This is a genomic window from Streptomyces sp. NPDC048338 (genome assembly GCF_043201055.1).
GTDB lineage: Bacteria > Actinomycetota > Actinomycetes > Streptomycetales > Streptomycetaceae > Streptomyces.
On sequence record NZ_JBICYQ010000002.1, the window covers coordinates 56,151 to 108,863 of the forward strand.

The window sequence follows — 52,713 nt, forward strand, 5'->3', positions numbered from 1 at the left end:
CGGCTCGTCGAGCACGTAGACCCCGCCCTTGTCGGCCATGTGCGTGGCCAGCTTGAGGCGCTGACGCTCGCCGCCGGACAGCGTGGTGAGCGGCTGGCCGAGGCTGATGTAGCCGAGGCCGACGTCGGCGAGCCGGGCGAGGACGCGCTGCGCGGCCGGCGTGGCCGCCTCGCCCTCGCCGAAGAACTCCACGGCCTCCGTCACCGACATCGCCAGCACCTCGCTGATGTCCCGCCCGCCAAGGCGGTACTCGAGCACCGACGCCTGGTAGCGCTTGCCCTCGCAGTCCTCGCACGGCGAGGCGACGCCGGCCATCATCGCCAGGTCGGTGTAGATGACACCCGCGCCGTTGCACGTCGGGCAGGCGCCCTCGGAGTTGGCGCTGAACAGTGCCGGCTTCACCCCGTTGACCTTGGCGAACGCCTTCCGGATCGGATCGAGCAGGCCCGTGTACGTCGCCGGGTTGCTCCGTCGCGAGCCGCGGATCGGGGTCTGGTCGATCGACACCACGTTCTCGCCGGCGGGGATCGACCCGTGGACGAGCGAGCTCTTCCCCGACCCCGCGACACCGGTGACGACGGCGAGCACCCCGAGCGGGACGTCGACGTCCACCTTGCGCAGGTTGTTCGTCGTCGCGCCGCGGATCTGCAGGGAGCCGGTGGGAGTCCGTACGGACTCCTTGACGGCGGCCCGGTCGTCGAAGTGGCGGCCGGTCACGGTGTCGCCCGCCCGCAGCCCCTCCACGGTGCCCTCGAAGCAGACGCCGCCGCCTGCCGTACCGGCGCCGGGGCCGAGGTCGACGACGTGGTCGGCGATCGCGATGGTCTCCGGCTTGTGCTCCACGACGAGCACCGTGTTCCCCTTGTCCCGCAGCCGCAGCAGCAGGTCGTTCATCCGCTGGATGTCATGGGGGTGCAGACCGGCCGTGGGCTCGTCGAAGACGTAGGTGACGTCCGTGAGCGAGGAGCCGAGGTGCCGGATCATCTTGACGCGCTGCGCCTCGCCGCCGGACAGCGTGCCCGCCGGCCGGTCGAGCGCCAGGTAGCCGAGGCCGATCTCCACGAACGAGTCGAGCGTCCGCTGCAGCGCGGCCAGCAGCGGCGCCACCGACGGCTCCTTCAGACCGCGGACCCACTCGGCCAGGTCGCTGATCTGCATCGCGCAGGCGTCCGCGATGCTGATCCGCTTGATCTTCGACGACCGCGCCCCCTCACTGAGCCGGGAGCCGTCGCACTCGGGGCAGGTGGTGAAGGTGACCGCCCGCTCCACGAACGCCCGGATGTGCGGCTGCATGGCCTCCTTGTCCTTGGACAGGAAGGACTTCTGGATCTTGGGGATCAGTCCCTCGTAGGTGAGGTTCACCCCCTCGACCTTCACCTTGGTGGGCTCCCGGTAGAGGAAGTCCTGCATCTCCCTCTTGGTGAACGTGCGGATCGGCTTGTTCGGGTCGAGGAGGCCCGACTCGGCGTAGACCCGTACCGTCCAGAAGCTGTCCGACTTCCAGCCGGGAATGGTGAACGCGCCCTCGGCGAGCGACTTGGAGTCGTCGTAGAGCTGGGTGAGGTCGATGTCGGAGACCGTCCCGCGGCCCTCGCAGCGCGGACACATGCCGCCGGTGCGGTTGAAGGTCGCCTTGACCGTCTTCTTCGCGCCGCGCTCGACGGTGATCGCGCCGCTCGCCCGGACCGACGGCACGTTGAAGGCGTACGCGCTCGGCGGGCCGATGTGCGGCTTGCCGAGCCGGCTGAAGAGGATGCGCAGCATCGCATTGGCGTCGGTGGCGGTGCCGACCGTGGAGCGCGGGTCGGCGCCCATCCGCTGCTGGTCCACGGTGATCACCGTGGTCAGTCCTTCGAGGACGTCCACCTCGGGTCGCGCGAGCGTGGGCATGAATCCCTGGACGAAGGCGCTGTAGGTCTCGTTGATCAGCCGCTGGGACTCGGCGGCGATCGTGTTGAAGACCAGCGAGCTCTTGCCCGAGCCGGACACGCCGGTGAACACCGTCAGCCGGCGCTTCGGGATCTCGATGCTGACGTCCTTGAGGTTGTTCTCGCGCGCGCCGTGCACCCGGATCAGATCGTGGTTGTCGGCGACGTGCGCAGCGGACGACTTCGTGGTCGACCTGGCGGCCCTGCTCATCGTGTCTCCATCTGTCGGGCGGGGAGCCTTCCCCGTCTCCCTGTCGTTCGGCGTCGCCCCGGCTCGCTCCGGCCCGTCGCGCACACGGCGCCGCGTGCGTCGGGCGGGCCCGGCCCCGTCAGTCGGGCCAGGGGCGGTCCGTTCCCCCGTACGGCGCGAAGTCCATGACGGCCACGCTAGCCGCGGCCCGGAGACCGCGCTTCTCGATTCCTGATCGGTCGCGTGACCTGCTTCGACACGCACGAGGGCATCTCGGGCGACGGCGTCGCCATCTCCCGCCGGTAGGCGCTCGGCGGCATCCCGACCAGCTCCGTGAAGCGGCTGCTGAAGGTGCCCAGCGAGGCGCAGCCGACCTCGAAGCAGACCTCGGTGACGCTGAGGTCCCCGCGGCGCAGCAGCGCCATCGCGCGCTCGATGCGGCGCGTCATGAGGTAGCTGTACGGCGACTCGCCGTAGGCGGCCCGGAACTCGCGGCTCAGGTGCCCGGCGGACATGTGGACGCCACGGGCGAGAGCCTCCACGTCCAGGGGCTGCGCGTACTCCCGGTCGATACGGTCGCGCACGCGACGCAGCCGCGCGAGATCGCGCAGGCGTTCCTCCGGGGATGGTCTGCTGGTCACCCTTGGCATCGTGCCACAGCGCCGGGCGCGGGACGGGAGAGTCGTGATCTTTGATCGCACCGGCCGATGCCCCTCGGGCCGCGCCCGCCCCGCCGGGCGGCGGAGGGTGCGGCCCGACGGGGGACCAGGTGCGGTACGAGCTGCGGCCCGGCGGGGGACCAGGTGCGGCCCGGGATGCGGTAGGCGGTGCGGCCCGGCGGGCGGGCCCGTCAGTCCAGCGCCTCGGTCACGTCGCCCAGGTCGACGAACTTGAAACCGGTGGCCTCGCGGTCGCCGTCCGCGGGGGTCTCCTGCCCGTCCTGGACCACCAGCAGGCCGTGCGGGTAGGCGCGGCCGAGCGGCGCGTTCAGGACGGCGGCGCCGTCGCAGACCTCGGAGCCGTCGAGGCCGGCCGAGGCGGCCGTGACCCGGAAGCCGCCCTCGTACTCGTTGTCCTCGGCGAGCTCCCGGTCGTACGCGGCGAAGGTGTCGTCGCCCTGGCTGGAGGCGAGGAGGTAGCCGTCGCCGTCCCGTTCCGTCAGAAGGGTCAGGCCCTCCACGTCGGCCGTCAGGTGCGTGCCGCCGTAGCCCGGGTCGGCGCCGGGCGTGCACTCCTCGGTCTCCTCGTCGTAGGTGCCGGGGACGCCGAACTCGCGGACCTTGTCGACCGTCCGCGGCGTCCCGGTGAGGTCGGCGCGGACCCGCCAGATGCCGACGTCCTCCTGGCCCGCGTACAGCACTCCGGCGGCCGGGTCGACCACCATGCCCTCGACCTGGGGCAGTTCGCCGGGTTCGGCGCACGGCGTCCACGCCGTGCCGTCGGGCAGGGTGAAGGAGGACGGCAGGTCCAGGGTCCGCACCGTCCGGTAGGTGACGGTGCCCGCCGGGGTGGCGAGCAGCTCCAGCAGGGCGATCCGGGTGCGGTTGCGCCGGCTGACGAGCGCGTAGGAGCGGCCCGTCCGCGGGTCGGTCCAGGTGGCGAGGCCGTAGGCGGTCGCCTGGTCGTTGATCTCGGCCTGGTCGGCGGAGAAGACGGGCCGCGCGGCGGGGTCGGTGACGTCGCCGAGCGGACCGCCCGGGCGGTCGCGGTCGATCCGGTAGATCCGCAGGCGGTCGTTGCCGCGGTCGGTGACCACCGCCAGATCGGCCTTGTGGCCCTTGAGGCCGAAGCCGTGCACGAGGTCGACGTTGTTGAAGCGGCCCGGCGCGTCGTCCGGGCCGGGGCCGGCCGGAGCGGCGACCGACTGTATCTCCCGGGCGTCCAGGTCGTAGACGCGCAGTCCGCCCTGCTTGGCGGTGGCGATGACCAGGCTGCGCCCCGGGACCGCGGCGTTGCGCCAGATGGCCGGGTCGTCGGCGTTGGCGTCGCCACCCGCCGCGTCGTCGAACAGGGGTGCGGTCTCGGCACGCGGCTGGACGGCGGCGAGGTCGGCGGCGCCGGTGGCCTCGGCGGGCAGGGCCGCCCCGACCGTGACCACCGCGGTCAACGCGAGCGCTGCGGTCCGCGACAGCAGACGTGTCGTCATGGGTCCTCGTCTCCAGTGGGGTTGACGGTGCGGCGCACACGCTCTCGCGGGCGGGCGGCCGCCGGACGTCGCAGGACCGACGGGAAGGTGAATTGCGGGGTGCGGGCCCGAGGTCAGTAGGGGAGTCCCTCGGAGGCCGCTCGCAGCGCGGCCTGCAGACGTGCGGTGAGTTCCCGTGCGGGCGCCTCGGCGTCGTCGGCGAAGCGGAGGGCGAAGTCCTCCGCGGCCACGGCGAGGGCGCCGTTGAGCGTGGCGGCGTGTACGCGTACGCCGAGGTCGTCCGGGCTCTTCCCGGACCGGCGGGCGAGCAGGCCGGCGAGTACGGGCAGCGCGTCGTCGTGGGCCTGCAGCCAGACGAAGCGGAGCGCCGGTTCGGTCCGCGTCATGCGGATCAGGTCGAGCACGGCGGGTTCGGCCGTGGGCAGTTCGCCGTCGCCGACCGCGTCGGTGACGAAGTCCAGCAGCGGGGTGCCGGCCGGCCAGTGCCGCAGGGCCTCGACCGCGGCGTCGAGGCCCGCCGCGAGGAGGGGGCGGACACAGCTCTCCTTGGTGGGGAAGTGGCGCCAGAGCGTGCGGGCGGAGAACGCGCACCATCCCCCTCGAGCAGGAGTGAGCCGCGTGAACCCTCAGCACCCGCACCCCCCGCACCCTTCGTACGCCGATGCCGATCCGGCCTGGGCGGGCGCGGACCCCGCCTTCTACGACCCGCCGGCCGACCTCCCCGCCGCCGACGGATCCCTGATCCGCACCGAAGCCCTCCCGCTCGCGCTCAGCCTGCCCGGAGTCGACGGACCGCTGCCCGGCAAGGCCACCCGCCTGATGTACAAGTCCACGGACTCGACCGGCGGACCGGTCGCGGTCACCGGCGCCTACATCGAGCCGTCCACGCCGTGGAAGGGCGGCGGCCCGCGCCCGTCGTCGCCCTCGCCCCGGGGACGACGGGCCAGGGCGACCAGTGCGCCGCGTCCAAGGCGCTGGAGAAGCCGCTGTCGCTCGACGAGGGCTCCGTCTCGATCGGGTACGAGAACCTGGCGATCCACCGGTTCCTCGGCAAGGGCGTCGCCGTGGTCGTCACCGACTACGTCGGGCTCGGCGCGACCGACCGGCCGCACACCTACGTCAACCGGCTGGACGGCGGACACGCCGTCCTGGACGCCGTGCGTGCCGCGCGCGCCCTGCCCCGGGCGTCGGTCACCGCCGACTCGCCCGTCGGCCTGTACGGGTACAGCGAGGGCGGCGGCGCGACCGCCTCGGCCGCCGAACTCCAGGCGTCCTACGCCCCCGAGGTGAAGCTCGCCGGCTCCTACGCCGGAGCGCCCCCGGCCGACCTGACCGCGGTCCTCCGCGCCGTCGACGGCAGCTCGCTCAGCGCGGCCCTCGGCTGGTCGATCAACGGATTCCTGCAGTCGGAGCCGGCGCTGAAGCCGATCGTCGACGCCCACATCGACGACGAGGGCCGGACCGCGCTGAACGACCTGTCCCGCATGTGCATCGGCGACGGTCTCTTCGCGTACGGCGGCCGCGAGAGCAGCTCCTGGACGAAGAGCGGCGCGTCCCTGGCGGACGTCGTGAAGGGGGCCTGCCGCTGATCGCGGACCAGGGAGCGGCCGTCGACTGGGTCACGGACCGCCTCGCCGGAAAGCCGGCCACCACCGACTGCCGGACGGTCGCACGATAGTCACCGCGGTTCGCGGTCCGTCGTCGCCGGCGGCCGATCGCTCGGAGCGATCGGCCGCCGGCGCGCACCCCGGAGGGGGTTCCGGTCGATGAGGGCGCGTGCCCGGGTGGCCAGAGCCTCCACGACCCCCTCGTGCGCGGCGTCCACCGCGATACCGAGGCGGATCCGGCCCCGGCCCGTCCCTTCGCCCGTCCCGTGCGGGCGGTCGAGGTCCTCACCCGGTGCGTCGGATCGGTCCTCGGTGAGTGTGAAGGTGAAGAACGAGCAGCAGGCGCTCTCGCGCGCCACCAGATCGCGCACCCGGTCGCCGACGCCCGGTCCGCCGTACAGGTCCAGGTGCAGCAGCAGCGGCCCGGGCCTGGACACCACGGTCAGCCGGGCGGCGAACAGAGCGTCCCACTCCGCCAGCCGCGGGGGCTGCTCCTCACCGGGCAGTGCGCAGGACCGCGGCACCCCTCGCGGGTCGGTCATCGCGACCACTCCCTCCGTCCGGGTCGCGCCACGTCCCACGGTAGTCCCGCGCCCCGTGGCGCGACACGGACGAGGAGGGGGCTTCCGGCCGGCTCGTCATCCCGGCCCGATGCGCCGTCCCCACGTCCACCAGGTGGAGGTCCTCATCGCCCCGGACGCGGACGTCCGGGCGACGGCCATGAGGTCGCGCGCGGGGAGCCGCCTGGTCCCGTCGCCCGCCGCCGTTCGATCAGTCATCCCTCGGCTGGTCCCTCGCCGGCCCCGCCGGCGGCCGCCCCGTCGGACGCGCTTCGCCGGGCCCGCAGGGCCCGCCGCGTACGGGTGATGCCGTAGACCAGGAGCCAGGGGAACAGGGTGATGCCGCCGACGTAGACGGCGAGGTAGCCCAGGACGTCGTCGAGCCGGGTCGGGTCGTCCCAGCTGTCCAGGGGCAGGATCATGGCGGTCGCCGAGACCGCCACCGGTTCCAGCGGGAGCAGGACGGACCACAGACGCGGTCGCCAGCCGGGGCGGCTCGCGCACCACCAGCCCATGATCCCCATGATGAAGGGCCCGAACGGCACCCACCACAGCACCGGGAAGAACAACAGGACCCACCACTCGTCCGAGTACCCGAACATCATGACGCCCCCCGAGATCGTCGCCCCGCGCGATTCCTCCTCCACGTCATGCCCGCGGAGACGTCGAGTTGAACGCGTTCAGCCCAGGTGTGGCCGGGATCTCAACGGTCGGGATCCCAGAGGCGGGAGACCGTCGGCGGGATCGACCCGGCACTCCTGGCGCCGGACACGGACGTCAGCGCACCCGGTCCAGCCAGGCCTTGAGCACCGCGAAGTCGTCCTCGTCCAGGCCCCGGCGGGGGTCGACCCGGTGCAGCAGTGCCTCGCCCGGGTGGTGGGCGGCCACCCACGCGCGATCCGCGTCGGTCGGTTCGTCGTCGACCCAGGCGAACGGCCGCCCGGCCGCCCACGCGACGAGGGGGCGGGTCTTCCAGTGCAGCCCCATCCGGTGGTCCCGTTCGTCCCTCGCGGACGGCTCCGGCCAGTCGACCACGGGCAGCGGAGGCAGACCGAGGCGCGGCGCGACGCACGCGTTCGCGTCCGCCATCCACGTCGTGGCCCAGACGATGTCGCACGCGAGCGCCGCCAGCCGCGGCCCGTGGGCGGCATCGATACGGGTCAGCAGCGGGTCGGCGGCGGCGTCGAGCCGGTCGTCGCCCGTCGTGTACGTCGGATACGCGTCGGGCGCCGCGCCGAAGGGGATGAGCGGTCCGTCGACGTCCAGGAACAACAGCGGGCGTTGGGCCGGGGTGATCATGCGGGCACGATAGTGGTCCGCCCCGCGGCCGAGGCGTCCCCGCCCGCCCGCCGCTCGGTCGGTGGGAAGGCCGCCGGCACGCGCTCGCTCCGACGGCTCGGTCCTGTCCGGGACCGAGGGCGGACCCGGGGAGCGGGCGGCCCGGCGTGGACGCCCGGAAATCCGGTGGGAGCGGCCGCCTCCGTCGTCTAGCATCGGCCGCATGGGTTCGTACTACTTCTTCCTCTGATTCCCGGGGAGGGGCACGCGATGACCGTCGGCCGGCCGACGGTCTGAGTCCGCTGCCCTCCACCAGGCCCATGATCCCGGCCTGTCTCCCAGGCCCTCCCCGGAGGAACACCCATCATGCGCGAGCGCGCACTCTCCCAGCTGGCCGTCAAGGACGTCTCCAAGGCGTACGGCCCCCGCATCGTCCTCGAACGCGTCTCCTTCACCGCCAGCCCCGGTGAGCGCATCGCCGTCGTCGGCGAGAACGGCTCCGGCAAGTCCACCCTCCTGCGCCTGCTCGCGGGAGCCGACACCGCGGACGAGGGCGAGATCACGGTCCGCGCGCCGGGCGGTGTGGGCCATCTCGCCCAGACGATCTCGCTCCCACCGTCCCGGACCGTGCAGGACGCCGTCGACGCCGCCCTCGCCGCGCTGCGCGAACTCGAACAGCGCATCAGGCGGTACGAGGACGGTCTCGCCGACGCGACGCCGGAGCAACTCGACACCTACGGCGACCTGTTGCACGCCTTCGAGGAACGAGGAGGCTACGAGGCGGACGCCCGCATGGACGCCGCCCTGCACGCGCTGGGGATCGGCCGGCTGGCCCGCGGCCGCACCCTCGGCACGCTCTCCGGCGGTGAGCGGTCCCGCCTCGCGCTGGCGTGCGTGCTCTCCGCAGGCGCGGAACTCCTCCTCCTGGACGAGCCGACCAACCACCTCGACACCCACGCCACGCGCTGGCTGAAGGAACGGCTCGCGGGCCATCGCGGCACCGTCGTGACCGTCACCCACGACCGGGCATTCCTCGCGGACTACGCCACCGCCATCCTCGAAGTGGACGGGGACACGCGCGCGGTCCGCCGGTACGGAGACGGCTGGACCGGCTATCGCACGGCCAAGGCCGCGGCCCGCCGCCGCCAGGCCCAGGAGCACCTCGAATGGCTCGACGAGGTGGCCCGTACGGAAGCGCTCGTCGAAGCGGCCGGACAGCGGCTCGCCGCCACCGGCAAGGATCCGCGCCAGGGCTTCGGCAAGCACCGCCGCTCGTCGGAGTCCAAGCTCTCGGGCCAGGTGCGGACGGCGCGGGTACGCCTGGAGGAGCTGCGGGCTCATCCGGTGGGACCGCCGCCCGAGCCGTTGCGCTTCGCCGCCGCGCTGACGGCGACGAGGACGTCAGGTGTGCTCGCGGAACTCGCCGACGTCGCCGTGGGCGGTCGCCTGCGCGTGCCCCGGCTGCGGGTCGAGGCGGGCAGCCGGCTGCTCGTCTCGGGTCCCAACGGTGCGGGCAAGAGCACCCTGTTGCGCGTCCTCGCCGGCGACCTGCCGGCGGACCGGGGTCTCGTCCGGCACAGCGGCGCCCGGATCGGCTACCTGCCCCAGGAGCCGGCGCGGGTGCCGTTCGCCGGCACTCTCCTGGAGGCGTACGCGGCGGGTCGGGGTCCGGCGGAAGAACTCGCCGACGAGCTGCTGGCCTGGGGACTCTTCGGAGCCGAGGACCTGGAGACCCCGGTCGCCGGCCTCTCGGTGGGGCAGCAGCGGCGGCTCGAACTGGCGCGGCTGGTGGCGCGGCCCGCCGACCTGCTCGTCCTCGACGAGCCGACGAACCACATCGCCCCCGCCCTCGCGGAGGAGCTGGAGGAGGCCCTGGCCGGCTACCCGGGAGCCCTGGTCGTGGTGTCCCACGACGCCGGCTTCCGGGGCCGCTTCGTCGGCGACCGCCTCGAACTGCGCGGGGGCCGGCCCGCCGCCTGAAGTCAGGGGTGGGTGTCCTTGTGCGCAGGGAGGAGGGAGGCCGGGCCGCTCCGCCCAGGGTGCGGACACAGGCCGCGCGCGGCCGTGTTCCAGCCTGTGGCGATCTGCCGGACGAGGAGCAGTCGCCGGAGGCGAGAGCCGCGCCGTGGACCGGAGCCGTTGTCGGTGCCGGCTGAGAGGATCGCCCGCATGACAGTTCTGCTTCTCGGCGACATCGAACGAGCGGTCCGCAGCAGTTGGAGCGCGGAGACGTGCACGCCCGAGTTCCGGGCGCGCTGGACTCCCGACAACCCGGCGCGCGACCAGTGCGGCGTGACGGCCATGGTGCTCAACGACCTGCTGGGAGGCGAACTCATCCGCGGAGAGGTCCATGTCGACGGTCGGCGCGTGGACTACCACTGGTGGAACCGGCTGGGCATGGGGGTCGAGATCGACCTCACCCGCGAGCAGTTCGGTCCGGAGGAGATCGTCACGGGGGGCGAGGTCGTACCCCGCCCACCCCGCAGCGAGTGGCGCCGGCTCCAGGACGAGTACGCGCTGCTGAGCCGGCGGGTCATGGAGCGGCTGGGCGGGCACCCGGCCACGGCGCCCGCCGCCCCCGCCACGGCACCCGACATCCCGGCGACGGCATCCGCTGCCCCCGCCGGAGACCCCGCGCCCGCGGGTGGGAAGCCCGTACCGTCCTCCGTCACGTGACCGTCGTCGGGCGCCGGCCCGGCGGTTGAACGTGGGGGCCCGCGACGCGTGCCGGGGTCAGGCGGTGGGGGTGGGCCAGGGGACGTCGGTGGTCACCGGGACGGTGTAGTCGATGCCCGGCACGGCGAATCCGTACAGGCGCCGGACCTCGGCGTGGAACCGGTCGAGGTCGGCGAGTCCGGCGATGGTGTCGGTCGTGGCGTCCTCCCAGCGTGCGGCGACGGCCGCCTGGACGTCGTCGGTGAGCTCCCAGGTGTCCAGGCGGACCCGGCCTTCGTCGTCCAGGGCGAGCGGGGCCGCACCGGTCAACCGGTCCCACAGGGACGCGAGCTGACGCACCGGCGGGACCAGGCCCTCTCCGAGGACCCCGCGCAGCAGGCCCGTGTGCAGGGCGATGCCGGAGGCGGTGCGCGTCGGGCGGCGCTGAGCCGCCCGACGCTTCCCCCGGTCGGTCAGCCCTCCCCGATGCGATGCGTGTCGTCGATGTCGTCACCCCACCGGGTGGTCCCGTGCCGGTGCCCGCCACCGTGTCCGGCGTCGAGTTCGCAGCGTCGATCACCACCCGGCTCCGAGCCCGGCTCCGAGCCCGGCTCCGGTTTCCGCCTCGACTCCGGTGCCGGTGCGGTGGCGTGGCAGAGCGCGGTCTCGACAGGGAGGCCGGGACGACGCGCCGGGCGCGGTACGCCCTGCCCCGCCCGTTTGTGGCGGCGGGCGAACGGGTGCCAGACGACGAGCGCGACGAGGACGCCGATCAGGAGCCACGCGGCGAGAACGGCGAGAGCGAGAAGGATCCAGCGGAGGAGGTCGAGGAGCGTCATGAGGGTCTCCCGGGGTGCATGGGCCCAGTAGGCGGTGGGAGGGCGCTGAAAGGCACGAATACAGGAAAAGCGGTCACGTCTCGTCCTTGTCCGACTGAGCCATACCCCGGAGAGTGAACCCGTCACACGGGACGGTGACCTGCTCGAACGGAGCCTGTTCGCAGGCGGCGTGTCCGTTCGGTACCGACCGGCGCACCGTCCCCGCCGACACCACCGGCACCGTGGTCCGGCCGTGGCCGTCGACGGCTGCCCCGGGACGCCGCCCCTCGGACGTCCCGCTCCCGCCGACCGCGCCGCGCGCCGAACTCCACGACGGTGCCGCCCACTCCCGTACGTACGGCTTCCCTCAGCGCCCGCCGTCGAAGCGCCACGCCTCGATGTCGCGGTAGCGGATCGGCCCCGGGCCCCGCCCGAAGTTGCTGCCGACCAGGTGGAGCCGACCGGCCTGCCACGGACGGCCCGCGAAGTCGGCGATGACCGCGGCCGCCTCCGCGATGGCGGAGAGGTCGTCGCGGCGGGCCCGAGCGAGCGTCAGGTGCGGGCGCAGCGGCCGGTCCTCGAAGGGGATCCCGCACTCCTTCACGACGGCGCGGACCTCGGTGGCGAGTCCCTGCAGACCGTCGACGTCCCCGTCGATCCCGCTCCACAGAACCCGTCCGTCGAAGTCCCCCGAGCCGCGCAGTGCCAGCTCCAGCGGTGCACGCGCCGACGCGAGGTCCGCGAGCGGCGCCCGCAGGAGCGGAACCGCCGTCACCGGGAGCTCACCGAGGAAGGCCAGCGTGATGTGCCAGTCCTCGACGCGGTTCCAGCGCAGCCGTGGGTACCCCTCGTAGACGGGCCGGAGCGCCTCCTCCAGTTCCGTCTTCGCCTCGTCCGGCGGCGCCAGCGCGACGAACACGCGCACGGTCGAGGGCTCGGGCTGTTCCTGTTCCTTCACGGATGACTTCGTACACCACCGCCCGACGGCGTGATCATCTGCCCCACCCCTCACCGTCCCCGACGGGACCTGCTACCTCCGACCGCTCCCGAGCACCCCACACCCGACGAGCCCGCCGACTGACCCGTCGTGCCCGTGCGGCGCGACCTGACGCCGGTGGGGACTCCAGGCGCCGAGACCCGCATGGGCGGGTGTGGCGCCGGCCTCTCACGGCCGCGCCGTCGTCACATGCTGGTCGGCACTGCTCCGAAGGTACGCGTTCAGGAACGTCCCGACGGACCGGCCGGCCTGGCCCTTCGTCCGTCCAGCGCCCCGCACGGGCGCCGAGTCCTCGGGCTGTCCCCTGCCGTCGCAAACGTCGGCCGCACCACCTCTTCCGAGGGCCCTCGTGGGGCGGGGGCACCGCGCGCGTACGATCAGCCGGTCCTCGATCTCGCAAGGAGCCACGACCGGTGACCGCCCTCGCCCCGCCGCCTCGCGGTGCCGTCTCCGTCCTCGACGTGCAGTCGCTGACCCGCGTGGAGGACGGCGAGCGGCTCCACGCGCTGCTGTGGCGGGCGGGCTCCGGCTGGCGGATGATCAGCAGCGCCGTTCTCGGCGGTGGCATCGGCGCACGGGCCTGGGTCCTCAACGCCCAGGTCTCCCATGGCTACCGACGCACCGACCCGGACCGCCATCTCGCGGATCTGGCCACGGAGGCCGGGGTCGGCGGGAACGGCGTCGGGCTGATGACGGCAGCCGACGTCTCCCGGCACGCCGTCGCGGCCGACGGCGGCGTCGAAGCCGTCGCCACCGCGGGCGTCTCGGTACGGGGATGGGCCGCCGCGCCCGAGGAGACGCGAGCCGGGACCAGCGGACCGGGCACGATCAACATCGTCGTGGCCCTGCCGGTCGCCCTGACCGACGCCGCCCTGGTCAACGCCGTCGCCACGGCCACCGAGGCCAAGGTGCAGGCGCTGCTCGACGCGGGGTACGACTGCTCCGGCACGCCCACCGACGCTGTCTGCGTCGCCGCCCGTGAGCCCCGCCCCGGCGAGGAGACCCACGGTTTCGCCGGCCCCCGCTCCCTGTGGGGCGCGCGCCTGGCCCGGGCCGTCCACGGCGCCGTCCGCGCGGCGGTGCCGGCGCGCTGACGCGCACGGCCGGCCGGGTTCGTCAGCCGGCTTCGGCCTCCACGCCGTCGATGCCCGTGTCCTCGTGCATCGCGGCCTCCTCCGCCGACGAGAGGCCGTCGTCCAGGCCCACGTCCTCGGCCACGACCGTGGCCGCGCCCGGATCCGCGGTCGCGGTGAGCCGGCCGGCGCGGGTCGCGCCCGACTCCGGGTCGACAAGCTCCCCCTCGCCCTCCGGGAGATCCCCGACGCCGTCGCCCGCGACGACGGGACCGTCGGGCAGCTCCTGGGCCAGACGGTCGTCGAGCGACTCGCCCTCCCGCTGCTCGTTGACCGTCGTGCCGTGCCGGGTGACGCCCCGAGGCCGTTCCGGCGGCGAGTATCCGGGCTCTCCCATGGCGTCCGTGGGCGTCGTGCCCAGCGCGTTGTCCGGATCGAGCTCGTCGCTCGGACGGTCGGAGCCGTCCATCGGCTCGGGCTGGTAGACGTCGTCACCGCGGGAGGTGGACTGGTTCTCGGACATGGGGGACTCCTCTCGGGTACAAGCATGTCGCGATCGGCTGCGGACCGCGACGGACGCCGTCTCCCCAGCGACTACCCCTGCGACGGACGGGTGAACGCGGCGTCCCGGCCGGGCCTCACGCCGTTCCCGGGCGCCCGCGCAGGGCGGACCCGCCCCGGTCCCACGCCGTACGGAGGTGGGCGGCGAGGCGGTCCTCCAGCAGCAGGGTGGCCGCGCAGCCGAAGGCGACGTCCGGCTCCAGGTCCGGCTCGTCGGCCAGCAGTCCACCGATGACCTCGTGGCGGACGACCTGTTCGTGGACCGCGTCGGCCTCCACGTGCTCGGTGTAGAAGTGCTCGGCGGCCGGACCGGCCCCACAGCGGCGCATGGCCTTGGCGAGGCGTCGCGAGCCGGGCGAGGAGGTGACCTCCACGCAGGCGAAGTGGCCGACCAGCGCCCCGCGCAGGGCCCTGTGCAGACCGAGCAGCGACATGAGGTTGACGACGGCCAGCGCGGGCGCCGGAGCGTCCGCCAGGTAGTGCCCGTACGTGGGGTCCAGCCCCAGGTCGCGCATCAGGTCGGCGTAGAGCCGGGCATGGACCCGGTCGGCGCGGCCCGCACCGAACTCGTCGTACTCGATGGCGACCATCGCGGCCTTGGCCCGGCCGGTCAGCCGCGGGATCACCCACGCGTGCGGGTCGGCCTCCTTGAGGTGGTACAGGGAGCGCAGGGCGGCGTACTCGCGCAGCTGCCAGAGCTCTCCCTCGGCCGCCAGGCGGTGGCTGAGGCTGTCGCCCGGGTCGACCGGCTCGACGAGCAGCGGCGCGAACGCCTCGTCCGCCGTGACCGGAGCGTGGGCGGTCCCCTCCCGCAGCGCGGTGAGGAACCGGTCCTCCAGCGCCCGGCGCAGCCGGAGCAGGTCCGGATCCCATTCGCGGCCGGCGTCGACGCCGTCGACCCCGCGGTAGTGGAGTTCGTACAGCAGGTACAGCGCGAGATGCAGGTCCTCCCCCCAGGGGTCGGCCGCTCGGACGGCATCGGAGAGGTGACCGGGCGCGCTGCCGCCGCGCAGGGACTCGACCACGGCGTCCGACAGCGGCCCGCGGCCCTCCACCAGCGGGGATCCCGGCGAGGGCGCGGGAGCCGGGGAAGCGGACGTGGTGGACGTGGCGGTGGTCCCGACGGTGGATCGCGTCATGTGTTCCCGTCCTCGGCCGGCGGCGCGGAGCGTTCGCGCGGGCGGTGGCTGGTGTCGCACCAGGGGTAGGTACGGCTGCGGCGGCAGGTGCACACGGCGACCATGAAGCGTTCCGAACGGACGGTCGTCCCGTCGTCGAGCTCGATCTCCACCGGGCCCTCGATCAGCACCGGGCCGGACCGCTCGACCCGGACCGCGCGGGCCGGGCGCGACGCGGCGGCATGCGGGGCGGGGTCAGGAACGGCGGGCACGGACGACCACCAGCTCCTCCTGCTCGGCACCCTCGGAGGCGAGGCCCTGTTCCCGCAGCCAGGCCCGGCGCGAGCGCAGGACCGGACCCCACGGCACCGATGCCCGCTCCGTCACCTCCGCGACGAGCCCGCGGTTCTCCAGGAGCCCGACGGTGGCCCGCGCGTCGCACATCCCGGAGTGCACCATGAGGAGCACGCCCTCGGGGCGCAGCAGCGAGGGGGCGGCCGCGCAGATCCGGTCGATGACGCGCCGGCCGGAGTTCCCCGCGTCCCAGGCCCGCTCCGGGCCGCGGGTCGGCAGCCGGTCGGCCGGGGACGGAACGTACGGAGGATTGCTCAGGACCAGGTCGAAACGGCGGCCCTGGGTGCGGCCGGCGAAGTCGCCGTGCAGCACCCGCAGGGGCAGCCGCTGCAGCCGGCTGTTCAGGCGGGCCGTCAGCACCGCGCGCCAGGAGACGTCGACCGCCGTGACCTGGGCGCCCCTGGCCGCCGCACGCAGCGCGAGCGCACCGGTCCCGGTCCCGATCTCGACGACGTCCGCGCCCGGATCCAGCGGTTCCCGCGCCAGGGCCCGGGCGAGCAGCAGGGTGTCCGCCTGCGGCCGGTACACGCCGGGCGGCGTGACGAGTCCGGGCGCGAGGGTCGGGTACGTCGGGGCGATGGTCGACACGGGGGTACCTCCTGGCCGGCCGCACCGTCCGCGTCGCCCGGCGGGTTCGGCCCGGGTACGGCGCGGCGGCGCGGTCACGAACGGTGCGGGGGCCCGAGCAGGTCACGGACGGCGACGGGCGCGGGCGGACAAGCGATCACGGCCCGCGACTACCCGATCCCGGGCGCCTTGCACATCGGCGGCGCCTCCCGTCCGCGCGCCCCCCGGGCTCACCCCGCGGCGGGGGCCGAGGGTTGCGGTGCGACGAGGGTGAAGTGCGCCCCTTCGGGGTCGGCGAGCGCCACCGAGCGACTGGTGCGCGTGGTGTCCACGGGGGAGACGGCCCGGCCGCCCGCCCGGGTGGCCGCCTCGACCGCCGCCTCCAGATCGGAGACGTGGAAGTGGACGTGCCAGTGAGGGCGCACCTCAGGGTCCGGGGACTCCTCCAGAGCCCCGCCGCCGAGGCGGGCGACGGTGTCGTGTCCGTGGCGCAGGACCACGCGATCGTGCTCGTACGAGGCCACGCAGCAGTCCCGCTCCCCGTCCCAGCCGAGGACCTCGCCGTAGAAGACGGCGGCGGCGAACGCGTCCCGTGTCCGCAGTTCCAGCCACGCCGGTGCGCCCCCGTGGCCCACCGACCAGTCGGGGATCACGGCACCCTGCCAGAAGCCGAAGACGGCGCCTGCGGGATCCGCCGCGAGCCCCGCCCGCCCGGCGCCGGCGGTGAGGGGCCCCACCGCCATCGTGGCCCCCCGCTCGCGGATCCGCGCGGCGGTCACGTCGGCGTCGTCCACGGCGAAGTACACGGTCCACGCGACGGGCGCGCCGGGCCGGTCCGCGAGGGCTCCGACACCCGCCACGGGGGAGTCACCGTCGAAGGCGACGGTGAAGCCGTCGTCCGCCGGGGCGGAGGCGAACCGCCAGCCCATCACCGCTTCGTAGAAACGCATCGCCGCCCCGGGGTCCCGGACGGTGAGGCTGACCCAGCACGGCGCCCCGGTGATGTCCTTGCTCGATGTCGGCACGGTCGCCGGCCTCCCTCGTCGCCGCTCGGTTCCGCTCCGGAGCCCACGGCTCCCGGATTCGATCCTCTGGGTCCCGGCCGGTCCTCGCCACGCGACGTGCTCCGTCTCCCCCGCCGCCCGCCCGTGCCGCAGCCCTCGTCCGGCGACGGCGGGGGAGCGTCCGGGGCGGGAACGGGGCTCCGGGGCGGCGGCGTGCGGACGGGTGGGACGGCAGCCCCGGCGGCCGACCTCGCCCGGGGTACGTCAGTGGCCGGGCGTCAGCACGGTCTTGATCATGCCGTCCTGCTTCGCCTGGAACGTCTTGTACGCCTGCGGGGCGTCCTCCAGCGGCAGGACGTGGGTGGCGAAGTCGTCCACCCCGAGTGGATCGTCGTCGCCGAGCAGCGGCAGGATGTCGTCGACCCAGCGCCGCACGTTGGCCTGGCCCATGCGCAGCTGGATCTGCTTGTCGAACAGGGTGAGCATGGGGACGGGGTCCACGGAGCCGCCGTAGACGCCGACCAGGCTGATCGTGCCGCCGCGGCGGACCGCGTCGACGGCCGTGTGGAACGCGGCCATGCTGTCCACGCCGGCCCGGCTCATCAGCTTCTTGCCGAGGGCGTCGGGCAGCATCCCGGTGAACCGCTGGGCGGCCTTGGTGAGCGGGGCCCCGTGGGCCTCCATCCCGACGGCCTCGATGACGGCGTCCGTGCCGCGGCCGTCCGTGAGGTCCCGGATCCCGTCGCCGACGTCCTTGCCGATCTCGGCGAGGTCGAGGGTGAGGACGCCCCGGTCCTGTGCGCGGAACAGCCGCTCGGGCACGAGGTCCACCCCGATGACCTTGCCCGCGCCCCGGTGCAGCGCGACACGGGCGGCCATGTCGCCGATGGGTCCGAGTCCGAGCACGGTGACGGTGCCCCCGGGCGGGACGTCCGCGTAGGCGACGGCCTGCCAGGCGGTGGGCAGCACGTCCGAGAGGTACAGGTACCGCTGGTCGGGGGCGTCGTCGGGCACCTTGACGGGCAGGGTGTCGCCGAAGGGGACCCGCAGGAACTCGGCCTGGCCGCCGGGGACCTGCCCGTAGAGCTTGGTGTAGCCGAACAGGGACGCGCCCATCCCGTACTCCTTCACCTGCGTCGTCTCGCACTGCGAGTGCAGCCCCTGGGCGCACATCCAGCAGGTGCCGCAGGAGATGTTGAACGGAACGACGACCCGGTCCCCGGGCGCGAGCGCCCGGACCTCGGGGCCGACCTCCTCCACGATCCCCATGGGCTCGTGCCCGAGGATGTCCCCGGGGTCGAGGAAGGGGCCGAACAACTCGTACAGATGCAGATCGGAACCGCAGATCCCGGTGGAGGTGACCCGGACGATCACGTCCGTCGGATCGACGATCCCCGGGTCGGGCACGGTGTCCACACGGACATCGCGCTGCCCGTGCCAGGTCAACGCCCTCATGGTCACGCTCCTCACTCGCGGGTGCCGTGGACACGCCGCGACTGCCCCACCGGGCCCGGGCGTATGCGCTCCCCTCCACGCGGGTGCCCGGCCCGGACGCGGGTGCCCGGCCCGGACGCGGGGCCCGGGCCTGTGACCCGGCAGCGGGCCGCCCGCCCGCCGGGTCCCGCCACGACGTCCGCGAGGTTTACGGGTGAGGGGCCCGGTCAGTCGCAGGGCATGGTTCGCATCGGCTACACGATGATGACCGAGCAGGCCGGACCGCGAGCGCTGGTGGATCACGTGGTGGGCGCCGAGGCCGCCGGATTCGACTTCTCCGTCATCTCCGACCACTTCTTCCCCTGGCTGGCCGAGCAGGGCCACTCCCCGTACGCGTGGAGCGTGCTCGGCGCCGCCGCGCAGGCCACCGAGCGCATCCCGCTCATGTCGTACGTGACCTGCCCGACCTACCGCTACCACCCGGCCGTCGTCGCGCAGAAGGCGGCGACCGTGCAACTGCTCTCGGAGGGCCGCTTCCGTCTGGGACTGGGGTCCGGCGAGAACCTCAACGAACACGTCACCGGCCAGGGATGGCCCAGCCCGCGCGAGCGTCTCGAACGGCTCGAGGAAGCGGTCGTCGTCATCCGGCGGCTGCTCGCGGGAGAGACCGTCGACCACGACGGGCCGCACTTCCGCGTCGACAACGCCACTCTGTGGGACGTGCCGGAGCAGGCCCCGGGCATCGGCATCGCGGTCTCGGGCCCGCGCTCGTGCGCCCTGGCCGGCCGGTACGCCGACCTCCTCGTCGCCACGGAGGCCGAGCGCGGCCTGCTGGACGACTTCGACCGCAACGGCGGAGCGGGGAAACCCCGTGTCGGCCAGGTGCCCGTCTGCTACGACCCCGACCGCGACGCGGCCGTCGCCCGCGCCCACGAGCAGTTCCGCTGGTCGCTCGGCGGCTGGCGCGTCAACGCCGAACTCCGCGGCCCTGCCGGCTTCGCACAGGCCACCGAGACCGTCGGCCCCGAGGACGTCGCCAAGGCGATCCCCTGCGGGTCGGACGTCGAGGAGTTCGCCGAGGCCATCCGCCCCTACACCGACCTCGGGTTCACGGAGATGGCCCTGGTCCAGATCGGCGGCGGGCACCAGCAGCCGTTCCTCGACTGGGCCCGGACGGAGCTGCTGCCCGCCCTGCGCGACCTCTAGGGGTGTCGTGTCGACCGACGGCGAACGCGCCCCCCGCCACGAACCCCGCGACCGGACAGTCCCCTGCGATCGGACAGCGTCATGAACACCCGCCACGCCGCCGGACGGCGACGCTCCGCCACTCCCGACCCGCAACGCCTGCTGGGCATCTACCTCAACGACCACCTCGCCGGCTCCAGCGGCGGCGTCGCCCTGATCCGGCGCGCCGCGCGGAACCAGCGCCACACGCCGGCCGGTCCACCCCTCGCCCGTCTCGCCGAACAGATCGCGCAGGACCGGGACAGCCTGCGTTCCCTCATGACCGCGCTCGACGTCCCCGTGAAGCGGCGGCGGATCGCCCTGGGGCGTCTCGCCGAGACCGTGGGCCGGGCCAAGCCGAACGGCCGCCTGCTGTCCCGCTCACCCCTCAGCGACGTCCTGGAGCTGGAGGCCATGCGCATCGGTGTGGAGGGCAAGACCTCGCTCTGGGAGTCGCTCAGGACCGATGCCGAGACGGACCGGCGGCTGCCGGTGACCGAACTCGACCGGCTGCTCGCGCGGGCCCACCGCCAGGCCGACGTCCTGAAGGACCTGACCGCCGACGCGGCACGGCGCTGCTTCGACGCCGACCCCGGGACCACGAAGGAGCGAAGGGTCGGCGGAGCGGCCGAGGGCGAGGCCGACGGAGAAATCGAACGAGAAGTCGACGGAGAGGCGCCTCACGGACTCTCCGCGGGAAAGGGGTGGACGTCATGAGGGTCGTCGTCACCGGAGCCACCGGCAACGCGGGCACGAGCGTGGTCCGGGAACTCGCGAGCGACCGGATGGTCGGCGAGGTGCTCGGCATCGCGCGCCGCACCCCCGAACTCCACGTCGGCGGCGTCCGCTGGGTGGCGGCCGACATCGACCCCGGCGGCGCCGACCTCGACGCGCTGTTCGCCGGGGCGGACGCCGTCGTCCACCTCGCCTGGAAGTTCCAGCCCACGCACGACCCCGTCGAGACGTGGCGCACCAACGTGCTCGGGGGCATCAGGGTCTTCGAGGCGTGCGCCCGCGCGGGTGTCCGCGCCCTGGTCCACGCCTCGTCCGTCGGCGCCTACTCGCCCGGTCCCACCGACGGCCGTCCCGTCGACGAGTCGTGGCCCACCCACGGCTGGCCCGGCGCCGCGTACACCCGGGAGAAGGCCTACCTGGAGCGCTACCTCGACGGATTCCAGCTCGCCCATCCCGAGCTGCGCGTCGTCCGGATGAGGCCCGCGTTCCTGTTCAAGGAGGAAGCGGCGAGCGAGCAGCGCCGGATCTTCGCCGGCCCCCTCCTGCCCTGGCGCATCGTCCGTCCCGGGCTGCTGCCCGCGCTGCCGGCCGTCGCGGGTCTGCGCTTCCAGGCCCTCCACACCGATGACGCCGCCCGGGCCTACCACGCGGCCGTGGTGCGTCCGGTCCGCGGCCCGTTCAACCTGGTGGCCGAACCGGTGCTGGACACCGCCGCGGTCGCCCGCCTGCTGGACACCCGCACCGTCCCGCTGCCCGCCGCGGCCGCCCGGGCTGCGCTCGCCGCCGCCTGGCGCATGCACCTCGTGCCCGCCGCGCCCGGCCTCCTCGACGCCGTGCTCCGCCTGCCCCTCATCGACGCCGGCCGGGCCCGCGACGAACTGGAATGGACACCGGCCCTCAGCGCCGAGGAGGCGGTCGGGGAGTTCCTGGCCGGCCTCGGCCGCGGAGCGGGGCTCGCCACCGTGCCGCTGGCCGCGGCCGGAACGGCGGGGTCACGCCGGAGCGGGCGGGAGTGAGGCCCATGACCGTCCGTGCCGCCCTCTTCGACGTCGACGGAACCCTGACCGACACCAACGCCCTGCACGTGACCTGCTGGTGGGAGGCGTTCCGGCAGGCCGGGCACCGGATCCCCACCCATGCCGTGCACCAGGCGCTGGGCCTGCCGGGCCCGGACCTGCTGACGCACCTCCTCGGTCCCGACCACGACCGGGAGCAGGACGAGCGCATCAGCACCGCCCACGACGTCCTCTACGCCACCTACTTCGACCGCTTCAGCCCGCTGCCGGGCGCCCCGGACCTGCTGCGCACGCTCGCTTCGGACGGCTGGCGCGTCGTCCTGGTCACCTCGGCCTCGGGCGCCGAACTGGAGGCGCTGCGCCGCGCGATCGACGCGGACGACGCGGTCCACGCCACGACCAGCGCCGACGATGTCGACCGGGGCAAACCCCATCCCGAGCCGGTCCACCAGGCCCTCGAACTGGCGGGCGCGAGCGCCGACCGCGCCGTGTTCGTCGGCGACAGCGTGTGGGACATGAAGGCCGCCGGACGGGCCGGCGTGCGGTGGTCCGCGGCGCTGCTGTGCGGCGGCATCGCCCGGGCAGAGCTGGAGGCCGCGGGGGCGGGCGAGGTGCACCGGGACCCGGCGGACCTCCTGCGGACCCTGCCGTCCGGCCCGTTCGGCCGGATCGCGGTGGACGGGGACGCCTGACCGGGGCGCGAGGCTGCGCCGTGGACGGGGACGCCTGACCGGGGCCCGAGGCTGCGCGGCGAACGGGGGCGTCTGACCGGAGCGGGAGCGACGCGACGGCCCGGGCCGACGAGGCCCAGGCCGTTCGACGGTCGCGCCCCCCTCAGCGCCCCTCGTCCTCCCGCGGGTTCCCGCCTCCCCGGTGCGGCCGGGTCTGTTCCTCCCGGCCGATGCCGGGGCGCTGCCGCTTGGCCGTGTGTCCGTCGGCGCCCTGCGGATCGGTGTCGCCCGGGCGGTCCGCCACGGCCTCCTCGGCCTCTCGCCGGGAGGCCCGGTCGCCGCTCTCGCCCTCCGCCTGCGACGGCGTCGTCCGGGCGGCGTGGCCTCGGTGTTCCTGGTGCTCGTTCACGGTCGTACTCCCTTCGGTCATGGCCCCGCTCGTCCACCACTCGGCGCGCGAGCGTCCGGGGTCCTGCGCCGCTTCGTGCCGGTCACCCGTGCACGACGGCGCGCACGTGCTGCACGCTGCCGCAGCCGGACGCCAGCTGCTTCTCGCGCTCCGCCAGGAAGGCGGCACCCAGCTCCGCCCGGCGCGTGTCGGGGACGTTCTCCCGGGCGCCGTTGAGGATGGTCCGCTCCTCCTCGTCCACGTGGTGCGACACGGCCTCGACCAGATCCTCCAGCCGCTCGTCCCACTTCTCGGAGCCGACGTCATCCACCTCCAGCAGCGCCAGCAGCGCCTTGTTGCCGTCGGCGTGCTCCTCCGCACCGTGTTCGACCTCGTCGTCGTCGACGCCCTTGAACCGTTTGAGCGCTCCGTAGACCTCGGCCTCCTCCGCCTCGCCATGGGCGATGAGCAGGGCCGAGAACTCCTCGAGGGCCTTGGCGCGGTCGGCTTCCACGTTCCGCATCCGGCGGAAGAGCTCCTCCATGGCGCGGTGGTCCTCCAGGATCACCGCGACGACGTCCTGGTCCTTCCTTACATCCGGCATGATGCGTGCCTCCTCGTCCGAGGGTTCCGTCATGGGGCGCCTGCTCGGGATACCGCGGCCGAAAACCCGGTCGGGCCGCCTTCCCGTCCACGAGCCGTACGCGTCCGGCCCGTCCACGAGCCCTACGCGTCCCGCGGATCGCGGGCCGTACGGCAGCCGTGGCGGCGGCGGATCCCCGGCTTTCCGGACAGGCCCAGGGATGGTTTCGCGGCCACGGGGTACAGGCAGGACCCGACCCGTCACGGGGCGACGGTCGTCCGTGGGAGGAGGAGCGGATGCACCTCAGGCACGAGGAGTACGGCGACACCCCGGCGGCGCTCGGCCACGCGCAGGGGGCGGTGGACGCCGGCGAGGCGTCGGCGCCACGGCCCGACGCGCTGCCCCCCGACCACACCCAGGCCATCCTGGAGGTCACGAAGGAGATCGGCGGCGTCCTGAAGAACTCGGGCTGCGCCTTCGCCCTCGTGGGCAGCGTGGCCGCCTACGCGCACGGCATCCCGGTCCGGCTCCAGCACGACGCCGACTTCGCCGTGCGCAGGGAGGACGCCGAGACCGTCACGGGGCTGCTGCGCCGGCACGGCGTCGAGATCGTGGAGCCGCCCGAGGACTGGCTGGTGAAGGCGCGCAGCCGAGGGGAGCAGATCGACCTGATCTTCTCCCTGGCCGGGCGGCCCGTCACCACCGAACTCCTCGAAAGAGCCTGGACGTTGCCGGTGGACTCCGTCCACATGCCGGTCGTCGACCCGACCGACCTCATGGTCGGACGGCTTGCGGCGCTCTCCGAGCACCACTGTGACTTCGGGGCCCTGCTGCCGGTCGCCCGCGGGCTGCGCGAACGGATCGCGTGGCAGCGCGTGCGGGCGGAGACGGGCGAGCAGCCCATGGCGGCGGCCTTCCTCTACCTCCTCGAACTGCTCGACGTGATTCCGCCCGCCGGAACGCAGGGAGAACGGACCGACGATGACTGAGCACGCGCACACCGGCGCACACGAGGACGACTACCGCATCGCCCGGCTGTGCGAGCGGCTCGCCGGGGACCCGGTGGCCGAACAGGGCGTACGGGTCGAACAGCGCGGCGACGCGGTGCTGTTGAGCGGCACCGTGCCGACGGCCGCCCGGCGCGACGAGATCCTGCGCCTGGCCCACGCCGAATTGGCGGGATTCACGGTGCACGCCGACCTCGCCGTGTCGTGCGCGGACGCGCCGGACCGGATGGAGGAACTGTCGTGACCGCGCCGGTGATTCCGGACGTACCGAGTCAGGGGGCGCGGGCCGGTGTCCCGACACCCGTGAGCAGGGAGGGGATCACCCCTCTCCCCGCGGAGGCCGCCGAGGAGGTGGCCACGGTCCCCACCACGGACGGGGGATTCGTCCGGGTGGCCGCCGTCGGCGACATCCATCTCGGCACGGACTGCTCCGGGCTGCTGCGCCCCGCCTTCTCCGTCCTGCACGAGTGCGCCGACCTGCTCCTGCTCGCCGGAGACCTGACCCGGCACGGAACCGTGGAGGAGGCGGAGGTGGTCGCGCGCGAGGTCGCCGACATCGGCGTCCCGGTGGTCGCGGTCCTCGGCAACCACGACTACCACGCGGGCGAGGAGAAGGCCGTCGCCACCGCGCTGTCGGCCGCCGGCGTGACCGTCCTGGAAGGAGAGGCGGCGACGTTCCCCGTCGCCGGGCACACGGTCGGCGTCGCGGGGACGAAGGGCTTCTGCGGCGGGTTCGTCGGCCGCTGCGCGGGCGAGTTCGGGGAACCCGAGATGAAGGCGTTCGTACGGACGACTCGGCGGTCCGCCGACGGGCTGAACACGGCGCTGGGCGAGCTGGCCGACGCCGACTGCGCGGTCCGCATCGCGCTGACCCACTTCGCGCCCGTACCGGACACGTTGGCGGGCGAGCCGCTGGAGATCTACCCCTTCCTCGGCAGCTATCTGCTGGCCGAGGCGATCGACTCGTCGGGCGCCGACCTCGCCGTCCACGGCCACGCCCACCACGGCACCGAACACGGCATGACGGTGGGCGGCGTACGGGTGCGCAACGTCGCCCAGCCCGTGATCGACCGCGCCTTCGCGCTCTACCAGCTGCCCCTCGGCGAGAACGGCCGGCTCCGAGGCTGAGAACCGGCGGCGCCGGCCGCCCCACCTTCAGGCGCGGTCCCCCTGGGCCCGTCGCGTCTGGTCGGCGAGGACGGTCGTCGCCCGTTCGAGGAGTTCGACGAGCGCGGTGTGTTCCGCCGGACTGAACGCGTCGGTCAGGGCGCGCTCCAGGACGATCACCTCCTCGTAGGCCCGGTTCAACAGGGCTTCCCCCTGCTCGGTGAGCGAGGCGATGAGCACCTTGGCGTGCACGGGGGAGGCGTTGCGGACGACGAGTTCCTTGTTCTGCAGTCCCGTCAGCACCGGGGCCATGGTCTGCTGCGTGACCCCGCAGGCCCGCGCCAGCTGCGCTCCGGACATGCCGCCTTCCCGGGAGAGCGTGAGCAGCACGGTGTACTGCGTCATCGTGAGGCCGTAGCCGCGGAGGACCGCTTCGTGATGCGCCGTCAGCACCTGTTCGGCACGCCGGATGCGGGTGCACAGGTACTCCTCCGCCGGAATCGCGGTCGTCTCCCCGCTCATTGTCTCAGCCTCCTGTGTTGACTCAGGTACCTGAGTCTGCCTAACGTGATCAGTATCAGGATACTGAGTCAGCACAGGAGGCCGTACTCATGAAGGCTGTCGTTCTCGACACCGACAACAGGTTCACCCTCACCTCGCTCGACGAGCCCGTCCCGGGCGCCGGCGAAGTGGCCGTACGCGTCGCGTACGCCGGGATCCAGTGGGGTGACGTGCTCGTCCGCGGGGGGTACTTCCCCGTGCCGCGTCCCTTCGTCCCCGGCTTCGAGGCCGCGGGCCGCGTCGTCGCGGTCGGCGACGGCGTCGACCCCGCGCGCCTCGGTCAGCCGGTCACGGCGCTCACCTCGTCGGGTGCGTACGCCGAGACCGTCGTCGCGCCCGCGGTCCTCGCCCTGCCCGTCGGCGACCTCGACACGCGCACGGCCGCGGCGTTCGGATGGGCGGCCCCGACCGCCTGGGACCTGATCCACACCGTCACCCGCGTCCGGCCCGGCGAGAGCGTCCTCGTCCACGCCGCGCTCGGCGGCGTCGGCAGTCTGGCGGCGCAGTTCGCCTCCGCCGCCGGAGCCGGCCGCATCGTGGGCGTGGTCGGCGATCCCGATCAGGCGGACTACGCCGCGCGGCTCGGGTACGACCGGCTGGTCTCCCGGCACGGCTTCCCCGAGACCCTCGGCGACGAGCGCTTCGACGTGATCCTCGACCCCGTCGGCGGCCCGGTCCGCGCCGCCTGCCTGGACCATCTCGCCCCGCACGGCCGACTGGTGGCCTACGGCGCCATGGGTGGCGCCGCGTCCGTCCCGGTCGACACCGACGAGCTGCTCGCGCAGGGCCGCTCCGTCCTCACCTACAACAGCCACCTGCTCAGCCGGACCGCGCCCGAACGCCTGGCCGCCAGTGCGGCCGAGGCCCTGCGCCTCCTGAGCGACGGCCGCGCCCGGATCGACGTCGCCGCCGTGTACGAGCCCGCCGACCTCGACACCGCCGTCCAGCGTCTCGCCGCCGGCGGGACGCGCGGCAAGCACCTCGTCCGCTTCGGCGGCTGAGCGCTCTACCCGTGGCCGTTCGGCGCCGTCCGGCAGGGCACGGGAGCGGCGATCACGGGCCTCCGGGCGGCCCCCGCCCGTCGACGTCAGGCGCCGTCCGCGGCGGCGACCAGCGCGGCCACGTCCAGCTTCCCCATGCCGAGCATGGCCTTCATCGCCCGCTGGGCGCGCGCTTCGTCCGGGTCCGTCAGCAGCTCCTCCAGGACGGCCGGTACGACCTGCCAGCTGAGGCCGTACTTGTCCTTGACCCAGCCGCACGGACCTTCCTGCCCGCCGTCGGACAGCTTGCTCCAGTAGTGGTCGACCTCGTCCTGGTCGGCGCAGTCGATGAGGAAGGAGACGGCCTCGTCGAACGTGAAGTCCGGACCGCCGTTGATCGCCGTGAACGCCTGGCCGTCCAGGACGAAGTCGACCGTCAGCACGGTCCCGGCCTCGCGGGGTCCCGCCTCGCCGTAGTAGGAGACCTTCCTGATCTCCGAGCGGGGGAAGACCGAGCAGTAGAACTCCGCGGCCTCCTTGCCCTGCGTGTCGAACCAGAGGTTGGGGGTGATCCGGGGCATGGCGCCCTCCCGATTCCTGATCTCGTCGCGAAAGGTTCCGGTTCTCACTGGTACCGACCGTCGGACGGCTCGGAAATCATCGCTCCGCCGCGTTCCGATTCCGTGGAACCACTCCGCGAGCCGCGCCCGGCGCCGGAGGGGTGGTCGAGCGGGCCGGGCGCGGTCGAGGGAACGGACGGGGGCGAGCTGACGGAGCGGTGGGCGACGGCGCGGGCCTCCAGGAGCCGGCCCGGGGATCAGGAGTGCGGTGCGCGCGGCACGATGCGGTAGTCGAAGGCGAGCGTTCCCGGGTCGAGGGTGGTCGCACCGCCGTCGACGGTGAGCACGGCGCCGTTGACGAAGGAGGAGGCCGGCGACAGCAGCCAGGCGACGGCCTCGGCGACCTCACGCGGCTCGCCGGGGCGCCCGGCGGGCAGGACGCGGGTGACCTCCCCGTACGCCCGGTCGACGCCGCCCTCTCCCAGGCCCGCCTCCTCGGCGAACCGGTTCATCCGGCGGTCCGCCATGTCGGTCCGCACCCAGCTCGGGCAGACCGTGTTCGCGCGCAGGCCGGCGGCCCCGTAGTCGACCGTGAGCGAGCGGCAGAGCTGGAGCAGCGCGGCCTTGGACGTGGCGTAGGCGGCGCTGCCCGGACCGTTGCGCAGCGCGGAGACCGAGGCCACGGCCACGACCGAGCCGTGGGCGTCCAGCAGATGGGGGAGGGCGGCGCGCACGAGATGGAAGGGGCCGGTGAGGTTGGTCCGCATCACGGCGTCCCAGTCCTCGAGCGTCACGTCGCCGACACTCCCGCCGCGTCCGATGCCGGCGTTGAGGACGAGGCCGTCCAGCCGCCCGTACGCGGCGACGGTCGCCTCCACGAGCGCGCGGACCGCGTCGGGGTCGCCGATGTCGGACGGCACGGCGAGCGCGCCCGTCTCCTCCGCGACGAGATGGAGCGGTTCGGGGCGCCGGCCGGAGATCGCCACGTGGTGGCCGGCTTCACGCAGCAGCCGGGCGGTCGCGGCGCCGATGCCCGTCCCGCCGCCGGTCACGAGGTACACGCGCTGGTCCGCCATCGTCGTCGAGCCTCCGTCGTGGGACTTCCGCCGCCGGGCGGCGGCGACCGACCTCATGATCACATGAAGGACCGGGCGACCCGCCGCGATCGCCGCGGAGGCGCGTACCTCAGCTGCCGGCGAGCGGCAGGCGTGCGCACTGGCGGCAGGCCCGTGCCGAGGCCGCGATGCGCGCGTGGAGGACGAGGGCGGCCAGGCATGCGGCCGCCGTCAGCGGCCAGTTCGCGACCGCCGCCGACGCCACGGTGAACGCCAGCGCGCCCAGCGCGAGGGCGACCGCCGAGGTGGTGCCGGTCCAGGCGACCACGAGGGGCAGCCGTTCCGGGTGCGGCAGGCGGCGGGAGAGCGGGCCGGTGGCGGCCAGCGCGGCGGCCGCCAGCAGGGCGGCGAGCACGGCCGTTCCGCCGAGCGGGACGACCGCCCACCGCACGGCACCCGGCACGCCCTGGTCCGCCGTCCGGACGGAGACCTGCGTCAGCCACCAGCAGAGGAGCAGGAAGGGCAGGGCCGTCATCACCGTACGGGCGGTGTCACGCGCCTGGGCGATGGTCAACTCGCGCTGGAATCCCGGCGCGAGCTCGGCCACGGTGCCGAACTCGCTTACCGCCCGCCGTGCCGCGTCGCGCTCGGTCCCGGACTCCGGCGCCAGGTCCCGCGCCGTGTCCACGAGACCGTCGCGCAGCTCGCCCACCATCCGCGCCTTCCTCCGCGCGGGCCCGTGGAGCACCGCCGCCAGCTGCGTGACGTGGGCCTCGATCGGATCGTCCGGGCGGACCTCGCCCGCGCTCGCGTCGTCCGGGCGGACCTCGCCCGTGCTCGCGTCGTCCGCTCCCACTCCGCCCGGGCTCGGGTCGGCCGCGGGGGCCTGTTCGGCGCTCACGTCGCGGTCCCGGGCGTCGGAGCCGGGTCCAGTACCGAGCCGATGGCTGCCGTGAACTCCCGCCACGTCGTGCGTTCCGCGGCCAGTCCGCGCCGTCCGGCTTCGGTCAGGGCGTAGCGGCGCCGGCGGCGCTCTCCCGTCGACTCCCAGTCGCTGTGCAGCAGTCCGAGCCGCTCCAGCCGGTTGAGGGCGGGGTAGATGGTGCCCTTGCGCAGCTCCAGCGCGCCGTTGCTGCGCTCCTGGACGGCGGTGATGATCGCGTACCCGTGCAGCGGGCCGGATTCCAGTACGGACAGGAGCAGTCCGTCGAGGTGGCCGCGTACCGCATCCGTCTTCATGGTCAGGCAGCCTACCCAAAGGGCGGATGGATGTGCTACTTATCGATTGGCAGCCAACCCATCGGCTGCCGATCCATCGTCGGTTCGACGCGTGAAGGAACCCCCGTGACCGCACTGCTGCTCTCGCTCCACGTCCTGGCCGCGATCGTCGCGATCGGGCCGATCACCGTCGCGGCCTCGATGTTCCCCCGCTACGTCCGGCCCCCGGGTGAAGATGCGGAGGCTCCACCGGAGCGGGACCGGAGGCAGGTCGCGGCCCTGCTGCACAGGATCTGCCGCGGCTACACGGTCCTCGGCGTCGCCGTCCCCGTGTTCGGCGTCGCCACCGGAGCGCGGCTCGGTGTGCTCACCGACGCGTGGCTGCTCGCGTCGATCCTGCTCACGGTCGCGGCCGCCGCCCTGCTGACGGCCGTGATCCTGCCGGGTCAGCGGAGTCTGCTCGACCCGGCCACGGTGTCGGAGTCCGCGGCGGGCGGTGACACGGCGGACGGCGCGCGGGGGGAGGTCGCGGGTGCGGGTACGGGTGGCGCGGACGCTCGGGGCTCGGCCGCGGCGCGGCTCGCCATGACCACGGGGATCTTCAACCTGCTCTGGGCGGCCGTCGTGGTCCTGATGATCGTGCGCCCCGGCTCCACGACGGGGGTGTGACGACCGTGCGGATTCTGCGGGTCGCGGCCGCGGTCGAGGCCGTCTCCCTCGCGCTGCTGCTGCTCAACCTCGTCACGGTGCACGCCGAGGTGGTCACGTCCCTCGGCGGTCCGGTCCACGGCACCGCCTACCTGACCGTCATCCTCGTGGTCTGGCTCGACCCGTCCCCGGCCTCGGCCGGGGCGCGGTGGCGTGCCCTGGTCCCCGGTGTCGGCGGGCTGCTCGTGCTGCGGCGGCCGGACGGGGGCGTGGTCGCCGGCGAGGGGTGACGGAGCGTCGGTTCCCCGACGGTGGAACGGCGGCGTCCGGATGGCGGGCGGCACGCGTCGACAAGAAAGTTGCTACCGACCGGTAGTGAGGACGTCGCCTGCCGGTCATCATGTAGCGCGAGCATGACAACTCCTTCGGCCCGGTCTCCATGACCGGGCCGTTGACAGGTTCCACACCCCAGGAGACCCCCCATGCATGCACGCGCCACGACATCGCGCACCGCCGCGGCACTCGCCGCGACCTTCGTCCTCGTCGCGGTCCCGGTCACGTCGGCCACCGCCGCGGAGGCGAGCCCGTCCCGCACCGCCGTCCCGGCTTCGGTCGGCGCGACCGCGCTCGCGGCCCAGAGCGTCGACTACGCCACCTGGCAGCGGGACGTCGCCGCCGTCGTCGCCGAGGCCCGCCCCTGGATCGAGGCGCGCTCCGGGAACGCCGGCACGCAGAAGCAGGCGATCGTGCTCGACATCGACAACACGTCGCTGGAGACGCACTTCCACCCCTTCTGGCAGCTGCCCACCCCCGCCGTCGCTGCCGTCCGCGACCTGGCCCGGTACGCCGACTCCCGGGGTGTCGCCGTCTACTTCGTCACCGCCCGCCCGGGCATCATCTACTCCCTCACGGACTGGAACCTGAAGAAGGCCGGCTACCCCGTCGACGGCCTGTACGTCCGCGACCTGCCCGACCTGTTCGCCGAGGTGAGCGCGTACAAGACGGAGAAGCGGGCCGAGATCGAGGCCAAGGGCTACACGATCATCGCCAACATCGGCAACAACACCACCGACATCGTCGGCGGCCACGCCGAACGCGCCTTCAAGCTCCCGGACTACGGCGGCCAGCTGGACTGACCGCGTCCGCCGGGCGGCGTCACGGGCGGGCGGCCCGGGCCGGCACGGGACACCGCGGCCCGGTGCGGAGACCCGTCGCGTCCGGAAGTCGCACGAGCCGGCGATGGCCGGCCGCGGCACGCTGACGGCGAAGCCGGTCGACCGGACTCCGGTCGACCGGCTTCGCCGACACTCCCGGGCCACCGCCCGCGATCAATACGGTGGCGCGGGGGAGGCCGCCCGTGCGAGGGTTCAGGCATCGAAGGGGTGTAGCTCAGAGGCCAGAGCGCCGGTCTCCAAAACCGGATGCCGCAGGTTCGACTCCTGTCACCCCTGCCACACAGCGCGGCCCGTCGGCCGTGCGGCACCGGGGCGGAAGGCCGTCCTCGCACGAGGCGAGGAAAGTCTTCCCGCAGCCGCAGCCGCAGCCGCCCGACCGGCCGCGAGCAGCCGCCTCACGCGGCGTCAGCCGGCCGCGACCGGATAGGACATCTGGTACGCGAGCCGTTCGCCGGCCCCGTCGCCGATGCGGGTGAGCGTCTCGTCGAGCGCCATGAACTCCTCCCACCTCGCCCGGCCGCCGGCCCGCGACAGGGCGTCCACGACGAGGTCCTCCAGCTCGGCAACCCGCTTGTTCTTCCAGATCTTGTCGGCCAGGCTCACCAGCAGATCCTCGAAGCCCACGCCGGGGGCGGCCCAGGAGCCATGGGTGGCGGCGAAGCGCGCGAGTCCGGGGCTCACCCCGTGGGCGAGCAGGAGTTCACGGCCGGCCTCCTCGTGCGCGGAACCGGGGCCGGACAGTTCTCCGGTATGGCGGGTCTTGCCGATGTCGTGCGTGGCGGCCCCGAAGAGCACGGCCTCACGGTCGAAGGGCAGCGAAGGCTGATCCCGCTCCACCCGGTCGACGAGCTGGACCGCGACGTCGTGCACCGCGCGCAGATGTGCCACGAGGCGCGGGGGAGCGTCGAGCGCCAGCAGCAACTCCGCTGCCCTGCGCGGCAGCGGGAGGAGCGAGGGCCGGTCGGTGTCGGCCAGGGCTATCGACATCACGGGCGCGGTGGTCATCGCGCAAGGGTAGGCCGCGCGCTCCCTGACGGGCGGTCGGGCCGGGGGCATTCGGGTCCTGTCCGGGCGGCCGGGCGGCTCGGCGGCCGGGGAATCCGCCGCTGCCCCCGTTCGGCGCAATGCCGTACGCCTACGGCCTCGGCCCGGAGACTCGGAGCAGCCGAACCCTGGAGGAGCCGACGTGAGCGTGGACCCGGAGCGGAGGATTCGGTCCCTGACTCCGTTCATGGCCATCCTGACGCTGACGACCGGCGTGGTCGAGGCGGTCTCGGTGCTGCAGCTGGGGCCGGTGTTCACGGCCACGCAGACCGGCAGCCTGCTGTTCCTCGCGTTCGGCCTGGCGGGTCAGGGAGGGCTCTCGGTCGTCGCGCCCGTCGTCTCGATCGGGGCCTTCGCCGTGGGAGCGGTGATCGGCGCGCGCATGGATGTGCGGCTCGACGCCCACCGGCACCGGTGGTTCATCATCGCGCTCGTGACGGAGGGGCTGCTCATCGCCCTCGCCGCCTTCGCCGCCTGGGGAGTCGTCCCCTCGGAAGGCGCGCCGTCGGGCCGCCACTCGGTCGTCATCGCCCTTCTCGCGCTCGCGATGGGCATCCGCAACGTCACCGCGCTGCGCATCAACATCCCCGACATGCCGACGACCGTGGTCACGCGCGGGATGACGGCGCTGCTCAGCGGCTCGGCCCTGGGTCACGACCCCGCGCTGGGCTACGGGTCGGGCGCCGTGCGGCGCCGGTCGGCCTCGGTCCTCGCGATGTTCGTGGGGGGCCTGATCGGCGCGTACCTCGTGCGGCTCGGCTGGTCCGTCACCGCCGTGCTGCTGCCGGTCGCCGTGGTCGTGGTCGTCCTCGCGGCCGTGCACAGCCTGACGCCGCCCCCGGGCATGAAGCCGCCCCCGGAGGTGGGATGAGCCGACGGGGGATCGGCTCGTCTCATGCCCGGGGGCGGTGGTGCCACCCGGGACGCGGGGTACGGGTCCCGGGCCCTGCGGGTGGCGGGTGGCGGGTGATCAGTAGTAGTGCTTGCGCCCACCGACGGAGCGGCCCATGGCTCCCAGAATCCACAGAACGGCGCCGACGACGGCGAGGATGACGCCGATGGTCCACAGGAAGCCGATTCCCGTGGCGAAGCCGATGACGAGCAGTATGAGCCCCAAGATGATCATGGTGTCCTCCGTTTGCTCCGAATCCCACTGACAAGGGCGAGGGCAGTGACGGCCCCGAGGGCGCCGCCGCCCGTGGAGGGGGGAATCCACAGGCGACGGCTGTGCGGACTGCCTAGCAGGCGGGTGCCCCGTTCGCACGCATGCATGCACGGGAGTCCCGTCCGGGCACCGTGCCGCGCGGCGTCCGCGTCCGTGGCCGGTGCGCGCCGGGGAATTCCTCGTCGATTTCGCACCCCCCTGCATCCGGACGGGTCCTGACGGCGGTAAGACGGGCAGAGTCCCCACCTCCTGACGTCGGCGGAGGTGGGGGCTCCTCCCTGCCTCGCCGTGTGCACCCGGGTACCCCGGGGCAGGGGCCGGGCAGGACGCCGGCCGACCGGCTCGGCGGCCCTCCGTGAATCCGGGAGGCGACAGCCCATGGACCGGCGGGAGACGGTGCGCGGACTGCTGGCGGAGCACGGCCGGACGCACGCGCGGGAAGCGGGTGTCCGGATGCGGAACACCCCCGCCCCGCTGTACCAGGTGCTGGTCCTGACCGTCCTCTGCTCCGTCCGGATCCGCTCCGACATCGCGGTCGCGGCCGCGCGCGAACTCTTCGCAGCCGGCATGCGCACGCCCCGGGCCATGGCCGACGCGCCCTGGCAGCAGCGTGTCGACGCCCTCGGCCGGGCACACTACCGGCGCTACGACGAGAGCACGGCGGACGCCCTGGGGCACGGAGCCGAGTTCCTCCTCGACACCTACCGCGGGGATCTGCGGCGGCTGCGCGACCGGGCCGGCCGGGAGCCCGACCGGATCAGGGAACTGCTGAGGGAGGTACCCCGGATCGGGCCGGTCGGTGCCGACATCTTCTGCCGGGAGGCGCAGGGCCTGTGGCCGGAGCTCCGGCCGGCCTTCGACCGCCGGGCACTGGAGGCGGCCCGCGTCCTCGGGCTCCCGGAGACACCGGAGGGCCTGGCCGCACTCGTCCCCGCCGAGGACCTGCCCCGGCTGGCCGCCGCCCTGGTCCGGACCCGCCTGACACCTTGAGGGCGAGCCGTGCCGCGCGCCCCTCGTGCCGGGCGGCACGCGGCGTCCCGCCGTCTCACCCCGTGGCGCCGCCCGAGGGCGTACCGCCCGCGTCGGCCGGTTCCGCGGCCTTCGCCGACAGGGGCGTGGCGATGTCCTCCAGCGACCGGCCCTCCGCCGCCACGGCGAAGAACAGCGCGACGAGCCCCGCGAGGACCATGAGCGCCGCACCGATGCAGAAGGCGAGGACGGCGTCGCCGACCACCCCGCTCTCGGTGAGTTCGGCGAAGATCAACGGACCGGAGATACCGCCGGCCGCCGTGCCGATGGCGTAGAAGAAGGCGATCGCCATCGCCCGGGTCTCCATCGGGAAGATCTCGCTGACGGTGAGGTAGGCCGAGCTGGCTCCGGCGGAGGCGAAGAAGAGGACGACACACCAGCAGGCGGTCATGGTGGCCGCGTCCAGGCTGCCGCGGTCGAAGAGCCAGGCCGTGCCGAAGAGCAGCAGCCCCGAGAGGATGTAGGTGCCCGCGATCATGGTGCGGCGGCCGACCGTGTCGAAGAGGCGGCCGAGCAGCAGCGGGCCGAGGAAGTTGCCGAAGGCGATGACGGCGAAGTAGTACCCCGTGTTGCCGGTGGGGACGTCGAAGAACTTCTCCAGGATCGAGCCGAAGCCGAAGGTGATGGCGTTGTACAGGAACGCCTGCCCGATGAAGAGGGAGAAGCCGAGCACCGCCCGTTTGGGGTACGAGCGGAAGAGCGTACGGGCGATCTCGATGAACCCGATGGACCTGCGCTGCTCGATGGTGATCGAGTTCTGCGGCTCCGGCAGGGTGATGCCCTTCTCCTCCTCCACCTGGTGTTCCACGGAGGTGACCAGTTCCTCCGCTCCTTCCGAGCGGCCGTGGATGAACATCCATCGCGGACTCTCGGGAACGTGCCGCCGTACGAGCAGGATCACGAGCCCGAGCACGACGCCGAGCCCGAAGGCGAGCCGCCAGCCGACGTTGATCGCGAAGATGTCGGTGTCGAGGGCGAGGACGGAGAGCAGGGCGCCGCCCATGGCGCCCAGCCAGTAACTGCCGTTGATGATCAGATCGACGCGGCCCCGGTACTTGCTGGGAATGAGCTCGTCGATGGCCGAGTTGATGGCGGCGTACTCACCGCCGATGCCGAAGCCGGTCAGGAAGCGGAAGAGGAAGAACCACCACACGGAGAAGGAGAGCGCGGTCAGTGCGGTTCCCGCCAGATAGACCGCGAGGGTGATGAGGAAGAGCTTCTTGCGGCCGTAGCGGTCGGTGAGCCAGCCGAAGAACAGGGCGCCCGAGCAGGCGCCGGCCACGTAGAGCGCCGCGGCCGTACCGGTGACCTGGGCGTCGGTGATGGGCAGCCCGCTGCCGTCCTCGGAGAGCCGGCCGGCCATGTTGCCGACGATGGTCACCTCGAGGCCGTCGAGGATCCACACGGTCCCCAGGCCGATCACGATCATCCAGTGCCAGCGCGACCACGGGAGCCGGTCCAGCCGCGCCGGCACCTTGGTGGTGACGGTCCCGATCGCGACGTCGTCTCTGGCGCTCATGACACGACTCCTGTCCTCGTGGTCGTCGAGGGGCGACACGCCCAGGGCCCCGGTACCCCGCGGCCGTCCCCGCATGCCCGTCCGCCGGGCCCTCGGGGTCGCGCGCCGAGAGCGCGACGACGGGGCGATCCTCGACGTCCTCCGTTGCGAGGCGCCGTCCGGCCGCCGGCCGGACGGCGCCTCGCCCGGCAGGGTCAGTCGGACGCCGCCAGGACCTCGCGCAGGGCCGCCGCGAACTCCGCGGGAGCCCCCTGCTGGCCGAACTCGCCGCCCAGGAAACCGCCGTGGTGGCTCGGGAAGACCGCCAGGGGAGTGCCGAGGGAGGACGCGACCTCGGCCGCGGCACGCGCGGCGAACTCGCCCTCGGACTCCTTGCCGGCCGCGATCACGATCCGCGTCGACGCGTCCCGCAGCGCGGCGAAGTCCGGCCGGAAGGCGGTGCAGCCGAGCATGTTCTGCCCGAGCAGCGGGTCGTCGCGCGAGCCGTCGTCCGCGGTCGGCAGACCGAAGTCGGCGGGGGACGGCGCGGGTTCCTCGCGCCACGCGTCGGAGAAGGGGCCCTTGCGGCTGACCGTCGCGATGAACTTCGCCATCGCCGGCCCCGTACCCTCGCGCAGGTACGTCGCGTGGATGTCCGCGCAGATCGCCAGCGCCGCCTCCCGGTCGGGAAGGACCTGAGCCGTCGGCGGCTCGTGGGCGACGAGGGTCCGGACGAGCCCGGGGTGACGCGCCACCAGCGCCAGCGCGTTGACGGCGCCCCCGCTGCTGGCGAACAGGTCCACGGGTCCCGCGGCCAGCGCCTCGATCACCAGACGCAGGTCCTCCGCGTGTTCCTCGGGCGTGGTCTCCGCGGCGCCGTCGGTGCGCACGCTGCGTCCCGCGGCTCTCGGGTCGTAGGTGACCACGGTCCGGTCGGGGAAGTACGAGGCCAGCGTGCGGAACCCACTCGCGTCCATCGGCGATCCGATCAGGAGCAGCACGGGCTCGCCGGTGCCGTCACCTGTGTCGCCGGTCCGGGCGTCCCGGACGTCGTAGTGGACGGTGGCGCCGTCCGCCTCCACCGTGTGGGTCCGGGTCTCGGGCTCGGTCATGTCTGTTTCCTCCATCGTTCGACCTACACCGGGACAGACCGTCGAGGCGGCCGGAACTCATCGCTCGCGCACCCGGGAGTTCCGGCGGATCCGCGACCTGCCCGTCCGTGCGTCCGGCGCACCCGCACCGGCCCGCCCGCGGCCCTCGCCCGCCGGCGCGGCTCAGACCTCGGGCGGTACGCAGAGCACCGGGACGCTCGACATGTGCAGGAGCTTGTGCGGGGTGGAGCCCAGGAGAGCGCCGCGCATCGGGCTCTCGCCCCAGCTGCCGACCACGATGACCCGCGCCGCATGACGGTTCGCCGCTTCGATCAGGGCCTGTGCCGGCTTCGCGTCGATGACCTCGACGGCGCTCGCCACACCCGCCCGGTCGGCCTCCGTGACCGCGTGCTCCAGGCCGGTGCGGCCCGCCTGGCGGATCGCCTCGTAGTGGGACCGGTACTCCTCACCCGTGGGACCCGGGACGGCGGCGCCGTAGACCAGGACGAGGCGCTCTTCGAACGCGGCGGCCACCTCGATCGCGATGCGCAGCGCGCGGGCGGCGCCCGGGGACTCGTCGTAACCCAGCACGACCGACATCTCAGGTCTCCTTGCCGTGAACCAGCTCGGGGTCGACGACACCCGGACGCTCCGCCCAGAACGCGGGTGCCCGCAGACGCCACACGCACATGATGACGATGCCGACGACGGTGATGCCGATCCCGATGACGAGCGGCGGTCCGAGCCCGAACCACGACGTGCCGCTGTACGAGTTCGCCGGATCGGACATGTCGGCGACCGACTTCACCAGCAGCCAGGCCAGCAGCCCGGAGCCGATCAGCGGGCCGAGGCCGATGAGCAGGAAGTTGTGCACGCTCTCGAGGAGGTGGCGGCGGTAGTAGACCGCGCAGGCGATGCCCGTGAGCGCGTAGTAGAAGGCGATCAGCAGCGAGAGCGCGGTGAGCGAGTCGAAGAGGGCGTTGCTGCTGATCTGGTTGACCACGAGGTACCAGGCGATGGCGATGCCGGCGACCCACCAGGTGCTCACGTCGGGTGTGCGGAACCGGGGGCTGATGTGGCCGTAGGAGGCGGGCAGCGCCCGGCGGCGGGCCATGGAGAGCGCGGTGCGCGAGGCCGGGATGATGGTGGTCTGGGTGGAGGCGATGGCGGAGGTGGAGACCGCCAGCAGCAGGACCCAGTCCCAGCCGCCGAGTACGTCCGTGGCGAGCTGGGCGAAGACGAACTCCTCCTCGTCGGCGTTCTCGGCCAGGAACGTCGGTCCGGCGTAGGCCACGACCGCGAACCCCACGGACACGTACGTCACCAGCAGGATGACCGTCGACCAGAGCCCCGCCTTTCCCGGCGCGGTCGCGGAGTCCTCCACCTCCTCGGTGAGGTTGACCGCCGATTCCCAGCCCCAGTAGATGAAGACGCCGAGCAGCAGCCCGCCGGAGAGCGCCGCACCGCCGGCGCCGAACGGGTTGAGCCAGCTCAACGCGGGTTCGACGGAGTCGTACTTGCTCGTGCCGGCGTAGACGCTGTAGAGCGCCACGCCGACGAAGACCAGCAGGAAGACGACCTGCGCCAGGATGAGGACGTTCTGCACCTTGGCGGACAGCTCGGTACCGATGACGCACACGGCCGTCATCACGATGATGAGCAGTACGGTCAGCAGCTGGCGCACGAAGGCGTTGTCGACCCATCCGTCGAGGCCGACGGCCAGCAGGGCGAAGCTCACGGCCACGTCGGCGAGGGAGCCGACGACCAGGACGCCGGTCATCGCGATGGCCCATCCGCCCAGCCACCCGATCCAGGGGCCCATCGCGCGGGTGACCCACGAGAACGTGGTGCCGCAGTCCTGGTCGACCTTGTTCAGGTAGTAGAAGGCCGAGGCGATCAGGAGCATCGGCACGAAGGACGCGAACATCACGCCGGGCGCGTAGATCCCGACGAGGGCCACGATGGGGCCGATGACCGCCGCGAGGGAGTACGCGGGTGAGGTGGAGTTGAGCCCGATGACCAGGGCGTCGACGAAGCCGATCGCGTTCGCCTTCAGGCCCTCGGCCCGGTTCCCGGGTGCGGCATCCTCTGCGGCCATGACTGCCTCACTCCGCTGTCGCCCGGCATATCCGGCAGAACTGGGACATGTACGCACTCATGCTAGGGAGGTGTCGTTCTCCGTGCATGCCAGGGAGCGCCGACCGGTGCCGAAGGCGCCGGCCCGCGCGCAGCCTCCGTCGGTGGAGGCCGTGGGATCGTCCGTGAGATCCGGTGTCCTGCGCCGGGTGGTGGCCGTGGGGCCGTTCGTGGCGCCTTCGGGGCCGGCGCCGGTCCGGTGGCGTGCGCCGCCGTGCGACGGATGCCCTCAGCCGCCCCGGGGCCTGTCCGCCTCCGGCTCCGTGGCACGGACCAGGAAGAGTTCGTCCGGGAAGCACCAGGCCCAGTCCTCGTCCCGGGCGAGGGAGACGACCACGGGGTGTTCGGTCGCGGCGTGGTGCGCGTACGCGTGGCCGCCGCGGGAGCTGTCGCAGCAGCCGACATGACCGCAGGACGCGCACCAGCGCAGCCGCACCCACTCCCAGCCCCGCTCGACGCACTCCCGGCAGGCGTGCGGCTCCTCGCCGGTCGGCAGGGTCACGGACCGGGCGTGGGCGCAGGTCCGCCCCGTCGGCCGCCCCCCGTCGGGCGCGACCCTCCAGAGCGGCGGGAACCCTTCGGAGCCCGCCCCGTCGGGGGCGGGACGGGCGGCATGCGACATGGACCCTCCCTCGGTCGTCCTCGCCCTCGATTCGCCCGCGGCGCCGCGTCCGGATGCAGCGCGTCCGCCGGGACGCGTCGTGCTCCGGCGGGTCACACCCGTCCGGGGTACAGGGCGTTGCGGCGGCGGAGCAGGGCGCGGGCGTACAGCAGGTGCGCGACCGCCTCGCCGGCGATCAGCAGGACCACCAGCCACGGGGCCAGGTGATCCGCCCCGAGCCCCACGAGCACGGGGATCGCGATGCCGGGTACCGCCCACACGGCCACCCGACGCAGCGGGCGCCGGAAGCGGAGGGCGATCGTCGCGTGGGCGGCGTGGTAGAGGGCCAGGCCGCCGGCCAGGGCCCAGGCGGCGCCGCGCGGAAGGTGGGCGTGCCCGGCCTCCTCCACGGCCGTCGCCAGCCCGCCCGCCATGCACAGGACGGCCGCGGTGACGAAGAAGTGCAGGAAGCCGCCCACGTCCCGGGCGAGCACGTACAGTTCGCGGCCCTTCACGGAGCCGAAGACCAGTTCGGCGGAGGTGGCGGCGAAGTCGAAGTACGACCACCACAGCGCCGCGAGCAGGACGAAGCCCAGCAGGGCGACGACCGCGGCCTGCCCCGTCCAGTGGTGGTCGAACGAGGTCACCAGGGCGATGACCGACTCGCCCAGCACGATGATGACGAAGAGGCCGACCCGCTCCACCAGGTGGCCGGTGTCGATCTGTCCGGGGATGCCGTGGCCGCGGGCGGTCAGGAGCAGCACCATCTCGGCGACGATCAGCGCCGCCCACATCCAGTACCGCCACGGCGAGGGCACCGCCGCGGACACCGCCCACAGGACGCCGGAGCCCAGGCAGTAGCTGAGGGGGCGCCAGCGCGGGACGCGCAGGGGGTCGGGGAACCTCGTCGCGGGCCACCACAGCCCGAGCAGTACCAGACGGGTGCCTGCGTACCCGAGGGCGTAGGCCGCGCTCCGGTCTCCGGCCGCCTCGGGTACGGCCGCCGCCATCACCGCCAGGCACAGCATCGCGAACAGCATGAGCAGCCGGCGTCGGGCCGTGTCCTCGACGAAGAGGTTCGCCGAGACCGTGAGGTTGACCCACATCCACCACGGCGGGAAGTACAGCGCGAGGAAGAGGGCGAAGTCGCCGAGGTCCGGGTCCCCGTGGAGCTGATGGGAGAGCTGGGCGGCCAGGGCCACGAACACGAGGTCGAAGAACAGCTCCAGCCACCCGGCGTGGCGCTCCTGGGGGACCTCCGCCGCGGCGCCGGCCGCCGTACGGGGCTCCCGGGGTTCCTGGGGTCCGTCCACGTGGTCCGCCCGGTCCGCTCGAATCCCTCTCTGGGGTCTGACCTCCGTATGACACCACGGCGCGCCGGCCGGCGCCCGCGACAGCGCGCCGTCGGCCCACGTGCCGGCGGGCGCCGCGGTGGACGGCGTCCGGCGGTTCCCTCACCGGTCCGCGGAGGGGCCGGTGAGAGGGTGTCACGCCCGTCGCGACCTTGGCCGGATTCCCCCTTGCGGTCGATCGGTCGGGCCCCTTTCAAGATCTAGTAAGGATAGGCTAACCTTGCGTCGTGCTTGCTGGTGAAGAGACCTCCGCGGCCGGACGCCCCCGTGGTCATCAACTGTCGGCCACGGGTGTCACCGTGGCGTACGAAGGCGTCGACGTCGTCCACGATGCCGAGCTGACGCTGCGGCCCGGCGAGGTGACCGTCCTCGTCGGACCGAACGGCAGCGGAAAATCGACCCTCCTGCGGACGATCGCCCGGCTCCAGCAGCCCAGGACCGCCACCCTCCTCCTCGACGGGGACACCGACGGACTCGCCCTGGGCACCCGCGACTTCGCGCGCCGCGTCGCCCTGCTGACGCAGGGCCGCCCCACCCCCGGCGGACTGACGGTGCGTGACCTCGTCGAGTTCGGCCGCTACCCCTACCGGGGACGCTGGGGCAAGGCCGACCCCGACGGCCGGGCCGCGGTGGACCGCGCGCTGGCCATGACGGGCGTCGCCGACCTCGCCGACCGCGGTGCCGAGCACCTCTCCGGAGGGCAGCTCCAGCGCGTCTGGCTGGCCGGCTGCCTCGCACAGGAGACCGGCGTCCTGCTCCTCGACGAGCCCACGACCTACCTGGATCTGCGCTACCAGGTCGAACTCCTCGACCTCGTACGCGACCTGGCGGACGACCACGGCATCGCCGTGGGCGCCGTCCTGCACGACCTCGACCAGGCCGCGGCCGTCGCCGACCGCATCGCCCTGCTCCACGCGGGACGGATCGTCGCGCACGGCCTCCCCGAGGACGTCCTCACCGCTTCGCGGCTGACCGACACGTACGGCATCCGCATCGAAGTCGACACCGACCCCCTCACCGGCCGGCTGCGCACCCGCGCCATCGGCCGCCACCACACGCGAAACGAAAGGCTCAGTCCCACCCCATGAGACGCCTCCTTCTCACCGCTGCCGCCGCCACCGCCGCGGCGCTCGCCCTGACCGCCTGTGGGACGACCGAGCCCGCCGCCGACGACGCGAAGAAGCCCACCGAGCGCATCACGCTCACCGACGCCTCCGGAACCAAGGTCGAGCTCGACGGTCCGGCGAAGAAGGTCGTCGGCACGGAGTGGAACGTCGTCGAGAGCCTCGTCTCGCTCGGCGTCGACCCCGTCGGCGTCGCCGACGTCAAGGGCTACAAGACCTGGGACACCGCCGTCCCGCTCAAGAACGACCCCAAGGACATCGGCACGCGCGGCGAGCCGAGCATGGACACCGTCGCCCAGCTCGCCCCGGACCTCATCGTCGCCACCAGCGACCTGCCGCCGGCCGCCGTCAAGCAGCTCCGCAAGATCGCCCCGGTCCTGGAGGTGCGCCCCGCCGACGCCTCCGACCCGATCGGGCAGATGACGAAGAACCTCGACCTGATCGCGCGGGCCACCGGCACGACGGAGAAGTCCGCGCAGCTCAAGCAGCAGTTCCAGGCGAAGCTGGACGAGGGCAAGAAGGCCCTGGCCGCCGCCGGCCTCGCCGGTGCGAACTACGCCTTCGCCGACGGCTACGTCGTCTCCAACCAGGTCTCGATCCGGCCCTACACCAGCGGTTCGCTGATCGGCGCGGTCAACGAGAAGCTCGGCCTGAAGAACGCGTGGACGGTCAAGGGCGACGAGAGCTACGGCCTGGCCGCCACCGACGTCGAGGGCCTCACCAAGCTCGGCGCCGACGTCCAGTTCGCCTACATCGGCAGCGACGGCGACAAGAACAGCACGCCGTTCGCCGGCGTCCTCGCCAAGGACAAGGTCTGGACGTCGCTGCCGTTCGTCAAGAAGGGCGACGTCCACCGCCTGCCCGACGGCATCTGGATGTTCGGCGGCCCCGAGTCGATGGGCAAGTACGTCGACTCCGCCGTCGCCGCGCTCACGAAGTAAGGGCCATGACCGTCACCGCGACCACCCCCGCCACCCGTCCGTCGACGGCCACGTCCCGGACGGGCGCGGCCGCGGTGACGGCAGGTCTGATCCTGCTCGTCACGGCCCTCGCGGTCGTGGACATCACCCAGGGCACCGCGGCCGTCGGCGCCCCGGAGGTGTGGAAGGCCCTCACCGGAGGGGCCGACCCGGCCGACGCCTCCGTCGTCATCGCCTCCCGGCTGCCCCGCATGACCGCGGGCCTGCTCGTCGGTGCCGTGCTCGGCACGGCCGGCGCCGCCCTGCAGGCCGTCAGCCGCAACGTGCTCGCCTCACCCGACACCCTCGCGGTGAACGCCGGTTCCTATCTGGCCCTCGGTCTGGTCGCCGTCACCGGCGTCTCCCTGCCGCTGTACGCCTCCTCCGGCGTCGCGTTCGCCGGAGGGCTCGCGGCGGCCGCCGTCGTCCTCGGCCTGTCCGGCCTCGGCACCGGCACCGTCCGTCTGGTCCTCGCCGGCAGCGCCCTCACCCTCGGCCTCACCGCCGTCACCGAGGGCATGCTGTTGCTGTTCCCCCGGGAGACCGAGGGCCTCTACCAGTGGAACCAGGGGAGCATCGCGCAGAACGGCTTCGACGGCGTCCTGCAGATGGCGCCGATCGGGCTCGTCGGGCTCGTCGGACTCCTGCTCCTCACCCGCCGGATCGACGCCCTGGCCCTCGGCGACGACGCCGCCCGCGGGCTCGGCGTCCCCGTCCGCGCCACCCGCGTCACGGTCGTCGTGCTCGCGTCGCTGTTGTCCGCCACGGCCGTGACCCTCGCGGGACCGATCGGGTTCGTCGGACTGTGCGCCCCCGCGCTCGTACGCCCCTTGGCCCGCCGGGTCCGCGCGTTCGCCCGGACGCGCGCCGCACTGCCGGCGGCCGGCCTCGCCGGCGCGGCCCTGGTCCTCGGCTCGGACGTGCTCCTGCGCGCGGTCGTCCCCGCCGACACGGCGGTCGCCGTGCCGACCGGCGTCGTCACCAGCCTCGTCGGCGCCGTGTTCCTGATCGTGATGGCCACCCGCGTCCGGGACACCGCCGGCCCGGCGGAGGCCGACCGGCTGCGGATCAGGACCCGCGGCCGCTTCCTCGCCGTGACGGCCGTCCTGGTGGCCGCCGTCCTCGGGGTCGCGATCGCCTCCGTCCTCCTGGGCGACAGCAAACTGCTGCTGGGCGACGTGCTGAACTGGCTCCAGGGCCGGGCCGGACGGGCCGTCACCTTCGTGCTCGACACCCGCGTCCCCCGCGTCCTGGCCGCGCTCCTCGCCGGAGCGGCGCTCGCCCTGGCGGGCACCCTCGTCCAGGCGGTGACCCGCAATCCGCTCGCCGAACCCGCCGTCCTCGGCGTCTCCGGCGGCGCGGCGCTCGGCGCCGTCCTGCTCGTGACCACCGTCCCGCTCGCCGGGTCGTGGGGCGTGGCCGGAGCGGCGTTCGCCGGCGCCGCGGTCAGCTCGGTCCTCGTCTTCGGCCTCGCCGCACGCGGCGGCTTCCGGCAGAACCGGCTCGTCCTCGTCGGCTTCGGTGTGGCCACCGGAGCGGCGGCGCTGATCAGCATGCTGATCATCCTCACCGACCCGTTCAACGCGACGAAGGCCCTCACCTGGCTGTCCGGCTCCACCTACGGACGGACCCTGCCGGACGTGGTGCCCCTCGCGCTCGTGCTCGTCGTCGGCCTGGCCGCCGCGGGCATCCGGCGCACCGAGCTCGACCTGGTGTCGCTCGACGAGGACACCCCGCGGCTCCTGGGACTCGGCCTGGGGCGCGCCCGGCTGGGCTTCCTCGTGCTGAGCGTCGTGCTCAGCGCCACCGCCGTGGCCGCCGCGGGCACGATCGGCTTCGTGGGTCTCGTGGCACCGCACGCGGCCCGCGCGCTCGTCGGCCGGCAGCACGCCCGGGTGGTGCCCGTCGCGGTACTGCTGGGCGCCACGCTGGTGTGCACCGCCGACCTGGTGGGCCGCACGGTCATCGCCCCGGCCCAGCTCGGCGCCGGCCTCATGACCGCGGTGATCGGCACGCCGTACTTCCTCCACCTGCTCGTCCGCAGTCGTCGCTAGGACCTGTCCTCAAAGGAGCACCGCGAGCCGGGGCACCTCCCGGGCGAAGCCCAGGGGGAGGGACTTTGACGACAGGTCCCAGAACCCCCGTCCCCCACGCGAACAGGGCGCCCGCTCCGGCAGCGGGCGCCCTGTGCCGTCCGCGGCGTGCACCACATGGGCGGGGTCCGCGGCCGCGCCCGGAGTGTTCGGCGCGACGGGCACGTACCTGCGGACATAGTTCGGGCATGACACGCACCCCCCTCCCCACCCGTGTGCGCACCCGGGCGCACGCGGTCGGCACGGCCCTGCTGTGCGCCGCACTCCTCGCCGTCACGGTCCCCGCCACCGCCGCCGGACCCGCCGCCCCCGAGGGGCCCGGCAACCACGGCGGACGTGACTGCGTGCGGACCCAGCGCCCCCTCGGCGGGCAGGGCCGCCGGATCCTGGGCATCACCCGCAAGGCCAAGGACGAACTCCGGCTGAAGGCCGTGGAGCTGCGGGTCACGATCGACGGACGCGAGGTCGTCACCGACGCGCTCGGCGAGTCCATGACCGGCGTGCCGGCCGAGCCGGACATGCACTTCCGGGCCGGCTCGGTCGCCTTCGCGCACATCGGCACGACCCTCCTGCAACTCGTCGAGGAGCGGAAGGTGCGCCTCGACGACACCGTCGAACGCTGGCTGCCCGACGTGCCGAACGCCCGCAAGATCACCCTGCGCATGCTGGCCACCAACACCACCGGCCTGCACGACTACGTCACCGACCCGGCCTTCGGCGCCGAGCTGGGGCCGCACCCCTTCCGCCAGTGGACCCCCGAGGAGCTGCTCGCCTTCCCGTTCAGCCACTCGTTCTGGTACCCGCCGGGCACCAGCTGGAGCTACTCGCACGCCAACTACGTCCTGCTGGCCGAGGCGCTGGAGAAGATCACCGGTACCCGGATCGACGAGCTCGTGAAGCAGCGGGTGACGGGCCCCCTCGGTCTGCGCGACACCCAGAACAACTTCACGCCCGACATCCCGGGTCCCGTCCTGCACGCCTTCACCTCCGACCGTGGTCTCTACGAGGAGTCCACGTTCTGGAACCCGTCGTGGACCACCGCGCCCGGCGCGGTCATCACCTCCCACATCTGCGACCTGGCCCGTTCGGTGGAGGGAATCGGCAGCGGTGAACTCCTGTCGCCCGGCGCGTACCGCACCCTGGTGAATCCGGGCACGGTCGGGCTCGGCGGCGAGTCCGCGACCTGCCCGGCGTCGATCTGCCTGAAGCAGACCGAGGCCAAGCACTTCGGCGTGGGCGTGATCGTGGTGAACGGCTGGGTGCTCCAGAACCCGTCCTTCTCGGGGTACGCGGCGATCCAGGCCTACCTGCCCGCCAGGCGGCTGGCCATCGCGGTCTCCACGACCAAGACCGCGGACACGCCCGCCGGCAACACGGCCGAGGTGGTCGCCACCCGGATCGCGGCCGCCCTCGCCCCGGAGGCCCCGCTCGCGATCGGCTGACGCGGGCACGAAGCCGACGCGGGCACGAGGAAGGGCGGGAAGGGCACGCACGCCGTGCCCTTCCCGCCCCGCCGCTGCCCGGGGCCGGCCGTTCGCCGCGGCCGTACGGGTCTCCCCGGCGGTCCCTACTGGGTGCGCTCGACGACGAAGACGGGGATCTCGCGGTCGGTCTTGCGCTGGTAGTCGGCGTAGTCGGGGAACGCGGCCACCGCCCGCTCCCACCACGCCTGGCGCTCCGCGCCCGTGACGATGCGTGCCTTCATGTCCCACACCTGCGGACCGTCCCGCAGCTCGACCTGCGGGTGCGCGACCAGGTTGTGGTACCAGACGGGATGCTTCACCGCGCCGCCGTTGGACGCGACGAGGGCGTAGGCACCCTCGTGCTCCACCCGCATGAGCGGCGTCTTGCGGATCTTGCCGCTCTTCGCCCCGAGGTTCGTCACGAGGACGACGGGAAGACCGCGCATCGTCGTGCCCTTCGTGCCACCGGACGACTCGTAGAGCTCGACCTGGTTCCGTACCCACGTCGACGGACTGGGTTCGTACTCACCTTCGAGCGGCATGGTTCTCCTTCCTGCGGACCCGGCGTCACCGGGTCTCCCTGCTACGACGCTAACCGAGCCGGCCCCCGGCGAGCAGCCACCGTCGGCGCGGGCGCTCCGTGACCAGGGTGGCGGCGGCGAGCAGGGTGACGAGGACGGCCGCCCACCCGGGCCAGGCGAACCAGGCGGAGACCACGGCGGCGGCGAGCTGGAGCAGGACGAGCAGGACCGTGACCCACCCGGGCACCGCGACGATCACGCTGTTCTTGTCCCCGGGCGTGGCGAGGAGCGTCGGCAGCCCGATCAGGACCACCACGGAGAGCACGGCGAGCACCCAGGAGCGGCCGGCCAGCGCCCACGGCGTGGCCACCCAGGCGACGAGCTCCGTGGCGAAGCGCAGCGCGGACGCGAGGCCGTCGTCCGGTCGTCCCGAGGCCGTCGCCCCGCCCGCGGCAGAAGTCACCCGCGGACGGTCTCATGCCCTGCCGGGGTGCGCCAAGGGGCGGCGGGCAGGGGCAGGGGCCGGACCCGCGGTGCGCCGGCGGATCCACCAGCCCGCGCAGACCGCGGCCGCCGCGATGCCGTACGCGGCCGTCGTCGCATCGGGCGCGAGGTACGCCACCGCCCCGGCGAGAGCGACGCCCAGCCACTCCCACCGGCCGTCCAGCGCCACCAGGGCGACGAGCAGCAGGGCGTACCAGGAGTAGCCGGGGGTCAGCAGGAGGAACGCGCCCCCCAGGGTCACCAGCGCTCCGCTCCACGGGTGTTCGGGCCGGCCCCGGCACCAGACCGCCACCGCGAGCGCGGTCAGGGCCGCCATCGACGCGGGGAGCGCCCAGGCGTCGGGAAGCCCGAGCCGCAGCAGGCCGTACCTGTCGCCGGCCGAGGCGTCGTCGTACCCCTCCTCCCGCGCGTAGCCGCCGAGGTACCCCAGGACGGAGCCGCGCGACAGCAGGACGTACGGGAGGTACAGCGCCGCGACCGTCGCCGCCGCCGGTGCCAGGACCGCGAAGGCGGTGCGCGGCTTCCGCACGCCGGACAGGGCACCGGGCACGAGCAGGACGGGCAGCAGCTTCGCGGCGACGGCGAGCCCCAGGAGAACCCCGCCCGCCACCCTCCGGCGCGCCACGACGACGAGCGCGGCGACCGCGAACAGCACGGCGAGGACGTCGGCATGGGCGTTGTCGACGCCCTCGACCGGAACGGCGGGGCACCAGGCCCACAGAGCCGCCCGCCACGCGACGCCCCGGCGCCGCAGGACGACGACGAGGAGTCCGGTCACGGCCAGCGAGAGCAGGGCGCCACCGGTCTGGAGGGCCTTGTGGCGGGAGGCGGCCGGGGACACCGTGTGCACCAGCAGGAACCACCCCTCCGCCACCGGCGGGTAGACGGTGTGCACCGTCGGCCGGTTGATCCGGGTGCAGCCGCCGTCGGGAACCGGCGCCAGATCCGGGTCCTCCCGCGCGCAGACCGCGGCGCCGGGGAAGAGCCACGGGTCGCGCAGCCCCGCGAGAGCGGGGTCGGCAGGAGTGTGGTCGTACGGGGAGATGCCGGCGGCCTGCACCCTCCCGTCCCACGCGTACCGGTAGGAGTCCGTGCTCGTGCGGGGTGCCGCCACCAGCCCGGACGCCGTGACCGCGACGGCGCCGGCGAGCACCAGCGGGACGACCGCCCGGCCGGGCACGCGGCGCAGGGCCACGACGGCCGCCGCGGAGAGCGCCCACGCGGCCGCGTACCCGGCCAGGAAGCCGGAACCGCGCGCACCCCCGCGCAGCAGCGTGGCGACGGCGGCGGTCAGGGCCGCGAGCAGCAGGACCGTCGGAACCAGGTCGGCGGGGCGGACGCGAGTCATGGGCGCAGCCTCGCAGCGGCCGCCGTGCCGCGACGGGCGACCCGTCGGGGCGTTCGGGTTTCGTAAGGTGTCGAACCGTCCGCTCCGGCGGGCGGGACGATGTCATGGACGCCATGACCTCCCGCACGCGTGGACCGCGATCCGCACGGCCCCCCTTCCGGCCGCCCGCCTTCACCGGCCCCCTGCACGACGCGCGGACGGCGACGGCCCTCGGCCGTTGGCTCGGCGCGGCGTTCGCCGTCTGCTTCGTCACCGGCCTCGTCAGCCACTACCTCCAGCACCCGCCGGCCTGGCTCGCCGACGACCTGCCCACCCGGCCGGTGTGGGGCTACCGCCTCACCCAGGGGCTGCACGTCGCCACCGGGCTCGCCGCGATCGTGCTCCTCCTGGCCAAGCTGTGGACCGTGTACCCCCGGCTGTTCGCCTGGCCGCCGGTCCGCTCCCTCCGTCACGCGCTGGAACGCCTCTCCGTCGCGGTCCTGGTGGCCGCCGCCGTCTTCCAGGTGTTCACCGGCCTGCTCAACATCGTCGAGTGGTACCCCTGGCCGTTCTCCTTCGTCCCGGTGCACTTCGCCGTCGCCTGGGTCGCGGCCGGCTCGATCCTCCTGCACGTTGCGGTCAAGGCACCGGAGATCAGCGCCCATGGGCGCCGGGGTTCGGCGGGGACCCTCGCGCTGCCGGCCGAGGACGCCGCCGACCGGCGCTCGCTGCTGCTGGGGGTGGGCGCGGCGGTCGGCGTGGTGACGGTGACGACGGTCGGCCAGGCCCTGACCCCGTTGAAGGCGCTCGACCTGCTCGCGCCGCGGCACCCCGACCACGGCCCCCAGGGGCTGCCGGTGAACCGGACCGCTGCCGCGGCCGGGGTGTCGGCGCGCGGTCTGCGGGAGTGGCGGCTCGACGTCGCCGGCCCCCGCCCGTACACGCTCACGCTCGACGCGCTGCGGGCGATGCCCCGGACGGGGGTGCGGCTTCCGATCGCCTGCGTCGAGGGCTGGAGCGTCGAGGCCGGCTGGGGTGGTGTGCGGATCCGCGACCTGGTCGAGCTGGCCGGCGGCCGGCCGGGCGATGCCGCCCTGCGGGTCACATCGCTGGAGGTCGCCGGTGCCTACCGGGTGATGGAGATGGGTGCGGAGTACGTCGACGATCCGCTCACGCTCCTCGCGCTCACCCTCGACGGGCGACCGCTCTCCCTCGACCACGGCTTCCCGGCGCGGATCATCGCTCCGGACCGGCCCGGCGTCCTGCAGACCAAGTGGGTCCACCGGCTGGAGGTGCTGTGAGCACGGTGAGCCCGCTCCGGTGGGCGACCGGCGGCCTCGGGCTGGTGCTGATCGGCATCGGCGTCTGGCGGATCGCGGCCCAGCCCGCCCCGGCGGAGGTGCTGGTGTGGCTGGCAGGCGCGGTCGTCCTGCACGATGCGATCCTCGCCCCGCTGGTCCTCGCCCTCGGACTCCTGCTCGTGGGGAGCCGTGACCGGGGTCTGCTCCGGGGCGCCTCGATCGTCGCGGGAAGCGTTCTGCTGGTGACGCTGCCGCTGCTGCTGCGCCCGGGAGCACCGCCCAACCCGTCGGCGCTGCCGCTGCCGTACGGGCGGAACCTCGTGATCGTCCTGGCGGCGGTGGCCGTGACGGCCGGCGGGCTGCTCCTCGAACGGCGCCGCCGGGCGCGACGTCGCGAGCGTGTCGGCACCGACGACTGACCGGCGGCGCCCGCTCACCCCTCGGCGGTGGACCGGACGGGACCCAGGGCCAGGAAGGAGCGACCGCGCAGCGTCCAGTGCTCGGCCACGGTCCAGCCCGCGCGGGCCGCGTGCGCGGTGAGGGCGCGGGCGCCGGCACGCGCCCAGGGAAACGGTTCTCCCCAGGCGCCACGGCCGTCGTCGACCCGCACCTCGCAGCGCTCGTCCACCTCCGTCGGCGCACACTCGGCGATGAGCAGGCCGGACCGGGAGACCACGCGCCGCAGCCGGCGGAGCAGGGCTCCCGGATCACCGCCGATCCCCACGTTCCCGTCGATCAGCAGGGCCGTCTCCCAACGGCCTTCGGCCGGAAGGGGGTCGAAGACGGACCTGCACAGGGCCGTGCCGCCCAGCCGCACGGTGCGGGCGACCGCCTCCGGACTGACGTCGATACCCAGGGCCGGCCTGCCCTCCGCCGCCAGCGCGGCGGCCAGCCGGCCGGGACCGCAGCCGATGTCGAGGACGGCTCCCCGGCACCGCCCCAGGACGGAGCGGTCGGCGTGGTCGGGTGCCTCGCACCAGCGTTCGACCTCCAAGGGGATCAGGCCGCCGTCCAGCCGGCGCAGGAACAGCGGCCCCTGGCCGCTGCGCAGGGCGTCGGCGTACGGGTCGGAGCGCCAGGCGGTCGTGGTCACGCGCCCGCCCCTGCCGACGTCGCCGTCAACGACGTGTGCACGGCGGCGAATCGGCCGCCCGGGGCCGAAGCGGCCACCCGTCGGGCGTCGTCGGCGGTGTCCACGTCCCGCAGGACGGGCAGGCGGCCCACGCGGAGTCCCGCCGCGGTGAGCCGCTCGTGCTGGACCCGGCCGGTGTCCGGCCGGGACATCGGTACGCCCCGCAGCAGGGTGGGGTCGGGGACGGCGAGTCCGAGAGCCCAGAAGCCACCGTCCGCCGCCGGGCCGAACCAGGCGTCGTGCCGGTCCCAGCACAGCGCGGGCGCGAGGAGTCCGGGCGTGAGCTGCGGGGTGTCCATGCCGATGAGCAGCGCGGGCCCGGAGCAGCCGGCGAACGCGGCCGCAAGCCGGGCGTCGAGCCCTCCCGCGACCTGCGGGACCACCTCGAAACAGGCCGGGAGCCAGTCGCCGGGCTCCCCGTCGAGCACGAGGACGCGCCGGGCGGCCGGGACCCGCGCGGCGACGGCGAGCGTGTCGGCGAGCGACGCCTCGGCGAGCGCGGCCGCCTCCCCGGGCGTGAACGGGGGAGTGAGCCGGGTCTTCACCCGGCCCGGCAGCGGCTGCTTCGCGATGACGAGGAGCGTGGTCACGCGCGCTCACCCACGATCGCGGGTTCGTCCAGCACCCGCCGCATGTCGCGGACCGCCTGCCAGGTGCCCTTCCACGTGCCGGTGACCTTCGACCGGCCCGCCCGGGGCAGATAGGGCACGTCGACCTCGCGCACCCGCCAGCCCGCGTCCGAGGCGCGCACCACCATCTGCAGCGGGTAGCCGCTGCGCCGGTCCGACAGGCCGAGACCGAGGAGCGCCTCGCGCCGCGCCGCCCGCATCGGGCCGAGGTCGCGCAGTCGCAGCCCGGTACGGCGGCGCAGCAGCCGGGACAGCGCCGCGTTTCCCGCCCGGGCATGGGCCGGCCAGGCGCCGCGGGCGGTCGGGCGGCGGCGGCCCAGGACGAGATCGGCGGATCCGTCGCGCACCCCGGCGACGAGACCGGGCAGCAGACCCGGGTCGAGCGAGGCGTCGCAGTCGCAGAAGCAGACGAACTCGGCGTCGGAGGCGAGCAGTCCGGCGTTGCAGGCGGCACCGAAGCCACGCCGGGGCTCCCGCACGACGGTGGCGCCGAGCCGGGCGGCGAGTGCGGCCGAGCCGTCGGTGG

Annotated in this window: 57 protein-coding genes, 1 tRNA gene and 3 pseudogenes (2 of these 61 running past the window's edge); 24 read left to right on the forward strand and 37 right to left on the reverse strand. The window is 73.9% G+C overall.

Translation table 11 applies throughout. The features are described from left to right. The 4 genes and pseudogenes from ACGFZF_RS04700 to ACGFZF_RS04715 form a co-directional block, all read right to left on the reverse strand. Positions 1 to 2,139, reverse strand: the 5' portion of a protein-coding gene (locus tag ACGFZF_RS04700) for an ATP-binding cassette domain-containing protein (RefSeq protein WP_393551063.1). Its footprint begins 252 nt before the window's first position; 2,139 of the gene's 2,391 nt are visible here — the first part of the coding sequence; the start codon lies at positions 2,137 to 2,139; its stop codon lies beyond the left edge, outside the window. Between the two features lie 176 nt (positions 2,140 to 2,315). After that, complete coding sequence (locus ACGFZF_RS04705) at positions 2,316 to 2,768, reverse strand: helix-turn-helix transcriptional regulator (RefSeq protein ID WP_393551064.1); 453 nt, start codon at positions 2,766 to 2,768, stop codon at positions 2,316 to 2,318. A gap of 200 nt (positions 2,769 to 2,968) precedes the next feature. Next, positions 2,969 to 4,264 (reverse strand): phytase, encoded by a 1,296-nt coding sequence (locus ACGFZF_RS04710; protein WP_393551065.1) that lies wholly within the window; start codon positions 4,262 to 4,264, stop codon positions 2,969 to 2,971. A gap of 113 nt (positions 4,265 to 4,377) precedes the next feature. Further along, positions 4,378 to 4,845: pseudogene (locus ACGFZF_RS04715) on the reverse strand (TetR family transcriptional regulator); the annotation flags it as partial. A gap of 109 nt (positions 4,846 to 4,954) precedes the next feature. Here ACGFZF_RS04715 and ACGFZF_RS04720 point away from each other — a divergent pair. After that, positions 4,955 to 5,942, forward strand: a pseudogene (locus tag ACGFZF_RS04720) (lipase family protein); the annotation flags it as partial. Here ACGFZF_RS04720 and ACGFZF_RS04725 read toward each other — a convergent pair. The 3 genes from ACGFZF_RS04725 to ACGFZF_RS04735 all read right to left on the reverse strand — a co-directional run bounded on the left by ACGFZF_RS04725 (position 5,943) and on the right by ACGFZF_RS04735 (position 7,730). Next, a complete protein-coding gene (locus ACGFZF_RS04725; RefSeq protein WP_393551066.1) occupies positions 5,943 to 6,413 on the reverse strand; it encodes a hypothetical protein in 471 nt (156 codons plus the stop codon). Positions 6,414 to 6,646: 233 nt separating this feature from the next. After that, positions 6,647 to 7,036, reverse strand: a complete 390-nt coding sequence (locus tag ACGFZF_RS04730) for a hypothetical protein (RefSeq protein ID WP_393551067.1) — start codon at positions 7,034 to 7,036, stop codon at positions 6,647 to 6,649. Positions 7,037 to 7,208: 172 nt separating this feature from the next. Continuing rightward, on the reverse strand, positions 7,209 to 7,730 hold the full coding sequence (locus ACGFZF_RS04735; protein ID WP_393551068.1) for an HAD domain-containing protein: 522 nt from the start codon (positions 7,728 to 7,730) through the stop codon (positions 7,209 to 7,211). 345 nt (positions 7,731 to 8,075) lie between these two features. On the opposite strand from ACGFZF_RS04735, the gene abc-f reads away from it, so the two are divergent. After that, on the forward strand, positions 8,076 to 9,689 hold the full coding sequence (abc-f, locus tag ACGFZF_RS04740; RefSeq protein ID WP_393551069.1) for a ribosomal protection-like ABC-F family protein: 1,614 nt from the start codon (positions 8,076 to 8,078) through the stop codon (positions 9,687 to 9,689). Positions 9,690 to 9,878: 189 nt separating this feature from the next. After that, complete coding sequence (locus ACGFZF_RS04745) at positions 9,879 to 10,385, forward strand: hypothetical protein (RefSeq protein WP_393551070.1); 507 nt, start codon at positions 9,879 to 9,881, stop codon at positions 10,383 to 10,385. A gap of 57 nt (positions 10,386 to 10,442) precedes the next feature. On the opposite strand, the pseudogene ACGFZF_RS04750 reads toward ACGFZF_RS04745, so the two are convergent. From ACGFZF_RS04750 to thpR, 3 genes and pseudogenes are all read right to left on the reverse strand, one after another. Beyond that, positions 10,443 to 10,787, reverse strand: a pseudogene (locus tag ACGFZF_RS04750) (enoyl-[acyl-carrier-protein] reductase FabV); the annotation flags it as partial. Positions 10,788 to 10,837: 50 nt separating this feature from the next. Next, the gene (locus ACGFZF_RS04755; protein WP_393551071.1) at positions 10,838 to 11,203 is read right to left on the reverse strand and encodes a hypothetical protein; all 366 of its coding nucleotides are present in this window, start codon (positions 11,201 to 11,203) and stop codon (positions 10,838 to 10,840) included. A 346-nt stretch (positions 11,204 to 11,549) separates the two neighbouring features. Next, positions 11,550 to 12,140, reverse strand: coding sequence for an RNA 2',3'-cyclic phosphodiesterase (gene thpR / locus ACGFZF_RS04760; RefSeq protein ID WP_393551072.1), 591 nt, complete (start codon positions 12,138 to 12,140; stop codon positions 11,550 to 11,552). Positions 12,141 to 12,592: 452 nt separating this feature from the next. On the opposite strand from thpR, the gene ACGFZF_RS04765 reads away from it, so the two are divergent. Beyond that, positions 12,593 to 13,273: an adenosylcobinamide amidohydrolase gene (locus ACGFZF_RS04765; protein ID WP_393551073.1), complete on the forward strand. Its 681-nt coding sequence runs from the start codon at positions 12,593 to 12,595 to the stop codon at positions 13,271 to 13,273. A 22-nt stretch (positions 13,274 to 13,295) separates the two neighbouring features. Here the strand turns inward: ACGFZF_RS04765 and ACGFZF_RS04770 are convergent, their stop codons facing one another. The 6 genes from ACGFZF_RS04770 to ACGFZF_RS04795 form a co-directional block, all read right to left on the reverse strand. Next, a complete protein-coding gene (locus ACGFZF_RS04770; protein ID WP_393551074.1) occupies positions 13,296 to 13,775 on the reverse strand; it encodes a DUF5709 domain-containing protein in 480 nt (159 codons plus the stop codon). 115 nt (positions 13,776 to 13,890) lie between these two features. Then, positions 13,891 to 14,952, reverse strand: coding sequence for an iron-containing redox enzyme family protein (locus tag ACGFZF_RS04775; RefSeq protein WP_393551075.1), 1,062 nt, complete (start codon positions 14,950 to 14,952; stop codon positions 13,891 to 13,893). Continuing rightward, entirely contained in the window at positions 14,949 to 15,203 is a 255-nt protein-coding gene (locus ACGFZF_RS04780) for a CDGSH iron-sulfur domain-containing protein (protein WP_393551076.1), read from the reverse strand. Before ACGFZF_RS04780 ends, ACGFZF_RS04775 begins: the two co-directional genes overlap by 4 nt. Beyond that, positions 15,187 to 15,873 (reverse strand): HemK2/MTQ2 family protein methyltransferase, encoded by a 687-nt coding sequence (locus ACGFZF_RS04785; protein ID WP_393551077.1) that lies wholly within the window; start codon positions 15,871 to 15,873, stop codon positions 15,187 to 15,189. The genes ACGFZF_RS04780 and ACGFZF_RS04785 overlap by 17 nt, the downstream gene beginning before the upstream one ends. A 209-nt stretch (positions 15,874 to 16,082) precedes the next feature. After that, positions 16,083 to 16,877 (reverse strand): VOC family protein, encoded by a 795-nt coding sequence (locus ACGFZF_RS04790; protein ID WP_393551078.1) that lies wholly within the window; start codon positions 16,875 to 16,877, stop codon positions 16,083 to 16,085. A 243-nt stretch (positions 16,878 to 17,120) separates the two neighbouring features. Then, positions 17,121 to 18,311, reverse strand: coding sequence for a zinc-dependent alcohol dehydrogenase (locus ACGFZF_RS04795; protein WP_393551079.1), 1,191 nt, complete (start codon positions 18,309 to 18,311; stop codon positions 17,121 to 17,123). Positions 18,312 to 18,530: 219 nt separating this feature from the next. Here ACGFZF_RS04795 and ACGFZF_RS04800 point away from each other — a divergent pair, with 219 nt between their 5' ends. From ACGFZF_RS04800 to ACGFZF_RS04815, 4 genes are all read left to right on the forward strand, one after another. Then, entirely contained in the window at positions 18,531 to 19,496 is a 966-nt protein-coding gene (locus ACGFZF_RS04800) for a TIGR03557 family F420-dependent LLM class oxidoreductase (RefSeq protein WP_393551080.1), read from the forward strand. 81 nt (positions 19,497 to 19,577) lie between these two features. Continuing rightward, positions 19,578 to 20,231, forward strand: a complete 654-nt coding sequence (locus tag ACGFZF_RS04805; RefSeq protein ID WP_393551081.1) for a hypothetical protein — start codon at positions 19,578 to 19,580, stop codon at positions 20,229 to 20,231. Then, the gene (locus ACGFZF_RS04810; RefSeq protein WP_393551082.1) at positions 20,228 to 21,265 is read left to right on the forward strand and encodes an NAD-dependent epimerase/dehydratase family protein; all 1,038 of its coding nucleotides are present in this window, start codon (positions 20,228 to 20,230) and stop codon (positions 21,263 to 21,265) included. The genes ACGFZF_RS04805 and ACGFZF_RS04810 overlap by 4 nt, the downstream gene beginning before the upstream one ends. Before the next feature lie 5 nt (positions 21,266 to 21,270). Then, positions 21,271 to 21,957: an HAD family hydrolase gene (locus ACGFZF_RS04815; protein WP_393551083.1), complete on the forward strand. Its 687-nt coding sequence runs from the start codon at positions 21,271 to 21,273 to the stop codon at positions 21,955 to 21,957. A 142-nt stretch (positions 21,958 to 22,099) separates the two neighbouring features. On the opposite strand, the gene ACGFZF_RS04820 is transcribed toward ACGFZF_RS04815, so the two are convergent. Next, positions 22,100 to 22,345: a hypothetical protein gene (locus ACGFZF_RS04820; protein ID WP_393551084.1), complete on the reverse strand. Its 246-nt coding sequence runs from the start codon at positions 22,343 to 22,345 to the stop codon at positions 22,100 to 22,102. Between the two features lie 82 nt (positions 22,346 to 22,427). Further along, positions 22,428 to 22,961, reverse strand: a complete 534-nt coding sequence (locus ACGFZF_RS04825) for a hemerythrin domain-containing protein (RefSeq protein WP_393551085.1) — start codon at positions 22,959 to 22,961, stop codon at positions 22,428 to 22,430. A 242-nt stretch (positions 22,962 to 23,203) separates the two neighbouring features. Between ACGFZF_RS04825 and ACGFZF_RS04830 the strand changes: the two genes are divergently transcribed. The 3 genes from ACGFZF_RS04830 to ACGFZF_RS04840 all read left to right on the forward strand — a co-directional run bounded on the left by ACGFZF_RS04830 (position 23,204) and on the right by ACGFZF_RS04840 (position 25,042). Continuing rightward, positions 23,204 to 23,896 carry a nucleotidyltransferase family protein gene (locus tag ACGFZF_RS04830; RefSeq protein WP_393551086.1) on the forward strand — a complete coding sequence of 231 codons (693 nt, stop codon included), beginning with the start codon at positions 23,204 to 23,206 and terminating at the stop codon, positions 23,894 to 23,896. Beyond that, positions 23,889 to 24,158: a hypothetical protein gene (locus ACGFZF_RS04835; protein ID WP_393551087.1), complete on the forward strand. Its 270-nt coding sequence runs from the start codon at positions 23,889 to 23,891 to the stop codon at positions 24,156 to 24,158. The genes ACGFZF_RS04830 and ACGFZF_RS04835 overlap by 8 nt, the downstream gene beginning before the upstream one ends. Positions 24,159 to 24,265: 107 nt before the next feature. Further along, positions 24,266 to 25,042 carry a metallophosphoesterase gene (locus ACGFZF_RS04840; RefSeq protein ID WP_393551777.1) on the forward strand — a complete coding sequence of 259 codons (777 nt, stop codon included), beginning with the start codon at positions 24,266 to 24,268 and terminating at the stop codon, positions 25,040 to 25,042. Between the two features lie 27 nt (positions 25,043 to 25,069). On the opposite strand, the gene ACGFZF_RS04845 is transcribed toward ACGFZF_RS04840, so the two are convergent. Beyond that, on the reverse strand, positions 25,070 to 25,543 hold the full coding sequence (locus ACGFZF_RS04845) for a MarR family winged helix-turn-helix transcriptional regulator (protein WP_393551088.1): 474 nt from the start codon (positions 25,541 to 25,543) through the stop codon (positions 25,070 to 25,072). Between the two features lie 89 nt (positions 25,544 to 25,632). On the opposite strand from ACGFZF_RS04845, the gene ACGFZF_RS04850 reads away from it, so the two are divergent. Further along, entirely contained in the window at positions 25,633 to 26,583 is a 951-nt protein-coding gene (locus ACGFZF_RS04850; protein WP_393551089.1) for a zinc-binding alcohol dehydrogenase family protein, read from the forward strand. Between the two features lie 86 nt (positions 26,584 to 26,669). Here ACGFZF_RS04850 and ACGFZF_RS04855 read toward each other — a convergent pair whose 3' ends face one another. From ACGFZF_RS04855 to ACGFZF_RS04870, 4 genes are all read right to left on the reverse strand, one after another. Continuing rightward, complete coding sequence (locus ACGFZF_RS04855; RefSeq protein ID WP_393551090.1) at positions 26,670 to 27,143, reverse strand: VOC family protein; 474 nt, start codon at positions 27,141 to 27,143, stop codon at positions 26,670 to 26,672. A gap of 236 nt (positions 27,144 to 27,379) precedes the next feature. Beyond that, complete coding sequence (locus ACGFZF_RS04860) at positions 27,380 to 28,198, reverse strand: SDR family NAD(P)-dependent oxidoreductase (RefSeq protein WP_393551779.1); 819 nt, start codon at positions 28,196 to 28,198, stop codon at positions 27,380 to 27,382. 109 nt (positions 28,199 to 28,307) lie between these two features. After that, positions 28,308 to 29,078 (reverse strand): permease prefix domain 1-containing protein, encoded by a 771-nt coding sequence (locus ACGFZF_RS04865; RefSeq protein WP_393551091.1) that lies wholly within the window; start codon positions 29,076 to 29,078, stop codon positions 28,308 to 28,310. Next, a complete protein-coding gene (locus ACGFZF_RS04870; protein WP_393551092.1) occupies positions 29,075 to 29,416 on the reverse strand; it encodes a PadR family transcriptional regulator in 342 nt (113 codons plus the stop codon). The genes ACGFZF_RS04865 and ACGFZF_RS04870 overlap by 4 nt, the downstream gene beginning before the upstream one ends. A 105-nt stretch (positions 29,417 to 29,521) precedes the next feature. Here ACGFZF_RS04870 and ACGFZF_RS04875 point away from each other — a divergent pair, with 105 nt between their 5' ends. The 4 genes from ACGFZF_RS04875 to ACGFZF_RS04890 all read left to right on the forward strand — a co-directional run bounded on the left by ACGFZF_RS04875 (position 29,522) and on the right by ACGFZF_RS04890 (position 31,497). Next, positions 29,522 to 30,064, forward strand: a complete 543-nt coding sequence (locus tag ACGFZF_RS04875) for a hypothetical protein (protein ID WP_393551093.1) — start codon at positions 29,522 to 29,524, stop codon at positions 30,062 to 30,064. Between the two features lie 5 nt (positions 30,065 to 30,069). Then, on the forward strand, positions 30,070 to 30,333 hold the full coding sequence (locus ACGFZF_RS04880) for a DUF3817 domain-containing protein (protein WP_393551094.1): 264 nt from the start codon (positions 30,070 to 30,072) through the stop codon (positions 30,331 to 30,333). Positions 30,334 to 30,525: 192 nt separating this feature from the next. After that, positions 30,526 to 31,179, forward strand: a complete 654-nt coding sequence (locus tag ACGFZF_RS04885; RefSeq protein WP_393551095.1) for an HAD family acid phosphatase — start codon at positions 30,526 to 30,528, stop codon at positions 31,177 to 31,179. Positions 31,180 to 31,421: 242 nt separating this feature from the next. Further along, positions 31,422 to 31,497: transfer RNA gene (locus ACGFZF_RS04890), tRNA-Trp, on the forward strand. Between the two features lie 126 nt (positions 31,498 to 31,623). Here the strand turns inward: ACGFZF_RS04890 and ACGFZF_RS04895 are convergent. Continuing rightward, complete coding sequence (locus tag ACGFZF_RS04895) at positions 31,624 to 32,223, reverse strand: HD domain-containing protein (RefSeq protein WP_393551096.1); 600 nt, start codon at positions 32,221 to 32,223, stop codon at positions 31,624 to 31,626. Positions 32,224 to 32,449: 226 nt separating this feature from the next. Here ACGFZF_RS04895 and ACGFZF_RS04900 point away from each other — a divergent pair, with 226 nt between their 5' ends. Further along, positions 32,450 to 33,133, forward strand: coding sequence for a YoaK family protein (locus ACGFZF_RS04900; RefSeq protein ID WP_393551097.1), 684 nt, complete (start codon positions 32,450 to 32,452; stop codon positions 33,131 to 33,133). A gap of 99 nt (positions 33,134 to 33,232) precedes the next feature. On the opposite strand, the gene ACGFZF_RS04905 is transcribed toward ACGFZF_RS04900, so the two are convergent. Beyond that, entirely contained in the window at positions 33,233 to 33,388 is a 156-nt protein-coding gene (locus ACGFZF_RS04905; RefSeq protein WP_393551098.1) for a DUF6131 family protein, read from the reverse strand. Between the two features lie 417 nt (positions 33,389 to 33,805). On the opposite strand from ACGFZF_RS04905, the gene ACGFZF_RS04910 reads away from it, so the two are divergent. Further along, positions 33,806 to 34,417: an endonuclease gene (locus ACGFZF_RS04910; protein ID WP_393551099.1), complete on the forward strand. Its 612-nt coding sequence runs from the start codon at positions 33,806 to 33,808 to the stop codon at positions 34,415 to 34,417. A gap of 55 nt (positions 34,418 to 34,472) precedes the next feature. Here ACGFZF_RS04910 and ACGFZF_RS04915 read toward each other — a convergent pair whose 3' ends face one another. The 6 genes from ACGFZF_RS04915 to ACGFZF_RS04940 form a co-directional block, all read right to left on the reverse strand. Continuing rightward, the gene (locus ACGFZF_RS04915; protein WP_393551100.1) at positions 34,473 to 35,975 is read right to left on the reverse strand and encodes an MFS transporter; all 1,503 of its coding nucleotides are present in this window, start codon (positions 35,973 to 35,975) and stop codon (positions 34,473 to 34,475) included. 194 nt (positions 35,976 to 36,169) lie between these two features. Continuing rightward, positions 36,170 to 37,066: an alpha/beta fold hydrolase gene (locus tag ACGFZF_RS04920; protein ID WP_393551101.1), complete on the reverse strand. Its 897-nt coding sequence runs from the start codon at positions 37,064 to 37,066 to the stop codon at positions 36,170 to 36,172. Positions 37,067 to 37,228: 162 nt separating this feature from the next. Beyond that, entirely contained in the window at positions 37,229 to 37,645 is a 417-nt protein-coding gene (locus ACGFZF_RS04925; RefSeq protein ID WP_393551102.1) for a universal stress protein, read from the reverse strand. Position 37,646: 1 nt separating this feature from the next. Beyond that, positions 37,647 to 39,143 (reverse strand): APC family permease, encoded by a 1,497-nt coding sequence (locus tag ACGFZF_RS04930; RefSeq protein WP_356601596.1) that lies wholly within the window; start codon positions 39,141 to 39,143, stop codon positions 37,647 to 37,649. 267 nt (positions 39,144 to 39,410) lie between these two features. Beyond that, entirely contained in the window at positions 39,411 to 39,683 is a 273-nt protein-coding gene (locus ACGFZF_RS04935) for a UBP-type zinc finger domain-containing protein (protein WP_393551103.1), read from the reverse strand. A 212-nt stretch (positions 39,684 to 39,895) separates the two neighbouring features. Then, a complete protein-coding gene (locus ACGFZF_RS04940) occupies positions 39,896 to 41,095 on the reverse strand; it encodes a low temperature requirement protein A (protein ID WP_393551104.1) in 1,200 nt (399 codons plus the stop codon). Positions 41,096 to 41,361: 266 nt separating this feature from the next. Between ACGFZF_RS04940 and ACGFZF_RS04945 the strand changes: the two genes are divergently transcribed. The 4 genes from ACGFZF_RS04945 (at position 41,362) to ACGFZF_RS04960 (ending at position 46,752) form a co-directional block, all read left to right on the forward strand. Further along, positions 41,362 to 42,222: an ABC transporter ATP-binding protein gene (locus ACGFZF_RS04945; RefSeq protein WP_393551105.1), complete on the forward strand. Its 861-nt coding sequence runs from the start codon at positions 41,362 to 41,364 to the stop codon at positions 42,220 to 42,222. Beyond that, positions 42,219 to 43,199 carry an iron-siderophore ABC transporter substrate-binding protein gene (locus ACGFZF_RS04950; RefSeq protein WP_393551106.1) on the forward strand — a complete coding sequence of 327 codons (981 nt, stop codon included), beginning with the start codon at positions 42,219 to 42,221 and terminating at the stop codon, positions 43,197 to 43,199. The genes ACGFZF_RS04945 and ACGFZF_RS04950 overlap by 4 nt, the downstream gene beginning before the upstream one ends. 5 nt (positions 43,200 to 43,204) lie before the next feature. Next, complete coding sequence (locus tag ACGFZF_RS04955) at positions 43,205 to 45,271, forward strand: iron ABC transporter permease (protein ID WP_393551107.1); 2,067 nt, start codon at positions 43,205 to 43,207, stop codon at positions 45,269 to 45,271. Between the two features lie 227 nt (positions 45,272 to 45,498). After that, the gene (locus ACGFZF_RS04960) at positions 45,499 to 46,752 is read left to right on the forward strand and encodes a serine hydrolase domain-containing protein (protein WP_393551108.1); all 1,254 of its coding nucleotides are present in this window, start codon (positions 45,499 to 45,501) and stop codon (positions 46,750 to 46,752) included. Between the two features lie 125 nt (positions 46,753 to 46,877). Here ACGFZF_RS04960 and ACGFZF_RS04965 read toward each other — a convergent pair whose 3' ends face one another. Genes ACGFZF_RS04965 through ACGFZF_RS04975 form a run of 3 tightly spaced genes read right to left on the reverse strand, consistent with a single transcriptional unit; the run spans position 46,878 to position 49,146 of the window. Next, a complete protein-coding gene (locus ACGFZF_RS04965; RefSeq protein WP_393551109.1) occupies positions 46,878 to 47,315 on the reverse strand; it encodes a nitroreductase family deazaflavin-dependent oxidoreductase in 438 nt (145 codons plus the stop codon). A 49-nt stretch (positions 47,316 to 47,364) separates the two neighbouring features. Then, a complete protein-coding gene (locus tag ACGFZF_RS04970) occupies positions 47,365 to 47,757 on the reverse strand; it encodes a hypothetical protein (protein WP_393551110.1) in 393 nt (130 codons plus the stop codon). 12 nt (positions 47,758 to 47,769) lie between these two features. Then, positions 47,770 to 49,146 carry a glycosyltransferase 87 family protein gene (locus ACGFZF_RS04975; RefSeq protein ID WP_393551111.1) on the reverse strand — a complete coding sequence of 459 codons (1,377 nt, stop codon included), beginning with the start codon at positions 49,144 to 49,146 and terminating at the stop codon, positions 47,770 to 47,772. A 113-nt stretch (positions 49,147 to 49,259) separates the two neighbouring features. Between ACGFZF_RS04975 and ACGFZF_RS04980 the strand changes: the two genes are divergently transcribed. After that, on the forward strand, positions 49,260 to 50,426 hold the full coding sequence (locus tag ACGFZF_RS04980) for a molybdopterin-dependent oxidoreductase (protein ID WP_393551112.1): 1,167 nt from the start codon (positions 49,260 to 49,262) through the stop codon (positions 50,424 to 50,426). Next, a complete protein-coding gene (locus ACGFZF_RS04985; protein ID WP_393551113.1) occupies positions 50,423 to 50,845 on the forward strand; it encodes a hypothetical protein in 423 nt (140 codons plus the stop codon). Before ACGFZF_RS04980 ends, ACGFZF_RS04985 begins: the two co-directional genes overlap by 4 nt. A gap of 14 nt (positions 50,846 to 50,859) precedes the next feature. Here the strand turns inward: ACGFZF_RS04985 and ACGFZF_RS04990 are convergent, their stop codons facing one another. The 3 genes in view from ACGFZF_RS04990 to ACGFZF_RS05000 are tightly spaced (each overlapping or abutting the next) and all read right to left on the reverse strand, a layout consistent with a single transcriptional unit that may run on beyond the window. Beyond that, positions 50,860 to 51,519: a class I SAM-dependent methyltransferase gene (locus tag ACGFZF_RS04990; protein ID WP_393551114.1), complete on the reverse strand. Its 660-nt coding sequence runs from the start codon at positions 51,517 to 51,519 to the stop codon at positions 50,860 to 50,862. Further along, positions 51,516 to 52,148 (reverse strand): DUF2064 domain-containing protein, encoded by a 633-nt coding sequence (locus tag ACGFZF_RS04995; protein WP_393551115.1) that lies wholly within the window; start codon positions 52,146 to 52,148, stop codon positions 51,516 to 51,518. Before ACGFZF_RS04995 ends, ACGFZF_RS04990 begins: the two co-directional genes overlap by 4 nt. Then, positions 52,145 to 52,713 carry the 3' portion of a glycosyltransferase family 2 protein gene (locus ACGFZF_RS05000; protein WP_393551781.1) on the reverse strand. The gene runs 106 nt beyond the window's last position, so 569 of the gene's 675 nt are visible here — the last part of the coding sequence; its start codon lies beyond the right edge, outside the window — the gene reads right to left on this strand; its stop codon occupies positions 52,145 to 52,147. Before ACGFZF_RS05000 ends, ACGFZF_RS04995 begins: the two co-directional genes overlap by 4 nt.

What these genes read in the sequence shown, in the direction of transcription:
- ACGFZF_RS04950 (WP_393551106.1), top strand. Translation starts at nt 42,219, where the DNA reads ATGAGACGCCTCCTTCTCACCGCTGCCGCCGCCACCGCCGCGGCGCTC.
- ACGFZF_RS04800 (WP_393551080.1), top strand. Translation starts at nt 18,531, where the DNA reads ATGGTTCGCATCGGCTACACGATGATGACCGAGCAGGCCGGACCGCGA.
- ACGFZF_RS04775 (WP_393551075.1), bottom strand. Translation starts at nt 14,952, where the DNA reads ATGACGCGATCCACCGTCGGGACCACCGCCACGTCCACCACGTCCGCT.
- abc-f (WP_393551069.1), top strand. Translation starts at nt 8,076, where the DNA reads ATGCGCGAGCGCGCACTCTCCCAGCTGGCCGTCAAGGACGTCTCCAAG.
- ACGFZF_RS04735 (WP_393551068.1), bottom strand. Translation starts at nt 7,730, where the DNA reads ATGATCACCCCGGCCCAACGCCCGCTGTTGTTCCTGGACGTCGACGGA.
- ACGFZF_RS04860 (WP_393551779.1), bottom strand. Translation starts at nt 28,198, where the DNA reads ATGGCGGACCAGCGCGTGTACCTCGTGACCGGCGGCGGGACGGGCATC.
- ACGFZF_RS04725 (WP_393551066.1), bottom strand. Translation starts at nt 6,413, where the DNA reads ATGACCGACCCGCGAGGGGTGCCGCGGTCCTGCGCACTGCCCGGTGAG.
- ACGFZF_RS04795 (WP_393551079.1), bottom strand. Translation starts at nt 18,311, where the DNA reads ATGAGGGCGTTGACCTGGCACGGGCAGCGCGATGTCCGTGTGGACACC.
- ACGFZF_RS04960 (WP_393551108.1), top strand. Translation starts at nt 45,499, where the DNA reads ATGACACGCACCCCCCTCCCCACCCGTGTGCGCACCCGGGCGCACGCG.
- ACGFZF_RS04895 (WP_393551096.1), bottom strand. Translation starts at nt 32,223, where the DNA reads ATGACCACCGCGCCCGTGATGTCGATAGCCCTGGCCGACACCGACCGG.
- ACGFZF_RS04855 (WP_393551090.1), bottom strand. Translation starts at nt 27,143, where the DNA reads ATGCCCCGGATCACCCCCAACCTCTGGTTCGACACGCAGGGCAAGGAG.
- ACGFZF_RS04980 (WP_393551112.1), top strand. Translation starts at nt 49,260, where the DNA reads ATGACCTCCCGCACGCGTGGACCGCGATCCGCACGGCCCCCCTTCCGG.
- ACGFZF_RS04925 (WP_393551102.1), bottom strand. Translation starts at nt 37,645, where the DNA reads ATGTCGGTCGTGCTGGGTTACGACGAGTCCCCGGGCGCCGCCCGCGCG.
- ACGFZF_RS04975 (WP_393551111.1), bottom strand. Translation starts at nt 49,146, where the DNA reads ATGACTCGCGTCCGCCCCGCCGACCTGGTTCCGACGGTCCTGCTGCTC.
- ACGFZF_RS04885 (WP_393551095.1), top strand. Translation starts at nt 30,526, where the DNA reads ATGCATGCACGCGCCACGACATCGCGCACCGCCGCGGCACTCGCCGCG.
- ACGFZF_RS04905 (WP_393551098.1), bottom strand. Translation starts at nt 33,388, where the DNA reads ATGATCATCTTGGGGCTCATACTGCTCGTCATCGGCTTCGCCACGGGA.
- ACGFZF_RS04830 (WP_393551086.1), top strand. Translation starts at nt 23,204, where the DNA reads ATGCACCTCAGGCACGAGGAGTACGGCGACACCCCGGCGGCGCTCGGC.
- ACGFZF_RS04710 (WP_393551065.1), bottom strand. Translation starts at nt 4,264, where the DNA reads ATGACGACACGTCTGCTGTCGCGGACCGCAGCGCTCGCGTTGACCGCG.
- ACGFZF_RS04955 (WP_393551107.1), top strand. Translation starts at nt 43,205, where the DNA reads ATGACCGTCACCGCGACCACCCCCGCCACCCGTCCGTCGACGGCCACG.
- ACGFZF_RS04915 (WP_393551100.1), bottom strand. Translation starts at nt 35,975, where the DNA reads ATGAGCGCCAGAGACGACGTCGCGATCGGGACCGTCACCACCAAGGTG.
- ACGFZF_RS04805 (WP_393551081.1), top strand. Translation starts at nt 19,578, where the DNA reads ATGAACACCCGCCACGCCGCCGGACGGCGACGCTCCGCCACTCCCGAC.
- ACGFZF_RS04870 (WP_393551092.1), bottom strand. Translation starts at nt 29,416, where the DNA reads ATGAAGACGGATGCGGTACGCGGCCACCTCGACGGACTGCTCCTGTCC.
- ACGFZF_RS04755 (WP_393551071.1), bottom strand. Translation starts at nt 11,203, where the DNA reads ATGACGCTCCTCGACCTCCTCCGCTGGATCCTTCTCGCTCTCGCCGTT.
- ACGFZF_RS04730 (WP_393551067.1), bottom strand. Translation starts at nt 7,036, where the DNA reads ATGATGTTCGGGTACTCGGACGAGTGGTGGGTCCTGTTGTTCTTCCCG.
- ACGFZF_RS04910 (WP_393551099.1), top strand. Translation starts at nt 33,806, where the DNA reads ATGGACCGGCGGGAGACGGTGCGCGGACTGCTGGCGGAGCACGGCCGG.
- ACGFZF_RS04705 (WP_393551064.1), bottom strand. Translation starts at nt 2,768, where the DNA reads ATGCCAAGGGTGACCAGCAGACCATCCCCGGAGGAACGCCTGCGCGAT.
- ACGFZF_RS04900 (WP_393551097.1), top strand. Translation starts at nt 32,450, where the DNA reads ATGGCCATCCTGACGCTGACGACCGGCGTGGTCGAGGCGGTCTCGGTG.
- ACGFZF_RS04965 (WP_393551109.1), bottom strand. Translation starts at nt 47,315, where the DNA reads ATGCCGCTCGAAGGTGAGTACGAACCCAGTCCGTCGACGTGGGTACGG.
- ACGFZF_RS04815 (WP_393551083.1), top strand. Translation starts at nt 21,271, where the DNA reads ATGACCGTCCGTGCCGCCCTCTTCGACGTCGACGGAACCCTGACCGAC.
- ACGFZF_RS04850 (WP_393551089.1), top strand. Translation starts at nt 25,633, where the DNA reads ATGAAGGCTGTCGTTCTCGACACCGACAACAGGTTCACCCTCACCTCG.
- ACGFZF_RS04845 (WP_393551088.1), bottom strand. Translation starts at nt 25,543, where the DNA reads ATGAGCGGGGAGACGACCGCGATTCCGGCGGAGGAGTACCTGTGCACC.
- ACGFZF_RS04920 (WP_393551101.1), bottom strand. Translation starts at nt 37,066, where the DNA reads ATGACCGAGCCCGAGACCCGGACCCACACGGTGGAGGCGGACGGCGCC.
- ACGFZF_RS04745 (WP_393551070.1), top strand. Translation starts at nt 9,879, where the DNA reads ATGACAGTTCTGCTTCTCGGCGACATCGAACGAGCGGTCCGCAGCAGT.
- ACGFZF_RS04835 (WP_393551087.1), top strand. Translation starts at nt 23,889, where the DNA reads ATGACTGAGCACGCGCACACCGGCGCACACGAGGACGACTACCGCATC.
- ACGFZF_RS04825 (WP_393551085.1), bottom strand. Translation starts at nt 22,961, where the DNA reads ATGACGGAACCCTCGGACGAGGAGGCACGCATCATGCCGGATGTAAGG.
- ACGFZF_RS04930 (WP_356601596.1), bottom strand. Translation starts at nt 39,143, where the DNA reads ATGGCCGCAGAGGATGCCGCACCCGGGAACCGGGCCGAGGGCCTGAAG.
- ACGFZF_RS04770 (WP_393551074.1), bottom strand. Translation starts at nt 13,775, where the DNA reads ATGTCCGAGAACCAGTCCACCTCCCGCGGTGACGACGTCTACCAGCCC.
- ACGFZF_RS04810 (WP_393551082.1), top strand. Translation starts at nt 20,228, where the DNA reads ATGAGGGTCGTCGTCACCGGAGCCACCGGCAACGCGGGCACGAGCGTG.